52 protein-coding genes, 1 tRNA gene and 2 pseudogenes (1 of these 55 running past the window's edge) are annotated in these 55,677 nt (G+C 63.1%); 27 read left to right on the top strand and 28 right to left on the bottom strand.

From position 1 onward, the window contains the following. Positions 1-71 precede the first annotated feature (71 nt). The 5 genes from P9272_RS05765 to P9272_RS05745 all read right to left on the bottom strand — a co-directional run bounded on the left by P9272_RS05765 (position 72) and on the right by P9272_RS05745 (position 5,498). Complete coding sequence (locus tag P9272_RS05765; protein WP_278159660.1) at positions 72-893, bottom strand: ChbG/HpnK family deacetylase; 822 nt, start codon at positions 891-893, stop codon at positions 72-74. Further along, positions 890-1,858 carry a glycosyltransferase family 2 protein gene (locus P9272_RS05760; protein WP_278159658.1) on the bottom strand — a complete coding sequence of 323 codons (969 nt, stop codon included), beginning with the start codon at positions 1,856-1,858 and terminating at the stop codon, positions 890-892. Before P9272_RS05760 ends, P9272_RS05765 begins: the two co-directional genes overlap by 4 nt. Further along, a complete protein-coding gene (locus tag P9272_RS05755; protein ID WP_278159657.1) occupies positions 1,851-3,017 on the bottom strand; it encodes a glycosyltransferase family 87 protein in 1,167 nt (388 codons plus the stop codon). The genes P9272_RS05760 and P9272_RS05755 overlap by 8 nt, the downstream gene beginning before the upstream one ends. A gap of 196 nt (positions 3,018-3,213) precedes the next feature. Further along, positions 3,214-4,251, bottom strand: coding sequence for a zinc-binding dehydrogenase (locus tag P9272_RS05750; RefSeq protein WP_278159656.1), 1,038 nt, complete (start codon positions 4,249-4,251; stop codon positions 3,214-3,216). Positions 4,252-4,256: 5 nt separating this feature from the next. Continuing rightward, positions 4,257-5,498, bottom strand: a complete 1,242-nt coding sequence (locus tag P9272_RS05745) for an acyl-CoA dehydrogenase family protein (RefSeq protein ID WP_278159655.1) — start codon at positions 5,496-5,498, stop codon at positions 4,257-4,259. Positions 5,499-5,613: 115 nt separating this feature from the next. Here P9272_RS05745 and P9272_RS05740 point away from each other — a divergent pair. From P9272_RS05740 to P9272_RS05715, 6 genes and pseudogenes are all read left to right on the top strand, one after another. Further along, positions 5,614-6,428 (top strand): annotated as a pseudogene (locus P9272_RS05740) (SDR family oxidoreductase). A gap of 80 nt (positions 6,429-6,508) precedes the next feature. Beyond that, a complete protein-coding gene (locus P9272_RS05735) occupies positions 6,509-6,994 on the top strand; it encodes a MaoC family dehydratase (protein WP_278159654.1) in 486 nt (161 codons plus the stop codon). Next, the gene (locus P9272_RS05730) at positions 6,991-8,028 is read left to right on the top strand and encodes a phosphotransferase family protein (RefSeq protein WP_278159653.1); all 1,038 of its coding nucleotides are present in this window, start codon (positions 6,991-6,993) and stop codon (positions 8,026-8,028) included. The genes P9272_RS05735 and P9272_RS05730 overlap by 4 nt, the downstream gene beginning before the upstream one ends. Positions 8,029-8,044: 16 nt before the next feature. Continuing rightward, positions 8,045-8,821, top strand: coding sequence for an SDR family oxidoreductase (locus P9272_RS05725; protein ID WP_128256124.1), 777 nt, complete (start codon positions 8,045-8,047; stop codon positions 8,819-8,821). Positions 8,822-8,975: 154 nt separating this feature from the next. Beyond that, on the top strand, positions 8,976-9,620 hold the full coding sequence (locus tag P9272_RS05720; protein WP_278159652.1) for a TetR/AcrR family transcriptional regulator: 645 nt from the start codon (positions 8,976-8,978) through the stop codon (positions 9,618-9,620). 164 nt (positions 9,621-9,784) lie between these two features. Then, positions 9,785-10,018, top strand: coding sequence for a DUF680 domain-containing protein (locus tag P9272_RS05715; protein WP_128256126.1), 234 nt, complete (start codon positions 9,785-9,787; stop codon positions 10,016-10,018). A gap of 81 nt (positions 10,019-10,099) precedes the next feature. Here P9272_RS05715 and P9272_RS05710 read toward each other — a convergent pair whose 3' ends face one another. The 5 genes from P9272_RS05710 to P9272_RS05690 all read right to left on the bottom strand — a co-directional run bounded on the left by P9272_RS05710 (position 10,100) and on the right by P9272_RS05690 (position 15,568). Further along, positions 10,100-10,315, bottom strand: coding sequence for a hypothetical protein (locus P9272_RS05710; protein ID WP_278159651.1), 216 nt, complete (start codon positions 10,313-10,315; stop codon positions 10,100-10,102). A gap of 72 nt (positions 10,316-10,387) precedes the next feature. Continuing rightward, complete coding sequence (locus P9272_RS05705; RefSeq protein ID WP_128256128.1) at positions 10,388-10,963, bottom strand: sarcosine oxidase subunit gamma; 576 nt, start codon at positions 10,961-10,963, stop codon at positions 10,388-10,390. Next, positions 10,956-13,949, bottom strand: coding sequence for a sarcosine oxidase subunit alpha (locus P9272_RS05700; RefSeq protein WP_278159650.1), 2,994 nt, complete (start codon positions 13,947-13,949; stop codon positions 10,956-10,958). The genes P9272_RS05705 and P9272_RS05700 overlap by 8 nt, the downstream gene beginning before the upstream one ends. Then, positions 13,946-14,242, bottom strand: coding sequence for a sarcosine oxidase subunit delta (locus tag P9272_RS05695; protein WP_040997306.1), 297 nt, complete (start codon positions 14,240-14,242; stop codon positions 13,946-13,948). The genes P9272_RS05700 and P9272_RS05695 overlap by 4 nt, the downstream gene beginning before the upstream one ends. A 72-nt stretch (positions 14,243-14,314) precedes the next feature. Continuing rightward, positions 14,315-15,568 (bottom strand): sarcosine oxidase subunit beta, encoded by a 1,254-nt coding sequence (locus P9272_RS05690; RefSeq protein WP_278159649.1) that lies wholly within the window; start codon positions 15,566-15,568, stop codon positions 14,315-14,317. Between the two features lie 204 nt (positions 15,569-15,772). Here P9272_RS05690 and P9272_RS05685 point away from each other — a divergent pair, with 204 nt between their 5' ends. The 7 genes from P9272_RS05685 (at position 15,773) to P9272_RS05655 (ending at position 20,984) form a co-directional block, all read left to right on the top strand. After that, positions 15,773-16,141 carry a YrdB family protein gene (locus P9272_RS05685; RefSeq protein WP_278159648.1) on the top strand — a complete coding sequence of 123 codons (369 nt, stop codon included), beginning with the start codon at positions 15,773-15,775 and terminating at the stop codon, positions 16,139-16,141. A 166-nt stretch (positions 16,142-16,307) separates the two neighbouring features. After that, positions 16,308-16,694: an SET domain-containing protein-lysine N-methyltransferase gene (locus P9272_RS05680; RefSeq protein ID WP_278159647.1), complete on the top strand. Its 387-nt coding sequence runs from the start codon at positions 16,308-16,310 to the stop codon at positions 16,692-16,694. 179 nt (positions 16,695-16,873) lie between these two features. Then, positions 16,874-17,140, top strand: coding sequence for a 30S ribosomal protein S21 (gene rpsU / locus P9272_RS05675; RefSeq protein WP_027165252.1), 267 nt, complete (start codon positions 16,874-16,876; stop codon positions 17,138-17,140). A gap of 132 nt (positions 17,141-17,272) precedes the next feature. Continuing rightward, a complete protein-coding gene (locus tag P9272_RS05670; protein ID WP_128256132.1) occupies positions 17,273-18,124 on the top strand; it encodes a tetratricopeptide repeat protein in 852 nt (283 codons plus the stop codon). Positions 18,125-18,330: 206 nt separating this feature from the next. Continuing rightward, positions 18,331-18,807, top strand: a complete 477-nt coding sequence (locus tag P9272_RS05665) for a DUF992 domain-containing protein (RefSeq protein WP_278159646.1) — start codon at positions 18,331-18,333, stop codon at positions 18,805-18,807. Positions 18,808-18,897: 90 nt separating this feature from the next. After that, positions 18,898-19,380 carry a DUF992 domain-containing protein gene (locus P9272_RS05660; RefSeq protein ID WP_128256133.1) on the top strand — a complete coding sequence of 161 codons (483 nt, stop codon included), beginning with the start codon at positions 18,898-18,900 and terminating at the stop codon, positions 19,378-19,380. Between the two features lie 152 nt (positions 19,381-19,532). Beyond that, the gene (locus tag P9272_RS05655; protein WP_278159645.1) at positions 19,533-20,984 is read left to right on the top strand and encodes an MFS transporter; all 1,452 of its coding nucleotides are present in this window, start codon (positions 19,533-19,535) and stop codon (positions 20,982-20,984) included. On the opposite strand, the gene coaBC is transcribed toward P9272_RS05655, so the two are convergent. The 3 genes from coaBC to ubiE form a co-directional block, all read right to left on the bottom strand. Further along, positions 20,981-22,459: a bifunctional phosphopantothenoylcysteine decarboxylase/phosphopantothenate--cysteine ligase CoaBC gene (gene coaBC, locus P9272_RS05650; RefSeq protein WP_278159644.1), complete on the bottom strand. Its 1,479-nt coding sequence runs from the start codon at positions 22,457-22,459 to the stop codon at positions 20,981-20,983. The genes P9272_RS05655 and coaBC overlap by 4 nt on opposite strands. A 79-nt stretch (positions 22,460-22,538) precedes the next feature. Continuing rightward, a complete protein-coding gene (ubiB, locus tag P9272_RS05645) occupies positions 22,539-24,113 on the bottom strand; it encodes a 2-polyprenylphenol 6-hydroxylase (RefSeq protein WP_128256135.1) in 1,575 nt (524 codons plus the stop codon). 57 nt (positions 24,114-24,170) lie between these two features. After that, positions 24,171-24,947: a bifunctional demethylmenaquinone methyltransferase/2-methoxy-6-polyprenyl-1,4-benzoquinol methylase UbiE gene (gene ubiE / locus P9272_RS05640; protein ID WP_278159643.1), complete on the bottom strand. Its 777-nt coding sequence runs from the start codon at positions 24,945-24,947 to the stop codon at positions 24,171-24,173. A gap of 168 nt (positions 24,948-25,115) precedes the next feature. Here ubiE and P9272_RS05635 point away from each other — a divergent pair, with 168 nt between their 5' ends. From P9272_RS05635 to P9272_RS05625, 3 genes are all read left to right on the top strand, one after another. Further along, positions 25,116-26,090 (top strand): adenosine deaminase, encoded by a 975-nt coding sequence (locus tag P9272_RS05635; protein ID WP_278159642.1) that lies wholly within the window; start codon positions 25,116-25,118, stop codon positions 26,088-26,090. A 160-nt stretch (positions 26,091-26,250) separates the two neighbouring features. Then, positions 26,251-26,880 carry a uracil phosphoribosyltransferase gene (gene upp / locus P9272_RS05630; RefSeq protein WP_027165262.1) on the top strand — a complete coding sequence of 210 codons (630 nt, stop codon included), beginning with the start codon at positions 26,251-26,253 and terminating at the stop codon, positions 26,878-26,880. 107 nt (positions 26,881-26,987) lie between these two features. Further along, positions 26,988-27,554, top strand: coding sequence for a TIGR02281 family clan AA aspartic protease (locus P9272_RS05625; RefSeq protein WP_278159641.1), 567 nt, complete (start codon positions 26,988-26,990; stop codon positions 27,552-27,554). A gap of 2 nt (positions 27,555-27,556) precedes the next feature. On the opposite strand, the gene deoA is transcribed toward P9272_RS05625, so the two are convergent. The 6 genes from deoA to P9272_RS05595 all read right to left on the bottom strand — a co-directional run bounded on the left by deoA (position 27,557) and on the right by P9272_RS05595 (position 33,782). Continuing rightward, the gene (gene deoA / locus P9272_RS05620) at positions 27,557-28,873 is read right to left on the bottom strand and encodes a thymidine phosphorylase (protein WP_278159640.1); all 1,317 of its coding nucleotides are present in this window, start codon (positions 28,871-28,873) and stop codon (positions 27,557-27,559) included. Then, positions 28,873-29,676 carry a purine-nucleoside phosphorylase gene (locus tag P9272_RS05615; protein WP_128256140.1) on the bottom strand — a complete coding sequence of 268 codons (804 nt, stop codon included), beginning with the start codon at positions 29,674-29,676 and terminating at the stop codon, positions 28,873-28,875. Before P9272_RS05615 ends, deoA begins: the two co-directional genes overlap by 1 nt. Continuing rightward, positions 29,673-30,065 (bottom strand): cytidine deaminase, encoded by a 393-nt coding sequence (cdd, locus tag P9272_RS05610; protein ID WP_278159639.1) that lies wholly within the window; start codon positions 30,063-30,065, stop codon positions 29,673-29,675. The genes P9272_RS05615 and cdd overlap by 4 nt, the downstream gene beginning before the upstream one ends. A gap of 75 nt (positions 30,066-30,140) precedes the next feature. After that, positions 30,141-31,112, bottom strand: a complete 972-nt coding sequence (locus P9272_RS05605; protein ID WP_278159638.1) for an ABC transporter permease — start codon at positions 31,110-31,112, stop codon at positions 30,141-30,143. A gap of 1 nt (position 31,113) precedes the next feature. Further along, positions 31,114-32,253, bottom strand: a complete 1,140-nt coding sequence (locus P9272_RS05600; RefSeq protein ID WP_128256143.1) for an ABC transporter permease — start codon at positions 32,251-32,253, stop codon at positions 31,114-31,116. Next, entirely contained in the window at positions 32,250-33,782 is a 1,533-nt protein-coding gene (locus P9272_RS05595) for an ABC transporter ATP-binding protein (protein ID WP_128256144.1), read from the bottom strand. The genes P9272_RS05600 and P9272_RS05595 overlap by 4 nt, the downstream gene beginning before the upstream one ends. 208 nt (positions 33,783-33,990) lie before the next feature. Between P9272_RS05595 and P9272_RS05590 the strand changes: the two genes are divergently transcribed. Continuing rightward, on the top strand, positions 33,991-34,200 hold the full coding sequence (locus P9272_RS05590; protein WP_128256145.1) for a SlyX family protein: 210 nt from the start codon (positions 33,991-33,993) through the stop codon (positions 34,198-34,200). 22 nt (positions 34,201-34,222) lie between these two features. After that, positions 34,223-34,630, top strand: a complete 408-nt coding sequence (locus P9272_RS05585) for a hypothetical protein (RefSeq protein ID WP_278159637.1) — start codon at positions 34,223-34,225, stop codon at positions 34,628-34,630. 106 nt (positions 34,631-34,736) lie between these two features. On the opposite strand, the gene P9272_RS05580 is transcribed toward P9272_RS05585, so the two are convergent. The 5 genes from P9272_RS05580 to P9272_RS05560 form a co-directional block, all read right to left on the bottom strand. Beyond that, entirely contained in the window at positions 34,737-35,726 is a 990-nt protein-coding gene (locus tag P9272_RS05580) for a BMP family ABC transporter substrate-binding protein (RefSeq protein ID WP_112126444.1), read from the bottom strand. Between the two features lie 279 nt (positions 35,727-36,005). Beyond that, a complete protein-coding gene (locus P9272_RS05575) occupies positions 36,006-36,332 on the bottom strand; it encodes a hypothetical protein (protein ID WP_128256147.1) in 327 nt (108 codons plus the stop codon). An 84-nt stretch (positions 36,333-36,416) separates the two neighbouring features. Continuing rightward, complete coding sequence (locus tag P9272_RS05570) at positions 36,417-37,118, bottom strand: DUF2569 family protein (RefSeq protein ID WP_278159636.1); 702 nt, start codon at positions 37,116-37,118, stop codon at positions 36,417-36,419. A 104-nt stretch (positions 37,119-37,222) separates the two neighbouring features. Then, positions 37,223-38,635 (bottom strand): bifunctional serine/threonine-protein kinase/universal stress protein, encoded by a 1,413-nt coding sequence (locus tag P9272_RS05565; RefSeq protein WP_278159635.1) that lies wholly within the window; start codon positions 38,633-38,635, stop codon positions 37,223-37,225. Positions 38,636-38,755: 120 nt separating this feature from the next. Beyond that, on the bottom strand, positions 38,756-39,496 hold the full coding sequence (locus P9272_RS05560) for a metallophosphoesterase family protein (protein WP_278159634.1): 741 nt from the start codon (positions 39,494-39,496) through the stop codon (positions 38,756-38,758). 485 nt (positions 39,497-39,981) lie between these two features. Between P9272_RS05560 and P9272_RS05555 the strand changes: the two genes are divergently transcribed. Next, positions 39,982-40,071 (top strand) — tRNA-Ser (locus tag P9272_RS05555). A gap of 266 nt (positions 40,072-40,337) precedes the next feature. Here P9272_RS05555 and P9272_RS05550 read toward each other — a convergent pair. Next, a complete protein-coding gene (locus P9272_RS05550) occupies positions 40,338-41,237 on the bottom strand; it encodes a LysR substrate-binding domain-containing protein (RefSeq protein ID WP_278159633.1) in 900 nt (299 codons plus the stop codon). A 196-nt stretch (positions 41,238-41,433) separates the two neighbouring features. On the opposite strand from P9272_RS05550, the gene P9272_RS05545 reads away from it, so the two are divergent. Genes P9272_RS05545 through P9272_RS05530 form a run of 4 tightly spaced genes read left to right on the top strand, consistent with a single transcriptional unit; the run spans position 41,434 to position 46,675 of the window. Continuing rightward, positions 41,434-42,537: a glycine cleavage T C-terminal barrel domain-containing protein gene (locus P9272_RS05545; protein ID WP_278159632.1), complete on the top strand. Its 1,104-nt coding sequence runs from the start codon at positions 41,434-41,436 to the stop codon at positions 42,535-42,537. Continuing rightward, positions 42,534-44,201, top strand: a complete 1,668-nt coding sequence (locus tag P9272_RS05540; RefSeq protein ID WP_278159631.1) for an AMP-binding protein — start codon at positions 42,534-42,536, stop codon at positions 44,199-44,201. The genes P9272_RS05545 and P9272_RS05540 overlap by 4 nt, the downstream gene beginning before the upstream one ends. Then, on the top strand, positions 44,198-44,986 hold the full coding sequence (locus P9272_RS05535; protein ID WP_347404033.1) for a crotonase/enoyl-CoA hydratase family protein: 789 nt from the start codon (positions 44,198-44,200) through the stop codon (positions 44,984-44,986). The genes P9272_RS05540 and P9272_RS05535 overlap by 4 nt, the downstream gene beginning before the upstream one ends. Before the next feature lie 3 nt (positions 44,987-44,989). After that, a complete protein-coding gene (locus P9272_RS05530) occupies positions 44,990-46,675 on the top strand; it encodes an acyl-CoA dehydrogenase family protein (RefSeq protein WP_278159630.1) in 1,686 nt (561 codons plus the stop codon). Between the two features lie 891 nt (positions 46,676-47,566). On the opposite strand, the pseudogene P9272_RS05525 reads toward P9272_RS05530, so the two are convergent. Both P9272_RS05525 and P9272_RS05520 read right to left on the bottom strand, forming a co-directional pair. Next, positions 47,567-47,869 (bottom strand): annotated as a pseudogene (locus P9272_RS05525) (transposase); the annotation flags it as partial. 53 nt (positions 47,870-47,922) lie between these two features. Beyond that, positions 47,923-48,351, bottom strand: a complete 429-nt coding sequence (locus P9272_RS05520; protein WP_128256151.1) for a DUF2267 domain-containing protein — start codon at positions 48,349-48,351, stop codon at positions 47,923-47,925. Positions 48,352-48,673: 322 nt separating this feature from the next. On the opposite strand from P9272_RS05520, the gene P9272_RS05515 reads away from it, so the two are divergent. From P9272_RS05515 to P9272_RS05505, 3 genes are all read left to right on the top strand, one after another. After that, entirely contained in the window at positions 48,674-49,603 is a 930-nt protein-coding gene (locus tag P9272_RS05515) for a sugar ABC transporter permease (protein WP_278159629.1), read from the top strand. 8 nt (positions 49,604-49,611) lie between these two features. Next, entirely contained in the window at positions 49,612-50,451 is an 840-nt protein-coding gene (locus P9272_RS05510; RefSeq protein ID WP_128256153.1) for a carbohydrate ABC transporter permease, read from the top strand. A gap of 79 nt (positions 50,452-50,530) precedes the next feature. Continuing rightward, the gene (locus tag P9272_RS05505) at positions 50,531-51,550 is read left to right on the top strand and encodes an ABC transporter ATP-binding protein (protein WP_278159628.1); all 1,020 of its coding nucleotides are present in this window, start codon (positions 50,531-50,533) and stop codon (positions 51,548-51,550) included. Between the two features lie 49 nt (positions 51,551-51,599). Here the strand turns inward: P9272_RS05505 and P9272_RS05500 are convergent, their stop codons facing one another. Beyond that, complete coding sequence (locus tag P9272_RS05500) at positions 51,600-54,239, bottom strand: DUF3131 domain-containing protein (protein ID WP_278159627.1); 2,640 nt, start codon at positions 54,237-54,239, stop codon at positions 51,600-51,602. Between the two features lie 144 nt (positions 54,240-54,383). Between P9272_RS05500 and P9272_RS05495 the strand changes: the two genes are divergently transcribed. Further along, positions 54,384-55,677, top strand: the 5' portion of a protein-coding gene (locus P9272_RS05495; protein ID WP_278159626.1) for a glycosyltransferase. 2,120 nt of this gene lie beyond the right edge of the window; the window shows 1,294 of its 3,414 coding nt (coding positions 1-1,294); the start codon lies at positions 54,384-54,386; the stop codon falls past the right edge of the window.

Here is a 55,677-nt window from a genome sequence, read left to right as displayed (position 1 = left end):
GGCACCCCTTACGATCCCCAAAAACACCCCGCCGCAAACGCCTTGCTCACAACAGGTTGACACAGGAAGTCTCATGCGCCGCCATCCATGACGCGGGCTCCGGCCTTGTCGAGGACGTCGCCGAAATCCTGCGAGGAAAGAACCGTGTACTCAACCTCGCGCACGGCCTGCATCGGGTCTCGCGCGCGCAAAATGTCATCGACGTGGCCCGGATGGCACATGAACACACCTTGTTTGGGCAAGGTCTTGATCGCGACGCGCAGCGTTGAAGCGAACCTGTCCGGCTGCCGCCAGTCATAGATCCCGGAAAGCGGTGCCATGACCCTGAAGCCGGCCCGTCGCATCGATCCGTTGAACCCCGCGGCCAGAGCGGCGACCGCCGCGATCTTGGGCGCCGCCGCATCCATGCGCGGAAGTCCCGGCGCCCCTCGCAGCGCCGGTTTGCGCGAGCTTGCCCCGAACCGCGTGAGCAGCCAGTTTCGCACCGTTGGGAGGAAATGCACGTGCTGGTGTCCGTCGATATAGTCGGGCGGGCCGGCCAGCGCTTTGAGGAAGCGGTCGTACTGGGCGTCGAGCTCGGCGTGAACGTCCCGCTCGTCGATACGCCCGCGCCGCACCGGCAGCGCAAGGGATGCTAGCCCGGGCAGCTTGCCATCCGGCGCCAGGCTGGACCGGCCGGTCGCGGCGACCTGGTCGGTGAGGGTCAGATGCAGCCCGACGGCTGCCCGACTGCGGAAAGGCCTGAGGCGCGCCGCCGCCTCCTCCCACTCGGGAAAACCCGTCATGCAGCCGGTTCCGGTCAGCCGGCCGCGATCGATCAGCTCGAGGATCGCGTCCGACACGCCCGGCGCCAGCCCGTAATCGTCAGCAATCAGGCGGACCGGCCGGGTCATTCGCCGGGGGCGGCCTGCTCGGCGGACTCGCCGCGCAGGACATCGCGCACGATGTAGACGGGCCGGTCCTTGCTTTCGCTGAGCGTGACCCAGACATATTCGCCGATCAGGCCGAGCAGCGCCAGGTTGAGGCCGCCCAGCAACACGACGGCGACCATGAGGCTGGGATAGCCGGGCACGGCGATGCCGTAGAAGAGCACCTCGAACAGCACTTTCACGCCATAGGCGAGACCGGCAAATGCCGCCAGCAATCCAATAAGGCTGATGATGCGCAGCGGGATCACGGAAAACGAGGTGAACCCTTCGAGCGAGAACGCGATCAGGTTGAACCTTGTCCATTTCGACGTGCCGCCGGCGCGGCTTTCCGGCGAATAAAGCACCGCCTTCTGACGAAAGCCGGCCCAGGCGAACAGGCCCTTGTTGAATCGACGCTTGTCGCGCACGCTGGTCAGGGCACGCGCCACCGCGCCACGCATGACGCGGAAGTCCCCGGCATTTTCGGGGATATCGAAACGCTGGCTGCTGTTGATCAGCTTGTAGAAAAGCCGCGCCAGCTGGCTGCGCCGCCAGCTCCCTTCGCGCCGGTCGTTCTGCGCATAGACGACATCGATCTGCGGGTTGTCGACCAGCTCGCCGATCATCTTCAGGCTGATGTCCATCGAATGCTGGAGGTCGGAATCCATGATCAGGACCATATCGCCGCGGGAATGGTCGAGGCCGGCGAGCACCGCCGCTTCCTTGCCGAAATTGCGGCTGAGCCGCATGATCTCCCAGGAGCCGGACAGCGCCGCCGCGAATGTCTCGGCGCTGCCGTCGTGGCTGCCGTCATCGACGAGGATCTTGCGCAACGTCATGCCGAAGCGCTCCGCCACGGCAGCCTCGAGCCTGTCGAGCAGCCCGACGAAGGCAACAGCGGATTCGGCCTCGTTGAAGAACGGCGCGATGACGTCAAGCCTCTCAGCCATGTGCGACGGCTCCCCCGGCCGGCATCTTCTGTCTGCCTCGCGTCCAGAACCAGCCGATCAGCAGGCAAGCAACTATGCTGACGCCGATTGGCCGGAACCACGGGTGGAAAAGGTCGTGCAGCCGACTATCGACACTGGTCAGTCCGGTGACGAAGAGGAGCGCAGCCAGCAACCATCGCGTGATCACGGCTCCCTTCTCCCGCCACAGCAAAGCAATGGACAGGCCTGCCGGCACCGCGACCATGGCATAGGTGTTCTGCTCGACCCGTGGATTGAAGACGCACATATAGAACGCCGCAGTGAGGAAGATGGCCAGGCCGCTGACATTGGGGTCCAACCTGCGGTCGAACTGGAGCACCATCCACAGCGTAAGCAAGCCTGCAACCACGCGCGCGATCGTCGCGTCAAACTCCGGGAGCGTCATCCCGAACCTTGTGAAAGGCGCCGTGAAATCGGCCGGGACGAAGGGGCCGGTCGGGTCGACAGTCATCGAAGTGAGCATTCGGAAGAAATCGTAATACTGGGCGTTGATATAGCCGGCGGAGGCAAAGCCGTAGGGGATGACGAGCACGACAATCACCGCAAGCGCCAGCACCGGTATCAGCCTGGGACGCAGCGCGCCCGCCAGCAGCAGCATGATGATCGCCGTCGGCTTGGCGACGATCGCAAGCATGGCCCAGAAGAAGCATTCGGCGCGGCGACCCTCGAGTGCCGAGAGCGTCAGAAACCAGCACGCCCCGGTAAGCAGGATCGTCGCCTGGCCATTGCGAAGCGCTGCCAGCGAAACCGGCAGGGCGAGGAAGAGACCGAAAGACAAGAGCCATGTCTGCTCCTCGCCGCCCACCTTGCGGACCTGGTGCATCGCGGCAAAAGTGAGCGCCACGAAGCCCAGCATGTGCCACAAAACGTTGCCCAGATACGGCCCCAGCTTCAGCAGCGGAACATAGAGGACGGCGAAGGCGGGAGCGTATAGATACCCCATGGCGACTTCGACCTGATACAGCGGTTGTCCGCTCAGAAACGCCTCGCTGCCATGTCTATAGATATGAACCACCGAACGCGCGTTTGGCGACCACAGCACCAGGCCAAGCACGACCAGAAACGACCCTACCCATAGCCAAAACCCCAAACGGTCGAAAACCGGCTTGGTTACCGTCATAGCGCACCCCGCGTTCCGACCGTTGCGGCTTTCCCATCGCCGCCTGGCCTTCAGCGCCGGCGAGATATCACATCGAAATGAAATAGAACATCGGCGCTTGCCTGTTACCGGTGCCGGCAAAGGACGGCGGAACAGCGGCATTTTCCGCCGCTCGCTTGTCGATCACAGCTTTGTGTTCAAATCGGCGCCCGACTGTTTAGGGCCTGATGAACACCTTTCCGTTGGGCTTGGCGAGCTCGGCCGGCAGCCGGACCATCGCCTCGTCCAGCGGCACGATCGCCGTGACGTCGGTCGACCAGCGTCCGTCGGAAAAGCGCTTCTGCGCCTCCAGCACCGCCGGACCCAGCCTGTCGCGGACCTGGCGCATCCATTCGGCCAGCCAGAAACCCTCGACGCGTTTGTGCTGGAAGATCAGTTGCCCCGGCTCGCGAATCACCGTCGGCTCGGCGTCGAGCCGGCCATACACGATCCAGCGCGCGCGCTTCGGCATGGCATTGAAGACGGTCGAAGCCAGCGGGCCAGTGACCGCGTCGAGGAAGATGCGCGGCTGCTCGGCCTTCAAGGTTTCACGCAGCACGGCCTCGAAATCCGCCGCCTTCTCATTGAGCACATGGGCTGCGCCGAGGTTCTTCAGCAACGGGATCTGCTCGTCACGGCGCACGGTGACGATCGGCCGGAAACTTTCCTCCTTCGCCAGCCCGATGATCAGCTTGCAGAGCTGACTGGCGCCGGCGGTCATGATGAAGGCCTTTTCGCCCTCCTGCTTGACGATGTCGAACATGGCCAAGGCGGTTAGCGGATTGACGATCATGGCGGCGCCATCCTCGTCGCGCACCGTGCCGATGAGCGGGATGCAGGATGCGGCCTCGGCAACCGCAAAATCCGCCCATGCTCCCCAGTTCGACACGCCGGTGGCGAAGGCGACGCGCTTGCCGGTGAGGCTTTTTGCGTACGGATCATCGCCGGTGGCAACGACGACGCCGACGCCTTCAAAGCCCGCCGGCCTGCCCTTGACCCGCGGCTGGCCGTACTGGCCCTCGATGAAGGCGATGTCGGAGGGGTTGATCGAGGCAAGGCTGACCTTGATAAGCGCCTGTGTCGGCCCGGGCTCCGGCACGGCTATGCTGCCGGGCTGGAGGTAAGGCTCCATCGCTTCCAACGCGGCCGCCGAAGGCTTCCTGGTGTAACCGTCGCCCACAAGCAGCAGACCTCGCATTTGCGATGGAAGCGTCATGGTCGTCAGACCTTTTCCTGCGTGTATTTCTTCAGTTCCGTGCGCGCTACCTGGCGCCGGTGCACGGCGTCCGGCCCGTCGGCCAGCCGCAGCGTCCTCAAATGCGTCCAGGAGCGGGCAAGCGGCGTATCCTGGCTGATACCTTGCGCACCGAACATCTGCACCGCCTCGTCGGTGACCTTCAGCGCGACGCGGGGCGCCACTACCTTGATCTGGCTGATCCATGGCGCGGCCGCGCGCGCGTCTCCCTGGTCGATCATCCAGGCCGCCTTGAGGCAGAGCAGCCGCGCCATCTCGATCTCCATGCGGCATTCGGCGATGATGTCAAAATTGGCGCCGAGCTTGGCCAGCGACTGGCCGAAGGCCTCGCGCCGCACCGACCGCTGGCACAGCATCTCCAGCGCCATCTCAGCCTGGCCGATGGCGCGCATGCAGTGATGGATGCGGCCCGGCCCCAGCCGCCCCTGCGCGATCTCGAAGCCCCTGCCCTCGCCGAGGATCAGGTTGGCCGCCGGCACCCGCACATTCTCGAATCTCAGATGCATATGGCCATGCGGGGCATCATCGTCGCCATAGACCTGCATCGGCCGCAATTTGGTGATGCCCTTGCCGTCGGCGGGCACCAGGATCATCGAGTGCCGGCGATGCTGCGGCTCCCCGTCCGAGCCGGTCCTGACCATGACGATATAGATGGCGCAGCGCGGATCGCCGGCGCCGGACGCCCACCATTTTTCGCCGTTCAGCACATAGTCGCCGCCCTGCCGCTCGCAGCGCATCGAGATGTTGGTGGCATCCGAGGAGGCCACGTCCGGCTCGGTCATCAGATAGGCCGAACGGATCCGGCCCTCCAGCAGCGGCTCCAACCAGTCGCGCTTGTGCGTTTCCGAGCCATAACGCTCAAGCACCTCCATGTTGCCGGTATCGGGCGCCGAACAGTTGAAGGTCTCGGCGCCGAGATGCGCCTTGCCCATCTCCTCCGCCAGATAGGCGTATTCGACGGTGGAAAGACCGTAGCCGCGTTTGGAATCTGTAAGCCAGAAGTTCCACAAGCCGCGCTCCCTCGCCGTCCTCTTCAAGCCTTCGAGGATCTCGGTCTGTCTGGCGGTGTAGACCCAGCGGTCGCCCTCCTTGCCGATTTCGGCGAGAAACTCCTCCCCGAGTGGCGCGATCTCGTCGCGAACCATGGCCGCCACACGCTGGTGGATCGGCTTCAGCCGCTCGGTCATGCCGAGATTCATGTCCGCCATCGCTTCCGGTCCCTTTCGCAGATAAATCTTTACCCGTGGCAAGGATGACCGTACTTCGGCTAGCCTTGTCAACGCGAGTCCCTCGCCGGTTTGGGCGAGGGTGCGGAGGAATGCAATGAGCTATCTGGACAAGCTGTTCTCGGTCGCCGGTAAGACCGCGCTGGTGACGGGCGCAGCCACGGGCATCGGCCGTATGGTGGCGACCGGCCTGGTGCGCGCCGGCGCTCATGTGATGATCGCCTCGCGCAAGGGCGAGGATTGCGCCAGGGTCGCCAACGAATTGAACGCGCTCGGTGGCTCCGGCCAGGCAGAGGGCTTTGCCGGCGACGTGTCCAGCGAAGCGGGCATCGCCGCTCTGGCCGCCGAGGTGAAGGCGCGCACGGAGCGCCTGCACATCCTGGTCAACAATGCCGGCATCTCCTGGGGCGCGCCGCTGGAGGAATTTCCCTACCACGCCTGGGCCAAGGTGTTCGGCGTCAATGTCACCGCCGTCTTCCACCTGACCCGAGAGCTTTTGCCGCTGCTCGATGCCGCGGCAAGTGACGAGGATCCGGCCGCGTGATCAATCTCGGCTCGGTGATGGGTACCCAGCCGCTGGCCGACGACGCCTATTCCTACGCGGCCTCGAAAGCGGCGGTGCACCATCTGACGCGCACGCTGGCAATCGAGTTCGCGGCCCGCCGCATCACGGTCAACGCCTTTGCGCCCGGTCCTTTCCAGAGCCGCATGACGGCCTTCGCCACCGCGACCGAGGAACAGGCGAAACATGTTGGTAACCATGTTCCGCTCGGCCGCATCGGTGTGGCGGATGACATTGCCGGCGCAACGCTTTATTTGTGCAGCCGTGCCGGAAGCTACGTCACCGGCGCCATCCTGCCTATCGACGGCGGCCAGTCGGTGCAGCATGGAATGACATTGTTCAAGGAATAAGACGCCCGATTCAGGGATCGGACGGCGTTCAAGGAATAAGACGCCCGGTTCTAGTCAATCCAGGCGGGGGTGCGGAGGACATGAGCGTGGAACCGATCAGTCTCGATACGCTTCTGGCAAGCGTCGGCAAGGAGGTCGGCGTCTCGCCCTGGCGAACGGTGACGCAGCGCATGATCGATCAGTTCGCCGATGCGACCGACGACCACCAGTTCATCCATTGCGATCCGGAGCGCGCCGAGCGCGAGACGCCGTTCGGCGGCACCATCGCGCATGGGTTCCTGTCGCTGTCGCTCTTATCGGCAATGACCTTCGAAACCATGCCGCCGCTGGAAAACACCAAGATGGGCGTGAACCATGGCTTCGACACGCTGCGCTTCCTGGCACCGGTGAAGACGGGCGCGCGAATCCGCACCCGTTTCGTGCTGGCCGACGTCAAGGTGAGGCCATCCGGCTGGGTGCAGACGGCGCATGACGTGACTATTGAGATCGAGGGTTCCAAGAAACCGGCGCTGACGGCGCGCTGGCTGACGCTCACGCTGCTCGAGCGCCAGCCTGAGGACGCATGAGCGGCGAGGCCGGTGCCATAGACCAGGCGGCGCTTGCGCCCTATCTCGAGGCGCATGTCCCGGGTTTTGCCGGTCTGTCCGCCATTGAAAAATTCAAGTCCGGACAGTCCAATCCGACCTACCTCCTGACCGCCGCCAGCGGCCGCTATGTGCTTCGCGCCAAGCCGCCGGGGCAATTGCTGAAATCCGCGCACCAGGTCGACCGGGAATTTCGGGTGATGCGGGCTCTCGCCGGCACGGCGGTGCCGGTGCCGCGCATGCTGCATCTCTCGGGCGAAGAATCGCCGATCGGCCGCATGTTCTATGTCATGGAATATATGGACGGCCGCATCTTCTGGGATCCGTCGCTGCCGGACGCTTCCGGCAATGACGAGCGGGCGGCGATCTACGATGCCATGAATGCCACGCTCGCCGCCCTGCACGATGCCAATGTTGGCGCCATCGGACTTGGCGATTTCGGTAAGCCCGGCAGCTATTTTGAGCGCCAGCTCGCGCGCTGGACCAGCCAATACCGGGCCTCCGAAACGGAAATCATAGCCGATATCGACAGCTTGGTTGCATGGCTCGAGACCCACATGCCGGCCGATGACGGCCGCGTCTCGCTCGTCCATGGCGACTACCGGCTGGACAACATGATGTTCGCGCTCGATGCGCCGAAGGTCATCGCGGTGCTCGACTGGGAACTGTCGACGCTTGGCCATCCCTTCGCCGACCTCGCCTATCAATGCATGCAATGGCGGCTGCCTCATGCCTCGGGCTTTCGCGGTCTCGGCGGCGTTGACCGCGCCGCTGCCGGCCTGCCGTCCGAGGAGGCCTATGTCGCAGCCTATTGCAGACGGCGCGGCATCGGGAAGATCGGCAACTGGACCTTCTTCCTGGCCTTCTCCTTCTTTCGGCTGGCGGCGATTTGCCAGGGTGTCTTTCGCCGCGCGCTGGACGGCAATGCCTCCAATCCCGAGAAGGCCAAGACCTACGGAGAGGCCGTCAAACTGCTTGCCGCCCTGGCGGTGGAACTGATCGACGAGAAGAGCTGAAGCGGAGAGCGGATAAGTGGGCCGTTTCACCGGGGCAACTGTCCTCATCACCGGCGCGACGGGCGGTCTCGGCAGCGCCGCGGCCAAGGCCTTTGCCGCCGAGGGCGCGCAGCTGGTTCTTTCCGACCTCAACGAGGCCGCGCTTGCCGACTTCGCCGCAACGCTCGACGCCGAGAGGGCGATCCTTGCCGGCAACATCGCCGATGAAAAGCTCTCGGAGGATCTTGTGAAACTGGCCGTCGAAGAATTCGGCCGGCTCGATATCGCCGTCAACAATGCCGGCATCGTGCACAGCTTCGTGCGCCTGCCGCAGGTCACGTCCGAGGAGGCGCGCCGCGTGGTCGAGGTCGACCTGCTCGGCGTCTTCTATGCCCTGAAGCACCAGATCCCTCAGATGGAGCGCCAGTTCAGGGAAAGCGGCAAGGGCGGCGTCATCGTCAACATCGCCTCGGTCGCCGGTCTCTCTGGCGCGCCCAAGCTTTCGGTCTATGCCGCCGCCAAGCATGGCGTGGTCGGGCTGACGCGCTCGGCGGCGGTGGAATATGCCAGCAAGGGCATCCGCATTAACGCCGTCTGCCCCGCCCACACCAGAACTGCGATGGTCGAAGGCTTCGTCCGCTTCACTGGAGCGCCTGAAGCCGAAGCGCTTGCCGAGCTCACGCGCGGCGTGCCGATGAAGCGTGTCGCCGAGGTCGACGAGATCACGACCGGTATCCTGTTCCTCGCCGACCCAGCCAATTCCTTCATGACCGGCCATGCTCTCGCGCTCGATGGCGGCATCGGGGCGATTTGAGCGATTCCAGGAAAAGTGCCTCGGCGGTTTTCCGTCCGGAATTGCGTAAAGGCAGAAGTTGGACCGTACGCTAGGGAACCAGCCTGCTCTCTTGTCCGTTTCCGTACAGCGTATATAATTTCGTCAGGCAACCGACGACAAAGGCAGGCGTGCATTGGCGCTGAGCGTTCAGAAACGCCGCGAAAAACAGAAGGCTGAGCTCCGCTCCGAACTGGTCGCAGCGGCTCACAAGCTTGTGCAGGAGGAGGGCTACGAAGGCCTGACCATCCGCAAGCTTGCCAAGCGCGTCGGCTACGCGCCGATGTCGGTCTATTCCTATTTCGCCGATAAGCAGGACATCCTGTTCGCGCTCGCCGAGGACGCTTTCGAGACGCTCGCCCGTCGCATCGAGGAACACCCCGCCGATGACCCGATCGAGGCGCTGCGGGCGGTGATGACCGAATATGCCGCCTTCGGCCTTGGCAATCCCAACGAATACCGCACCGTCTTCATGACCGAGAAGACCAGGCTGCCGGAAGGGCGCAGCTACGAGGACATGGAAGAGGGTAATCCGGCGATGAAGGTGCTGATAAGCAGGGTCGAGGCCTGTGTGGCCGCCGGCAAGCTCAAAGGCGATCCGCGCGCCATTGCCACCATGCTGTGGACCGTCGGCCACGGCACGATTTCGCTGCTGATCACGTTCCCCTTCTATCCGTTCGGCGATCCCCAGGCCTATGTAAAGCGAATGTGCGATTTCATGCTGGCCTCATTGTCGGCGCAAGATATTCCCCCGCTCACCGAAACACCAGTCAACTGCTGACCGGCGGTTGCGCCGCTATTCCGTGATGCCCGTCGCTTGGATCGCGCCGGACGAATTCCTACGTTTAAGGAAAGTTGTCGTACGCGTACAAATTCCCTCTTGAATTCAGCTTCCGTTAACCGTATGTGTACGCTATATCGTACATGTACGACTGGAGACGGACAATGAAGAAGACCATCCTCACACTCGCTGCCGTTCTGGCTTTCTCGGGCGCCGCCTTTGCCGGCGCGAGCCAGTCGGCCAAACATGCCCCGGCTGCTTGCACCCAGACCAACGCCAATGTAGCCCTCGATTGCACTGCGACCGGCTCGGTCGAAAAGGTGGACACCACCAAGACCCAGCCGAAGAGCCCAAAGCTTGGCATCGACGTCGACCCGTGGTTCGTGCCCGGCCTGTAAGCGGCAAGATTTCATACGAAACGGGCGGCACTTGGCCGCCCTTTTTCGTTTTGCCTCTCGCCTCGAGCGATCTGCCCGGACCTATTTCTTGCGCGGTTTCGTTCCTGGCACGGCCTTGGCCGGCTTTGCCGGTCCGCCGGGGATGGAAGTGCTGGTGATCGACACCGGGTCGCTTGCGGGAAAGGTGTCCTCGAGGCCTTCCTCGAGTTCCTCTTCCTCGATCTCGCGCCTTTCATGCTCCAGCGAACGAACTGCCGCTGTCTTCTTCGGCGACTTCGGCGCGGTTTTAGACGACATCAGGAATCTCCCTCGCAAGCCGCGGAAACGGGCCGGACCGGCGAAGGTTCCCCGCACCCATTGCAGCGAGGATCAGTTCGCCGCGTCGCTCGCCGCTTCCGACAGCAAAGTAAAGACATAGTCCGAGAAGGAACGCCAGCATTCCACGCGAAAGCTGTCTTCCGCGGTGCGCAACAGCACGATCTCGGATTTGCCGAGAATGGTGCGCGAGGCAGCACCCACCGGGAAAGCCTCGAGCGACAGGTCCTGCGGGCAGCCCGAATTGACCGTCACGGCGGCCGCTGGTCCGGCGACCGAAATCCCGACATTGCGGTGCGAGATGCCGACCGCCGAATGCAGCGCCGTCACCTTGGCGCAATCGGCGAGCGGATCGTTGCCGGCCTCGTCGATGATCAGCCATTCGTCCGGGCCGAGCCACAGCGCCGTGCGCCCATCCTTCGCCGCCGAGCTCTTCGGCTGCGCCGGCAGCGTCACGTCGAGCGCCTTGGAGAGCGCCGCAAGCGAAGCCTGCGGCGCGCGCAGCGAGATCCGCTCGGCCGGAGCCAGCATCTCCACCTTCACGCCGGGCGCAGAAAGCGTGCGGCCGGCAAGCGCGGGACGCCGCTCGACCGAGGCTTCAGCGGCTTTTGTCTTGGCGGCCTTAGCCATTGAGGCGTTCTCCCTTCTCGTCGACGAACACCATGCCGGTGATTTCCACCTCGATCGTGCCGTTCGGCATCGGCACATAGAGCGTCTCACCCATGCGGTCGCGCCCGCCGGCAACCAGCGCCAGCGCGATCGAGCGCCCGCAATTCTCCGACCAGTAGCTGGAGGTGACATGGCCGATCATCTTCATCGGGATCGGCTGCTTCGGATCCGCGACGATCTGCGCGCCCTCTTCCAGCACCACCTTCGGATCCTTGGTCTTCAGTCCGACAAGCAGCTTGCGGTCCTTGGCCACAAGGTCCGGCCGGGTCAGGCCGCGGATGCCGACAAAATCAGTCTTCTTCTTGCCGACCGCCCAGTCGAGCCCGGCATCGTTCGGCGTCACCGTGCCGTCGGTGTCCTGGCCGACGATGATATAGCCCTTCTCGGCGCGCAGCACGTGCATCGTTTCGGTGCCGTAGGCGGTCGCGCCATGCTTCTGGCCTTCGGCCCACAGCGCTTCCCACACAGCCTCGCCGTAGTCGGCCGGCACGTTGACCTCGAAGCCACGTTCGCCCGTGAAGGACATGCGGAACAGCCTGGTCGGCACGCCGCAGATCTTGCCCTCGCGCACCGACATATGCGGCATCGCCTCGTCCGACATGTCGATGCCTTCGACCAGCGGCGCGATGATGTCGCGCGACTTCGGCCCCTGCACCGCGATGACCGCCCATTGCTCGGTGATGGACGTCAGCCAGACATTGAGATGCGGGAACTCGGTCTGAAGGTAATCCTCCATGTGGTTCATGACGCGCGGCGCGCCGCCGGTGGTTGTCGTGACATGGAAACGGTCCGGCGCCAGCCGGCCGACGACGCCGTCGTCATAGATGAAGCCGTCCTCACGCAGCATGATGCCGTAGCGGCAGCGGCCGGTTTCGAGCTTCTCCCATGGATTGGTGTAGAGCAGTTCCATGAACTTCGCCGCGTCTGGCCCGACCACCTCGATCTTGCCGAGCGTCGAGGCGTCGAACAGGCCGCCGACCTTGCGCACCGTCACGCATTCGCGGTTGACGGCGGCGTGCATGTCCTCGCCGGCCCTGGGGAAATACCAGGCGCGCTTCCAGTGGCCGACATCCTCGAACACAGCACCTTGCGAAGCGGCCCAGCCATGCGTCGCTGTGCGGCGGGTCGGGTCAAACAGGGCGCCGCGCGCGTGGCCGACGATCGAGCCGAAGGTTACCGGCGTATAGGGTGCACGGAACGTGGTGAGGCCGACTTGCGGGATCGGCTTGCCGAGTTCGTCGGCGGCGATCGCCAGGCCATGCATGTTCGACGTCTTGCCCTGGTCGGTCGCCATGCCGTTGGTGGTGAAGCGCTTGACGTGCTCGATCGAGCGCATGCCCTCATGCACCGCCTGGCGGATGTCCTTGGCGGTCACATCGTTCTGGAAATCGACGAAGGCCTTGACCGTGGTGCCCGGCCCGGCGCCGGGCGCCGCGCCCAGCATCCCGCGCGACCAGCTCTCGCCGGCATCGACCTTTGGCTTGGCGCCTTTTCCGGCCTTGCCGCCGGCCTCCTTCGCCGCCTTGGCGCCGGCCGCATAGGCCTCGTCGACCGTTGCGTCCAACCCATCCGTGCCGTTGCAGGCGCCGACCGAGACGCAATCTTGCGCGTAGGTGCCGGGCACGAAACGCTTGGTCTCGTCGTTGAAGGCGACCTTGCCGCGCGACTGCGAGAAGAGATGCACCGACGGGGTCCAGCCGGCCGACATCAGGATCGCGTCGACCGGGATGGTGCGCCCGCCGCCGCCATTCTTCGGCTGCACGGTCATCGAGGAGACGCGCAGCTTGCCGCCGGCGCTGACCACCGCGCGGCCGAAATTGATCTCGATGCCGAGCGCCCTCGCCTCGTCGATCGCCGGCCCGGCCGGATTGTCGCGGAGGTCAACGATGGCCGCGATGTTGACGCCGGCCTTCTTGAGGTCGATTGCCGCTGCATAGGCGGAATCATTGGCCGTATAGACGCCGACATTTCTGCCCACGGCAACGCCGAAGTGGTTGAGATAGGTGCGCGCCGCGGACGCCAGCATGACGCCCGGACGGTCGTTGTTGGCGAACACCATGTGGCGCTCGATGGCGCCGGTGGCGATCACGACACGGCCGGCGCGCACCTGCCACAGGCGTTCGCGCGCCAGATCGTGGCCAGGGTTCTTCAGGTGATCGCTTACCCGCTCGACCAGGCCTACGAAGTTCTGCGCGTAATAGCCGAAGGCGGTGGTGCGGGAGAGCACGCGCACATTGTCCATCGCCTTGAGCTTCGCGATCGCGCCTTGAGCCCATGCATAGCCGTCCTGGTCGTCGATCCTGGCGCCGCTCTCGAAGCGCAGGCTGCCGCCGAATTCGGCTTGCTCGTCGGCGAGGATCACCCGCACGCCAGTTTCGGCGGCGGCAAGCGCCGCGGCAATGCCGGCAGCACCCCCGCCCAGCACCAGCACCTCGCAATGCGCGTAGCGCGAGGCATAATGGTCCGGGTCCGGCTGGTCCGGAGAAACGCCAAGGCCTGCGGCGGCGCGGATTTTCGGCTCGTAAAGGCTCTTCCAGGCCGACTTCGGCCACATGAAGGTCTTGTAGTAGAAGCCGGCCGAAAATAGCGGCGAGGCGACGTCGTTGACGGCGCCGACGTCGAAGGCAAGCGACGGCCAACGGTTCTGCGAATGGGCCGTCAGCCCGTCATAGAGCTCCTGCACGGTGGCGCGAACATTCGGCGTCTTGCGCGCATCGTCGCGCACGATCTGCACCAGCGCGTTGGGCTCCTCCGCGCCGGCCGACAGGACGCCGCGCGGCCGGTGGTACTTGAACGAACGGCCGACCAGATGCACGCCGTTGGCAAGCAGCGCCGAGGCCAAAGTATCGCCCTCGATGCCGATATAGGACTTGTCGTCGAAGGTGAAGGAGGCGGTCTTCGCCTGGCTAAGGCGCCCGGCGCCGGAAATGCGGAACATGGCGTTCATTTCGAGGCTCCGGGCAGCTTCGCGGGCTTCGGCTCGCCGGCCTTGTAGGTCATGACGAACTTGTCGGTGACGGTGTCACGCACCGCGTTGAAGAAGCGCGCGCAGCCATGGATGTGCCGCCAGCGCTCATAGATGACACCCTTGGGATTCGCGCGGATGAAGAAGAATTTCTCGAAATCGTCATCGCTCTCGGCGGCAATGTTGGTCGGGCGCGCGATATGCGCCTCGCCGGCATTGCGGAACTCGAGTTCCGGGCGCTCTTCCTCGCAATAGGGGCAGCGGATGAGAAGCATCTGGGAGATCCTAAAACTTGCCGTGACCAGCGCGGGCGCCGGCCGGTTGATCGCAAAACAGCTGAACCATCATCAGTGCGCCACCGCCGCCGCCGCGGCCTCGTCGATGAGGCGTCCAGTGCGGAAGCGCTCGAGCGTGAAGGGTGCGTTGATCGGGTGCGGCTCGTCCTTCGCGATGGTATGCGCGAAGACATTGCCCGAGCCGGGCGTCGCCTTGAAGCCGCCTGTGCCCCAGCCGCAATTGACGTAAAGCCCCTTGACCGGCGTCTTCGCCAGGATCGGCGAGCGGTCCGGGGTCACGTCGACAATGCCGCCCCAGGAGCGCAGCATCTTCATGCGCGTGAAGATCGGGAACATCTCGCAAATGGCGTCGAGCGTATGCTGCAATATGTGCAGGCCGCCGGTCTGTGAATAGGAGACATACTGGTCGGTTCCGGCGCCGATGACCAACTCGCCCTTGTCCGATTGCGAGATATAGGCGTGCACCGTGTTCGACATCACCACGCAGGGCACCACCGGCTTGACCGGCTCCGACACCAGCGCCTGCAGCGGATAGCTTTCGAGCGGCATGCGCACGCCGGCCATGTTCATGATCACCGAGGAATGGCCGGCCGCGACCACACCGACCTTCTTGGCGCCGATGAAGCCGCGCGTCGTCTCGACGCCGCTGACTGCGCCGTTGGCCGCCCGCTTGATGCCGGTGACTTCGCAGTTCTGGATGATGTGGACGCCGCGCGCCGACGCGCCGCGCGCATAGCCCCAGGCGACCGCGTCGTGACGCGCCGTGCCGCCGCGCCGCTGCAGCGCCGCGCCCATCACCGGATAGCGCGCTTCCCTGGAAATGTTGAGCGGCGGACAGAACGCCTTCGCCTCTTCCGGCGTCAGCCATTCATTGTCGATGCCGTTGAGCCGGTTGGCATGGATGTGGCGCTTGAACACCTGCACGTCATGCACGTTGTGCGCCAGCATCATCACGCCGCGCGCCGAATACATGACGTTGTAGTTGAGCTCTTGGGAGAGCCCATCCCACAGCTTCAGCGCATGGTCGTAGATGCCGGCGCTTTCGTCATAGAGATAGTTGGAGCGGATGATGGTGGTGTTGCGGCCGGTGTTGCCGCCGCCGAGCCAGCCTTTTTCGAGCACTGCGATGTTGGTGATGCCGTGCTCGCTCGCCAGGTAATACGCCGTCGCCAGTCCGTGGCCGCCAGCCCCGACGATGATGACGTCGTATTCCTTCTTCGGCTCGGGCGAGGTCCATTGTTCTTCCCAGCCCTTGTGACCGCGCATCGCCTCACGGGCAATAGCGAATACCGAGTATTTCTTCACGTTGTAGCCTCGCGCCAAAAATCGCGGAATTCGTCCGGGCCTCTCCCGTCACGCGAGGTGTATCACTAGCGAAACCGCGATGTCATCCTTGCGCTGTTTGCGACGGCGCTTGCCGCTTTGCGCCATGCCGATAGGATGGCATCCAGGCTGGTAGCCGCAGCCGCGATCGGCCATACCGACTGCTACGAGGCTTGGAGGATAGATATGGGCAACGCCTGGTGGAATCTGACCTTGCGCTTTCTGCTGGAACTTGCAGCGCTGCTCGGGCTCGGCGTCGCATCCTGGAGCCTGTCCGAAGGGTGGTGGCGCTGGCTCCTCGCCTTGGCCTCGCCTCTTATTGCGGCTGCGCTGTGGGGAATCTTCGCGGTTCCCGACGACCCAAGCCGGTCAGGCCGAGCACCGGTGCCGGTGCCGGGCGGGGTGCGGCTGGCGCTGGAACTCATCATATTGCTCGGCGGCGCCGCCGGGTTCTATGTGGCAGGTCACGCGGCCGCCGGCCTCGTCATGGCCCTGCTGATCGCCCTCAGCTACGCCTTCTCGTTGAACCGGCTGGGCTGGTTGTTGCGGCAGTAGGGCAACAGCGGCCTGTGCCGCGGCCAAAGCCGGACGCTTCCATCAACGGGACGTGATCCGCGAGGCGAACGGCGGACATGCTCATACGCTGAAATCTCGCGAAACGGCCTTGCATTCCGGCCCATTTTGACGATTTTCGTTTCCCGTCGAAACCGGATGGGGAACGATGCTTCTGATCAGAACCTATGTCGCCCAGAGCACCATCGAGGGCGTCGGCGTCTTCGCCGCCGAGCCGATCCGAAAAGGCGCATCGATCTGGCGCCTCGACCCCGATTTTGACCGGCTGATCCCGATGGAAAAATATGAAGCAGCATCCCCGCATCTGCGGGAACTGCTCGACCGCTACGCCTATCCGAGCCCGGACAAGCCCGGCTTCATGGTCTACGAGGTCGACAATGGCCGCTTCATGAACCACTCCGAGCGGCCGAACACGGATTTCTCGCAATATGGCGGCGCCGTCGCCATTCGCGACATCGCCGCCGGCGAGGAAATCACCTGCGATTATGGCGAGTTTTTCGAGGATTTTGCCCGCCTCCATCTGACGACCGCGTAGAGCGAGCAAGCGTCAAGGGACAGCGCATCGGCTTTTGATCGCGCTTTCCCGCAATCAGAGGTGGACATCCCAGCCTGATTCTGCTATCAGCCGCCACAATTCGCGGTGCAGCTCGCCGCGGAGGCATGTCAGCTATGGCTGTTTGCCTAACGATTTCAAACCCGAAGACAGGATTGCCCGTGCAGGTACTCGTCCGCGACAACAACGTTGATCAGGCGCTTCGCGCGCTGAAGAAGAAGATGCAGCGCGAAGGTATTTTCCGCGAAATGAAGATGCGCGGTCACTACGAGAAGCCGTCCGAGAAGCGTGCCCGCGAGAAGGCCGAGGCCGTGCGCCGCGCCCGCAAGCTGGCTCGCAAGCGCGCCCAGCGCGAAGGCCTGCTGCCGATGACCCCGCGTCCGGCTCCGGCTGGTGCCGCCGGCGCTTCGCGCTCTCCGCGCTCATAACGCCTATTTTTTGTCCTTTTCGAAGGATACCGAGGGTGGCGCGATGCGGAATCGCCGCCACCTTTTTGTTTATGCATGAGAGCCGGTTCGGAGAGGGAACGGACGGACGGCGCTGCGGCAGTGAGGACAAAGATGAACGCAATTTCCGTGGAGCGCAAATCCGCTTTTCGCGGCTTCGCCCTGACGGCGGCTCTGCTTTCGGGCCTGACGCTTGCAGCATGCCAGACGACCCCGACGGGAGAGTTCAACTCCGTCGACAAGGCGCAAGCGTCGAGCGAGAACATCTCTTCGCTCTCGGCGGTCATCCAACGCAATCCGCAGGATCCCGAGGGCTATAATGTGCGCGGCTCGGCCTATGGCCGCGGCGGCCAGTACCAGGCGGCGCTCAAAGACTTCAATCAGGCCATCCAGCTCAACCCGAATTTCTACCAGGCCTATTCGAACCGCGCGCTGATCCAACGTTTCCTCGGCAATCAGCAAGCGGCTTTGGCCGACTACAACCGCTCGATCCAGATCAACGCCAATTACGACGCCGCCTATATCGGCCGCGGCAATCTCTACCGCAAGGCGGGCCGCACCCAGGACGCCTTCAACGACTTCCAGAAGGCGATCCAGCTCGACACCACGGATGCGCGCGCCTACCACAATCGTGGCCTGATCTATCAGAGCCAGGGCCAGCACAAATTCGCCATCGAGGATTTCTCGACCGCGATCTCGCTGGCGCCGGACGCCGCAGAGCCCTACAACGGCCGCGGCCTCTCCTATCTGGCGACAGGCGACGAGGACAACGCCTTCTCCGATTTCAATATGGCCATCAAGCTCGACGGCAAGAATGCGGAGGCCTGGGCCAACCAGGCGCTGATTTACGAGCGCCGTGGCGACAAGGTAAGGGCCGCCAAATCTTACCGCGAGGCGATCCATCTCGACCCGAACTACCAGCCGGCCAAGGACGGCCTGTCGCGCACCGGCGGCAACGCCAGCTGAAGGCGGTAACGGAAGTGCATCTCGCACGAGGCGCGGTCGCCGCTGGCGACCGCAGTGTTGCGCCGCGGAAACGCCGATAGCGATCCGTTAACCGCCCACGGCAATGCGTTAACCTTTGCCATGTTCGCGCCAAGTTTTCGGCGGAACGCTCCGCGCACCTCGACCGTTCATGCCGGGGCCACGATTTTCGCGAAAGGACCTTTCCAATGATCAAATCTCTTGCCTGTGCCGCGGCCGCGCTTGCCGCCACGGTCCTCGCTTCCCCCGTCAGCGCCGGCACGCTCCGTCTCGGCACGCTCGATTGCACCATCGATGGCGGCGTCGGCTATATCATCACGTCCAACAAGGGTGTGTCCTGCACCTTCCGTCCCTATCATCACGGTCCCGCCGAGCAGTACACCGGCATGATCTCCAAGCTCGGCGTCGATCTCGGCCAGACGCATCAGGGCCAGCTCGTCTGGGCGGTGCTTGCCGCCACGCGCCACCATGAGGCGGGCGACCTCGCCGGCAGCTATTACGGCGTTAACGCCGAGGCTTCCGTGGTGACCGGCGGCGGCGCCAATCTCCTGGTCGGCGGCCTCGACGGCGCTTTCATGCTGGAGCCGCTCAGCGTCCAGGCGCAGACCGGCGTGAACCTGGCCGTCGCGGTGGCGTCGCTGGACCTCGTCCACTCCTACAAATAGGCACTCAGCCGCTAACGACATCCGCCTATACGCGCGGCCCGGAACAGGACATTGTGGCCGTTCCGGGCCGCATGCTTTTTGGGGGGACATATGTCGAGGATCATCGCCGCAGCCGCGATCGCGATTCTTGCACTGGCCGGGCAGGCCCGAGCGGAGACCGGCGGCGTCGAACTCGGCATCTTGGATTGCGCCATCGGCGGCGGCACCGGCTTCGTCTTCGGCTCCAGCAAGGATCTGAGCTGCACCTTCACGCCGGCCGACAAGACCTTTGCGCCGGAAGCCTATTTCGGCGCCGTCAACAAATATGGTCTTGACATCGGCACGACCAGCCAGAGCGTGATGCGCTGGCTGGTGCTGACGCCCATGAACAACATTTACGCCCCAGGCGCGCTGGCCGGCGATTATGTCGGCGCCAGCGCCGAAGTGACTGCCGCGGTCGGCGCCGGCGCCAATCTCCTGGTCGGAGGCACCGGCAATGCCTTCACCCTGCAGCCGTTCAGCGTCCAGGCCCAGACCGGTCTCAACATCGCCATCGGCGTCAGCCAGTTCCAGCTGCGCAGCATGGCGAACTGATTGCCCGCCAAAGCCGGTGGAGCGTTACTGCCCCGACAAGCGAAAAGCCTCTTGAGCTCAACTGCGCTTGAGGTTCTACAAGCCCGGCCGAACTGGATCTGGCACCCATTCGCGATGCGGATGAGGCTGCGAATCGTAAGCAGGAGATCGACGTGACGGCAGCAAGCGGCAACAAGGCAGGCGGCGATAAGATTGATTGGCGGGCGCTGTGGGCAAATGGCGACCTGGCTCGCTTCTGCTTCATCAGCCTCGGCATCCTGCTCCATGCCACCAATGAGACAATGATCGCAACGGTCATGCCGGCGATGGTCGGCGATATTGCCGGCGTGCAGTTCGTCGGCTGGTCGCTTGCCGTGTACGAACTCGGCGCCATCGTCGCGGGGGCCGCCGCCGGCCGGCTGGTCAGCTTCGTCGCCTTACGCACCAACATGATGGCCGCGGCCCTTCTTTATGCTGCTGGCGCGCTGGTCTGCGCCACCGCGCCATCGATGCCCATCTTCCTAGCCGGGCGGCTGGTCGAAGGCCTGGGCGGCGGTGCGCTCGTCTCGCTCGCCTTCGTCTCGGTCGAGCGCCTGTTCCCGCGCAACATCTGGCCGCAGCTTTTCGGCATCATCTCGGCGATCTGGGGTGTTGCCGCCTTCAGCGGCCCGATGCTCGGCGCAGTCATGGTCGACTTCTTGTCCTGGCGCTGGGCCTTCGGCGTTTTCACGTTTGGCGGCGCGGCCATGGCGCTCGCGAGCTTCGCCGTCCTCGGCACGCCGCAGGCGAAGCGGCCGCAGGCCGGCGCCGGCCAGACGCCAGCCTTTCCCTTCCTGGCACTCGGCTGCCTTGCCGTCAGCGTCTTGCTGATCGCCGCAGCGGGCGTCGACATCGCCTTGCTGCGCTCGTCATTGTTCATACTGCTTGGTCTGGCCGGCCTCGCGCTGTTCTTCCGCGTCGACGCGCTGAAGCCGCGCTCGCGCCTCTTTCCCTCGCATCTCTTTTCCTGGAATTCCGCGCTCGGCAGCGGCATGACCATGGTGGCTGCCTTCTCCGTGGCGACCTGCACATTCGCCATTTACGGGCCGTTGCTGCTGACCACGCTGCACGGCATCCCGCTCCTGACGACAGGCTACATCATCGCCGCCGAATCGATCGCCTGGTCGATCCTGTCGATCGCCGTCGCCAATGCGCCGCTGCATCACGAGCGGTCGATCATCGTCGTCGGCGCGCTGATGATCGCCGCCGGCCTCGCGGGTTTCGCCTACACGATCCCGACTGGCTCGATCCCGCTGATCCTGCTTTGCGCGCTTTTGCAAGGCGGCGGCTTCGGCGTCGCTTGGCCGTTCCTGACCCGCGTCATCGTCGCTTCTGCCCGCGATGGCGAGCAGACGATCGCCTCGGCCGCGGTGCCCACCATGCAGCGCATAGGCTACGCCGTCGGCGCGGCCGTCGCCGGCATTATCGCCAACGCCTGCGGCTTCTCCGATGGCCTTAGCCGCGAGGCGGCCGCGACCGTCGCCGGTTGGCTGTTCCTCGTCTTCGTGCCGCTCGGGATCTTTGGATGCATCGCCGCGCTCAGGATCGCGCTGCCCCCGCTGCGGCCTCGACAGGCGGCCGGCTAGACGACGACTGTCGCGAGCCGCTCCGCGATGAGCGCGGCGAGCCGCGCCGCCACCTCGTCCTTGCCCATCTCCGGCCACTCCTCGACGCCGGTCTTGGAGACGATGCGCACCTTGTTGCGGTCGCCGCCCATAACGCCCGACGGACCGATGCCGCTTTCATGCGAAACGTCGTTGGCGACGATGAAGTCCGCCCCCTTCTTCTTAAGTTTGGCCTCGGCATTGGCGATGAGGTCCTGCGTCTCGGCGGCGAAGCCGACGACGAGGCCTGGCCGCTGCGCATGATGGCCGATGCCGGCCAGGATATCGGGATTCTCGACCATCTGCAGTGAAGGCGGCCCCTTGCCCGCCACCTTCTTGATCTTCTCGCCGGCGGCATTCGCCGTGCGCCAGTCGGCGACCGCCGCGACAAACACGGCGGCATCCGCCGGCAACAGGCTCTCGACCGCTTCCTTCATCTGCGCGGCTGTTTCGACATGCGTGGTCGCTACGCCGGCCGGATCAGCGATGTTGACCGGGCCGGAGACCAGCCTGACATCGGCACCGAGTTGCGCAAGCGCGGCCGCGATGGCATGGCCCTGCTTGCCGGAAGACCGATTGGCGATGTAGCGCACCGGATCGATCGGCTCATGCGTCGGTCCGGAGGTGACGATGATCCTGCGACCCGCAAGCGGCTTCGGCTTCTCGTCGAGCATCGTCTCGATCGCGGCCACGATCTCCAGCGGTTCGGCCATGCGGCCCTCGCCGGCTTCGTTGCTTTCGGCCATCTCGCCTTTGCCAGGTCCGACAAAGGCGATGCCGTCCTTCTGCAGCGTCGCCCGGTTGCGGCGTGTAGCGGCATGCGCCCACATCTTCGGATTCATCGCCGGCGCCATCAGCACCTTCTTGTCGGTGGCCAGAAGCACCGTCGAGGCGAGGTCGTTGGCATGGCCGTTGGCGAGCTTCGCCATCAGGTCGGCGGTGGCCGGCGCCACCACCAGCAGGTCGGCCTCGCGCGACAGCCTGATATGGCCGACATCGTGCTCGTCCTTGCGGTCGAACAGGTCGGTGAAGACATGGTCGGCCGAAAGCGCGCCGACCGACAGCGTGGTGACGAATTCCTTCGCGGCCGTCGTCATCACCACCCGCACCGACGCCCCGCGCTCGCGCAGCCGCCGAATCAGGTCGAGCGACTTATAGGCGGCGATGCCGCCGCCGATGATCAGCAGAATGCGCTTGCCGGAGAGAGTGATGCGGCTTCCCACGGATTGGCCGCACAGTGGCAGCTGAATATCAAAGCCGCCATGCGGCTCGACCAGACCGCGGATCGCCACGTAAAGGCTCTCGCCCTCCGGCGCGGTCGCCGCTCCCGCGGACAGAACGCTTCTGCCCAGGATCTCGCGCGCCTCCTCTTCCATGGACACGCCTCGTGCTGCAGCACGTTCGCGCAATCTCTGCTTCACGTCGTCCGCTAGATTACGGACAGTAATCGTGCCCATGATCCCGCTCCCAACCGTCGGCGGCTACAGCCGTCATTGCCTGCAACGCTAGCAAATCAGATGCTAGCATTGCAAGCAATCAGAGCAATTTCCATGCGATGTAGATCAGCGTCAGCGCGATCAGCCACAGCGCCACTCGGCCGGAACGGGTGTGGCGCGCTTCGGCCTTGCCGATGGCTTGAGCGGTCGCCTCGTCAAAGCGCAGCCCGTTCTCGGCCATCAGGTCGATCTCGCGCGACAGCCGGTCGGTGCGGGCTGCAAGGTCGGGCGCCTGCCTTGCAAGGGCCAGCAGCGCCTTGGCGCCGTCGCGCGCGTCCGTGAGCAGCCCGCGCGGACCGAGATTGCCCGCGATCCAGTCGCTGACCACGGGCTCCGAGGTCTTCCACATGTTGAAGGCCGAATCGAGCGTACGGGCGACACCTTCGACGACCACCATGGTCTTCTGCAGCAGGATCAGCTCCGGCCGCGTCGCCATGTCGAACAGCTCCGTGACCTCGAACAGCAAGGTCAGGAGCTTCGCCATCGAGATCGTGTCGGCCGATTGGCCGTGGATCGGTTCGCCGATGGCGCGGATCGCCTGCGCAAAGGCCGAGACATTGTGCTGGCGCGGCACATAGCCCGCCTCGAAATGCACCTCGGCGACGCGCTGATAGTCGCGCACGATGAAGCCGTAGAGGATCTCGGCGAGGAAACGCCGCTCCTTCTTGCCGAGCCGCCCGGCGATGCCGAGATCGACGGCGACGATGGTGCCGTCCGCCTCGACGAACAGGTTTCCCGGGTGCATGTCGGCATGGAAGAAGCCGTCGCGCAGCGTGTGCCTGAGGAACGACTGGATGAGGTTGGCGGCGATCGCCTTGAGGTCATGACCGGCGGCGGCAAGGCCGGCGATATCGTTCATTTTGACGCCGTCGATCCACTCCATGGTGAGCACGTCGCGGCCGGTCCGCTCCCAGTCGACTGCCGGCACGCGGAATCCCGGATCGTCCTTGGTGTTCTCGCCGAGCTCCGAAAGCGCCGCCGCCTCAAGCCTCAGATCCATCTCGATTCTGGTGGTCTGCGCCAGCGTCTGGGTCACCTCGACCGGGCGCAGCCGACGCGACGAAGGGATGTATTTTTCCTGCAGTCGGGCGGCGAGGAAATAGCTTTCGAGGTCTTGGAAAAAGCGGTGCCGCACGCCGGGCCGGATGACCTTGACCGCCACGCGCGAAGCAGCACCCTCACGCACAACCTCGGCGCTGTGCACCTGTGCGATCGAGGCCGCCGCCACCGGTTCGCCGAAGCTGGCATAGAGGTCGTCGATCCTGCGTCCGAGCGAGGCTTCGATCGCGTGGACCGCCTCCGCCTTCGGAAACGTGTGCATCTTGTCCTGCAACAGCGCGAGGTCGAGCGCCATGTCGTTGCCGACGACGTCCGGCCGGGTCGCCAGGAACTGGCCGAGCTTGACATAGGAGGGTCCGAGCCGCACCACCGCGCGCGCCAGCCTGTCGCCGCGCTGATAGCTCAGTGCCCGGCGGCGGGTGAAAAGCCGCGCCACGCTCCAGCCGAATTTCGGCATGCCGGAGAGTTCTTCGCCCGGCAGCGCCGCGACGACGCCCTCGCGGACCAGCACCCAGCCGGCCCTGACGAGCCTGAAGGCGGCGGCGACGCTGCTCATCGGCCATCCTGATCAAAAGGAGCCTTGGTCAAAGGAGGCTGCTTCAAGGGTCCAGCCTCAAAGCTTCCAGCCGGAATGAAGGGCGGCGATGCCGCCCGAATAGTTGCGGAACGTGACGCGGTCGAAGCCGGCGCGGGCGATCATCGCCGCGAAATTCTGCTGGTTGGGGAACTTGCGGATGGATTCGACGAGGTAGGAATAGGGCTCACCGTCGCCGGTCACCGCCTTGCCGATCCTGGGGATCGCGTTGAACGACCAGGACTCATAGGCCTTGTCGAGCAGCGGCATCTCGACCTCCGAGAATTCCAGGCACAGAAACCGGCCGCCGCGCTTCAGCACGCGATACGCTTCGGCAAGCGCCACCTCGATGCGCGGCACGTTGCGGATGCCGAAGGCGATCGTATAGGCATCGAAGGTGTCGTCCTCGAACGGCAGCGCCTCGGCATTGGCCTCGACGAAGTCGGTGTTTGCTGCAAGGCCCAGCTTTTCGGCGCGGTCGCGGCCAACCGAGAGCATCGAGCCGTTGATGTCGAGCACAGTCGCATGCGCCTGGCGCTGGCTGGCCTCGACGATCCTGAAGGCGATGTCGCCGGTGCCGCCGGCGACATCGAGCACCTTCCAGCCCGGCCGCTTCGGCGGGTTCAGCCAGGCGACCATCGCGTCCTTCCACAACCGATGCAACCCGGCCGACATCAGATCGTTCATCAGGTCGTATCGATTGGCCACCTTATGGAAGACGTCGTTGACCAGGGGCTGCTTCTCGCCTGCCCCGACCTTCCTGAAACCATAGGAGGTTTCCATGCCGCCCGCGGCCGTCGTTCTCTCAACTGACATTATTTTGATCCGTCATAAAACCGGCGGGACCATAGCCGATCGATGGTGCCGACGCTATTGTCCAAGGCGCGGTTTTCGGCCGCGCTTGCAAAACCCGGTCGAGAAAGGTCCCGCATGATTTTCCGGCCAGATTCCCTGCGAGAACAGCATGCTGGGCGGAATGACCGCATGATTTTGAAGGCCGAGTTGCACTGCCACATCGAAGGGGCGGCGGCGCCGGAGCTCGTCGTCAGCCAGGCCCGCAAATACGGCAAGGACCCTTCGCCCTATATCCAGGACGGCTCCTTCGTCTGGCATGATTTCAGCTCGTTTCTCGCTGCCTACGATTTCGCTTCCGACCTGTTTCGCACGGAAGACGATTATGCGCGCCTGGCCGACCATTACCTGACCAGCCTCGCCCGCGACGGCGCCATCTATTCCGAAGTCTTCACCTCGCCGGACCATGCGAAGAAGGCTGGCCTCTCGCCAAAGGCCTATACCGACGCGCTGGGCGACGGCATGGCACGCGCCAAGGCCAAGACGGGGATCGAAGGCCGCATGATCGTCACCGGCGTGCGCCATGTCGGGGTCGAGGCGATCGAGCAGGCGGCACGCTTCGCTGCGCGCTGCGGCCATCCGCTGGTGAGCGGTTTCGGCGTCGCCGGCGACGAGCGCATCGGTGATTTCGAGGATTATGTTCGCGCCTTCGAGATCGCGCGGGAAGCCGGGCTCGGCATCACCATCCATGCCGGTGAGCTGATGGGCTGGGAAAGTGTGGCGGCCGCTCTTGACCACATCCGCCCCTCCCGCATCGGCCATGGCGTGCGCGCCATCGAGAATCCGGACCTCGTCCGCCGCATCGCCGCCGAGGGGGTGGTGCTGGAATGCTGCCCTGGCTCCAACATCGCTTTGAAAGTCTTCGACAGCTTCGCCGACCATCCTTTTCCGGCGCTGCGCGCCGCCGGCTGCAAGGTGACGCTCAATTCTGATGACCCACCTTATTTCTGGACCTCGCTGAAGCACGAATACGATATCGCCGCCGAGCATTTCCACATGGACGACAAGGCGCTCACCGCCGTCACCAGGACGGCCATCGAGGCGGCGTTCGTCGACAGGAAGACCAAGGCGATGCTGCTTAGCCGATTGGACGCGAAGGTGCGGTGAGCGAGCAAGGGAGCAGTCGGTAATCGGTAGTTATGGATTTGGCAGAGCCCGCTAGATCGGTTGAAGGCCGGAGCTTTCCCGAGGCGAGGACTCGCAAATCGGCTCACTATTCACTACTCACTACTGACTACCACCCACTGCGAACCAGTCGGAGCACATCATGCAGGGCGTCACCGTCGTCGACCATCCCCTTGTCCAGCACAAGCTGACCATCATGCGCAAGAAGGAGACCTCGACGGCCGGCTTCCGGCGGCTGCTGCGCGAGATTTCGCTGCTGCTCGGCTATGAGGTGACCCGCAACCTCGAGCTGACCACGACGATGATCGAGACGCCGATCGAGGAGATGGAGGCGCCGACGCTGGAAGGCAAGAAGCTGGTCTTCGCTTCCGTGCTGCGCGCCGGCAACGGCCTGCTCGAAGGCCTGCTCGACCTGGTGCCGGCCGCCCGCGTCGCCCATATCGGCCTCTACCGCGACCACGAAACACTCGAAGCGGTCGAGTATTTCTTCAAGGCGCCGAGCGACCTTGCCGACCGCCTGGTCATCGTCGTCGATCCGATGCTGGCGACCGCCAATTCGGCGATCGCCGCGATCGACAAGCTGAAGGGACGCGGCGCCACCAACATCCGGTTCCTGTGCCTGCTCGCGGCACCCGAGGGTATCGAGCGCTTCACCAAGGCGCACCCGGATGTGCCGATCTTCACCGCCTCGATCGACCGCCAGCTGAACGACAAAGGCTATATCATGCCCGGCCTTGGCGACGCCGGCGACCGCATGTACGGGACAAAATGAGCGCATCCGTTTACCGCGCGTTTACACAACCGGGTGATTCCGGCGCACGTTAAAGCGGAAAACACCATGCCGGCGTAGGGATGTGGCCTCGATCTAGGGGGCAATCCATGCTGCGCAAGCTTCTCCTCCTCGGCATCTTTGCCGGAACTTCGGCTTCGATTCCGATCGTCTATCAGGCTAACCCGCATCTGGTGGACGGCCTGCTGAAATCGACCGATGCCTCACAGCCTGCGGCGCCGAAGTCCGAGCCCCAGGTCAATCTCGTCTCGGTCCCGGTCAAGCCGGCTACGCCGATGCCGCTTGGCCGCCAGGTGCTGGTTAATGCCGATGACCGCGGCCATTTCACATCGCAGTTCAAGCTCAATGGCCGGCAGATCGACGGCATGATCGACACCGGAGCGACACTGGTCGCCATCAACAGCTCGACCGCGCGCAGGATCGGCATCTCGCTCAATCCGTCGGATTTCAATCAACAGGTGAACACCGCCAATGGGGCGATCAAGGCCGCCGTTGTGACAGTCGACCACCTGCAGATCGGAAAGATCTCGGTCGACAACGTCCAGGCGATGGTGCTTGACGACCGAGCCCTGCAGACCAACCTGATTGGCATGAGCTTCCTCCAGCGGTTGCAGAAATACCAGGTCCAGGACGGCGCGCTGCTGCTCGTTCAGTAGGATCAGCGAGCCAATATCCGCCTGAGCACGGTCTTCTCGGCGGGTGGCTTGGAACTCCCGATCGTGTAAGCGGCACTCACCGCCGTCGCTGCGGCCTCCGCCTCCGGGTCGGTACGGGCATGGACCAGCGCCAGCGGCTCGCCTGAGCGCGCCTCGGCGCCGACCGGCAGCAGCCGGGTCAAGCCGACCGCATGATCGATCTTGTCATCCGGACGGGAACGCCCGCCGCCAAGCGTGACAACGGCCAGCCCGATATCGCGCGTGGCGATGCCGGTCACGAACCCGTCCTGTTCCGCCGTCACAGCCAATTCGACCGGCGCCGTCGGCAGATATTTTTCAGGCTTCTCGATGAAATCGCCGGGACCGCCCAGGGCGGACACCATCCGCGCGAAGGCGGCAGCCGCCCGGCCGCCGGCGAGCGCTTCGGTCGCACGCCTGAGACCATCTTGCTGCGACGAAACCAGCCCCGCCGACTGCAGCATCTCGGCCGCCAGCGCCAGCGTCACCTCCTCCAGCCGGCGGTCGCGATAGCGGCCGGTGAGGAAATCGACCGCATTTTTCACCTCGACCGCGTTACCGGCAGCCGAAGCCAACGGTTCGTTCATGCCCGTCACCAACGCGGAAGCGTTCAGGCCGGCGCCATTGGCGACCTCCACCAGGCTGTTCGCCAGGGCCACCGCATCGCGCGACTTTTCCATGAAGGCGCCATTGCCGAGCTTGACGTCGAGCACCAGCGAGCCCAGGCCCGCGGCAAGCTTCTTCGACAGGATCGAAGCGGTGATCAGCGGTATGGATTCGACCGTTCCCGTCACGTCACGGATCGCGTAGAGCCTGCGGTCGGCGGGCGCCAGATCCGCGGTTTGGCCAATGATGGCGCATCCCGTTTCCAGCACCGTCTTACGCAAAAGTGCCACATCCGGCTGGCTTACATAGCCGGGGATGGCATCCATTTTGTCCAGCGTGCCGCCGGTGTGGCCCAGGCCACGGCCCGAGATCATCGGCACATAAGCGCCGCAAGCGGCAACGATCGGCGCCAGCATCAGCGAGACATTGTCGCCGACGCCACCCGTCGAATGCTTGTCGGTGACCGGCCCCGGCAGGTCGGACCAGTCGAGCACATCGCCGGAATCGCGCATGGCGATCGTCAGCGCCACCGCTTCCTCGCGGCTCATGCCGTTGAGGAACACGGCCATTGCGAAAGCGCCGACCTGGCCCTCGGAGATGGTGCCGGCCATCAGCCCGGCGATAAAGGCCGTGATCTCGTCGGACGAGAGCCTGTGGCCGTCACGCTTGCGGCGGATGATCTCCTGCGGCAGCATCAGTCGGGCAAGCCGTCCTGGAAGACGCGCCGCAGGATCGTCGCCAACCGCGCGCCGCCGACCGGGGCCATGTCCTTGGTCTCCTGGTGCGAGAGCTCCGCTCCGGTCATGCCGGCCGCCAGGTTGGTGATGACCGAGCAGGCTGCCACCTTGAGCCCGAGAAAGCGGGCCAGGATCACCTCCGGCACGGTCGACATGCCGACGGCGCTGGCCCCCATCACGCGTGCCATGCGAATTTCGGCCGGCGTCTCGAAGCAGGGGCCGGAGAACCACATGTAGACGCCTTTGTGCAGCGAAGTCCCGGTCGCCTCCGCCGCCTTTTCGATCGCACCGCGCAGGCCGGCATCATAGGCCTCGGTGAGGCCGACGAAACGGCGGTCGCTCGGCTCGCCGATCAGCGGGTTGGAGCCGGAGAAATTGATGTGGTCGGTGATCAGCATCACCGAGCCCGGCCCCATGTCCGGCTCGACCGAGCCGGCGGCGTTGGTGAGGATCAGATGCGAGATGCCGATGCCGGCTAGCACCTCCAGCGCCGGGCGCATCGCCGCGGCGTTGCCATGCTCGTAATAATGCGCGCGGCCGGACAGCATCAGCACCGGCGTGCCGGCGAAATGCCCGGCAACCACCTCGCCGGCATGGCCGGAAACACCGCTGCGCGGGAAGCCCGGCAACTCGGCGTAGGAGATGCGCCTAGCATCCTTGACCTGGTCGACCAGCCCGCCGAGGCCCGAACCCAACACGAGCGCCGCCTTGGGCGCCAACCCGTCCAGCTTCTCGACCAGATGATCCAGCGCTTCCATCATTTCAGAATATCGCCCCTGAAGCCGTAGGGCAGCATCTCGCCCATGGTGACCGTCTCTGACACGCCGGTGTCGTCGCAGAGATAGAGCTTCGTGTCCGGCCGGCAGAATTCCGCCAGCCGCTGCCGGCAGCCGCCGCAGGGCGAGCATTTGGCCATGCGTTCGGCGACCACCGCGATCTCGACGATCCTGCCGCCGCCGCCCATGATGTAGTGCCCGAGCGCCGTCGTCTCGGCGCACCAGCCTTCCGGATAGGACGCCACTTCGATGTTGGCGCCGGTGAAGACGCGCCCGTCCTCGGTGCGGAGCGCGGCGCCCACCGGAAATTTCGAATAGGGCGCGTAGGCCTTGGCCATCGCCGTCTTCGCCGCCTCGAACAGATCATGCGACATCCGGTTCTTCTCTCCCACGATCTTGTTCAAATGCCGGTCGCGGCGGACGAAATTCCCACCTCAGCGTTCCCGATCTCAGCGTTCCTTGACGTAAGGCACGCCGCCGGCGCGCGGCGGAATGGCCTTGCCGATGAACCCGGCGAGCAGAACGACGGTCAGCACATAGGGCAGCGCCTGCATGAACTGCGCCGGCACCTTGCCAATGATCGGCAGCGGCGAGCCCTGCAGGCGGATCGATGCCGCATCGAGGAAGCCGAATAGCAGGCAGGCGAACATGGCGTTGACCGGCTTCCACTTGGCGAAGATAAGCGCCGCCAGCGCGATATAGCCCTTGCCCGCCGTCATGTCCTTCACGAAGCCGCCATTCTGGACCATGGAAAGATAGGCGCCGGCAACACCGGTCAGGACACCGGTGCAGATCAGCGCGCGATAGCGCAGCCACGCGACCGAGATGCCCGCGGTGTCGACAGCGGCCGGGTTCTCACCCACGGCGCGCATCCTGAGCCCGAAGCGAGTGCGAAACAGCACCCACCAGGTGAACGGCACCATGGCGAAGGCGAAATAGACCAGGATCGAGTGGCCGGAAATCAGCTCGGCATAGATCGGGCCGATGATCGGCACATCCCTGATCGCCTCGGCGCCCGGCCAGGTGATCGCCTCGAAGCGTTCGCCCGGCTGCAGCGCCGGCGTGCGCCCGCCCTGCTGGAACCAGGCCTGGCCAAGGATGATGGTCGACCCGGCGGCGATGAAATTGATTGCCACTCCGGACACGATCTGGTTGCCGCGATGCGTGATCGAGGCGAAGCCGTGCACCAAGGCGAACGCGACCGAGATCAGGATCGCCGTGCCGAGGCCAATCAGGGCCGAGTGGAAGACGGCGGCGGCCGAGGCACCGGCAAAGGCGCCGACAAGCATCTTGCCTTCCAGTCCGATGTCGAAGATGCCGGCCCGTTCCGAATAAAGGCCCGCCAGGCAGGCGAGCAGCAGCGGCACCGAGAGGCGGATGGTCGAATCCAGCACCTGGACGACTGCGTTGAACATGTCCATCTCAGGCCCCTGTTCCCTTGACCGCCTGCATGCCGACCGACTTCGGACTGACCGAGGCGAAAAGCGCCTGGATGTAAGGCCTGAACATATGTTCCAGCGCGCCGGCAAAGAGGATGACAAGGCCCTGGATGATGACGATCATGTCGCGGCTGATCGCAGGCATCTCGAAGGCGAGCTCGGCGCCGCCCTGGTAGAGCATGCCGAACAGGATGGCCGCCAGCACGATGCCGACCGGGTGCAGCCGGCCCATCAGCGCGACCGCGATGCCGACATAGCCGGCGCCGGAAACGAAATCGATCGCGACATTGTGCTGATCGCCCATGACCGGGTTGAGCGCCATCATGCCGGCCAGCGCGCCCGAGATCATCATCGCAGTGATGATGATGCGGGTTTCCGAAATGCCGGCATAGCGCGCCGCCTTGGGGCTGTGGCCATAAGTGCGCATTTCATAGCCGAGCCGGGTGCGCCAGATCAGAAGCCAAACCAGGAAGGCCATGACCAGCGCCAGCAGGAAGCAGATGTTGAGCGGGGCGGAACGGATCTTGGCGCCGAACAATTCGATCACCCAGTTGAGCTTCGGCAGTGCCGCGCCGGCAAGGAAATTGCGCGTCTGCGGCGCCTGCGAGCCTGCCGGCTTCAGCGCGCCGACCAGCAGGTAGACCATCACCGAGGCGGCGATGAAGTTGAACATGATGGTGGTGATGACGATGTGCGAGCCGCGCTTGGCCTGGAGATAGGCCGGGATCAGGCCCCACAGCGCGCCGAACGCGGCGGCGGCCACGATCGCGATCGGAAAGATCACCCACCAGGGCAGCACGCTGTCGAAGCTCAGGCACACAAGCGCGATGCCCAGGCCGCCTATGTAGGCCTGGCCCTCAGTGCCGATGTTGAACAGGCTGCAATGCGCCGCCACCGCCACCGACAATCCGGTGAAGATGAAGGTGGTGGCGTAGAAGAGTGTGAAGGCTATGCCCGTGCCCTTGCCGAAGGCGCCCTCGACCAGGATGACGGCGGCGCGGAACGGGTTTTCGCCAACCAGCATGACGACGAAACCGGCGACGATGAAGGCGACCGACAGGTTGATCAGTGGGATCAGCCCGTAATCGGCCCAGGCCGGCAGCTTGGCGTAGGGCGTGCTCATTCGGCGGCCTCCTGGTGCTCGACGCCGGCCATCAGCAAGCCGAGTTCGCCTTCCGTCGCCTCCGGCCCGCGTTCGCCGACGACGCGGCCGGCGAACATCACCAGGATACGGTCGGACAGCGAGCGGATCTCGTCGAGCTCGACCGACACCACCAGCACTGCCTTGCCCTGATCGCGCATGGCGATCAGCCGCTTGTGGATGAACTCGATGGCGCCGACATCGACGCCGCGCGTCGGCTGGCCGACGATCAGCACGCCCGGGTCCTGTTCCATCTCCCTGGCCAGCACGATCTTCTGCTGGTTGCCGCCTGAGAAATTGGCCGTCTTGAGGCGCGGATTGCCGGGGCGGATGTCGTATTTCTCGATCTTGTCCTTCGCGTCCGCCATGATGGCATCGATGTCGAGGAACGGCCCCTTCAGATAGCGCTCGTCGTCGTGATAGCCGAGGATCGAATTCTCGTTTTCCTCGAAGGCGAGCACCAGTCCGACATGGTGGCGGTCCTCCGGCACATGGGCTAGCCCACGGTCGCGCAATTCGCCGGGATCGGCCTTGCCGGTGAGGTCGATCGGCTTGCCGTCGAGCATCACCTCGCCGGAGACCGCGTGCCTGATGCCGGAGATCGCTTCGAGCAATTCGGACTGGCCGTTGCCGGCAACGCCGGCGATGCCAACGATCTCGCCGCCGCGCACATCGAAGGACACGTTGTCGACCATGGTGACGCCGCGCTGGTCCCTCACCGTCAGGTTCTTCACCGACAGTTTCACTGCGCCGGCTTCCGACTGACCTTTCTCGACCCGCAGCAGCACGCGCCGACCGACCATCAGCTCGGCCAATTCGCCGACCGTGGTGTCCTTTGTCGTCCTGGTCGCCACCATCGTGCCCTGGCGCATCACCGAAACCGTGTCGGTGATCGCCATGATCTCACGCAGCTTGTGCGTGATGAGCACGATCGTTTTGCCCTGGTCCTTCAATTGCTTGAGGATGCGAAAGAGGTGGTCGGCCTCGGCCGGCGTCAACACGCCCGTCGGCTCGTCGAGGATCAGGATCTCGGCGCCGCGATAGAGCGCCTTGAGTATCTCGACGCGCTGCTGCAGGCCGACCGGCAGTTCCTCGATGACGGCGTCGGGATCGACCTCGAGGCCATATTCGCGTTCCAGCCGGTCAAGCTCCGAGCGCGCCTTGGTTATGCTGCTCTTCAGCAACGCATCACTTTCGGCGCCGAGGATGACATTTTCCAGCACCGTGAAATTGTCGACCAGCATGAAATGCTGATGGACCATGCCGATGCCGAGCGCGATGGCGTCGTTGGACGTGTGGATCGAAACAGGCTTGCCGCCGACGCGGATTTCGCCGCTGTCGGCCTGGTAGAAGCCGTAGAGGATCGACATCAGCGTCGACTTGCCGGCGCCGTTCTCGCCGACAATGCCGTGGATGGTGCCGCGCGCGACTTCCAGGTTGATGTCGCGGTTGGCACGTACCGCGCCAAAGCTCTTGTTGATGCCTATGAGCTCAATTGCGGCTTGCGCCATGCAGCCTGTCCCACTCAGTTTTTTATCGCTTGGTCAAAATGCCTAGCATGATGCCCCGCCTATGCCAATCGGCCGTTCACTCTCGACAAATCCCCGCGCCCTTGTCAATTTCGAACCTGAGCAGGTTCCGCAAAAGTGTCCCACGGTTTTGCGATCAGAACCTGCGAGAACGAACAGAGCCCAAGATATTCGCGAGGACCGGTTTTGCATGGCCATGCCTGACGATCGGCTGACGACGCTGGAAATCCGCGCCGCCGAGCAGGAAAAGATCATCGAGGAACTGTCCGGCCAGATCGCCGAACAGTGGAAGGTGATCGAGCGCATGGAGCGCAAGCTCGCCGCCTTGACCGACCGGTTCCTCGAGTTGGAGGAGCAGACCGCGCCCGATGTTCCGGTGACCAAGCCGCCGCATTGGTGAGGAGCCATGGGAAAAGACGGCCATGTCCAGTGAAAGCGACCGTGTCGCCAGGGCCGGAGACTATGTCTTCGGCCTGATGAACGACAAGGAACGAGCCCGTGCCGAGCGCGACCTCGAGCTCGATCCCATCTTTCGCGACGCGGTACTGCGGCTCGCCGAACGCCTGCGCGCGCTTGATCCCGCGGCGCCCGAAGCGCTCGGCAATCGCTGGGAGCTGGTCACGCAACGCCTCGCGGAACTGCCGCAGATGCAGGCGCGCCTCGCCGGCCTTGCCGCTCCCGAGGCCGAACCGCCGCCGGTGATGATCCACCGGCTCGAACGCAAGCCCTACGGCGTCGGCCCGCATTGGCTTGGCGGCAGGCTCGGTTTTGTCATTGCGCTCGCCCTGCTGGCAGCGTTCGCGCTCGGCTATATCGTCGGCACGCTATAGAATGTCGCCTTCGGCCATGGCTTCGACCGTCGGCCGCATCGTCCACTGCCAAAAACGAAACCGCCGGGCGTTGGCCCGGCGGTTCAAACCATGCTTCAGATGCTGATCAATAGGGGCACTTGTTGTCAGCGGTATAGTCGTGCACCTCGATCTTGCCGGCGATGATGTCGGCCTTGGCCTTTTCGACCGCGGCCTTCATCTCGTCGGTGACCAGCGCCTTGTTGTTGTCGTCCATGGCGTAGTCGACGCCGCCTTCCTTGAGGCCGAGATTCTGGAGGCCGCCCTTGAAGGTGCCGTTCTTGCCGTCCATGAAGGCGTTGTAGACCGCGACGTCGACGCGCTTCATCATCGAGGTCAGCACCTTGCCCGGCTGCAGGCCGTTCTGGTTGGAATCGACGCCGATGCCGAGCTTGCCGGCATCCGCCGCCGCCTGCAGCACGCCGACGCCGGTGCCGCCGGCCGCCGCGTAGACCACGTCGGCGCCCTGGTCGATCTGGGTCTTGGCGATCTCACCGCCCTTGGCCGGGTCGTTCCAGGCGGCCGGCGTGTCGCCGGTCATGTTCTGGATGACATCGGTAGCACCTGCCGACTTGGCGCCGCCGACATAGCCGCATTCGAACTTGCGGATCAGCGGGATGTCCATGCCGCCGATGAAGCCGACCTTCTTCGACTTCGACGCCATCGCCGCCAGGATGCCGACGAGATAGGAGCCTTCGTTCTCCTTGAACACCAGCGAGCGGACATTAGGCAGGTCGACGGCATCGTCGATGATGGCGAAGTTCAGGTCCGGATAATCTTTCGCGACCGCCTTCAGCGCGTCTTCCCAGGCAAAGCCGGCCATGACAATCGGGTTTCGGCCGTCCTCTGCGAAGCGGCGCAGCGCCTGCTCGCGCTGCGAGGCATTCGAGACTTCGAATTCGACATAGGCGACGCCTGTTTCGGTCTTGAACTTCTCGGCACCGTGATAGGCAGCCTCGTTGAAGGATTTGTCGAACTTGCCGCCGAGATCGTAGAGGATGGCCGGCTGGACATCCGCGGCGAAAGCCGGAAGAACCATTGCGGTTGCGGCCAGAAGGCCAAGAACGATACGTTTCATGTGATCCACACCCTGTCGGTTATTTTCCGTTTGCGCCGCCCGCCGGCCCGGTTCTCCGGCAGGCCTGCGACGTCAGGCAGGAAGTGTTTTTCCCCTCCCGCTCGCCGTCAATCTGGCACGGCGCGAAACAAAATTCACGTGGAATTTTGACCTGTTGGAAAAAGCAGTTACCGGCGGTCCGGCTTGGCTCTTTGAGCAATTCCAGGAAAAGTGTGAAGCGGTCAGGTTCGGCGGTTTCGCCGCAGCCTTCCGTCCGGAATTGCGTCGCAACGAGAGCCTTCAGGGGCTTGGAGCGAATTCCGCGCCCCGGCGCCTACGCCGGTAGCCGATGGCGTACAGCAGGAAGGCAAGAACCGCGAACACGGCGAAACCAGGCTGCGCGAGCACCCAGACGACGGCGCCGTCCCACACCAGCGGGCTTGCCTTGGCGCGCACGAAGGTCTCGAAGGTGGCGCGGGTGTCCGGCGAGACCGCCAGCCAGCTTGCGTTGAGCGGCGTCATCACCAGCGAGGAGGCGGCGACCGAGCGTGTCGTGTCGATCACCGCCATGATGACGGAGATCGACAGCGCAACCATGGCCGCCAACCGAAAGATGAAACGCAACATCGACGCTCTCCCCGGGAAGCTCCCGCCTGCCCCGCCATCGACATAGAGCGTGCGTGGTTCGCGTGCAATCGCGGATCCGTGAAATTAGCGAGCCCGCGCCGGTCTGCGCCTGTTGACCCGCCAGATGGCGAAAATGCCGCCGGCGATCGCGCCGACGATCAGGCCGCCCAGCCCGACGAAAGCCGCGAAAAATCCGCAGGCGCCCTCGAAGCAGCTCATATGGGTCAGGTCCGCGATCAGCGAACCCGCGAAGAACCCACCGAATGCGCCGATCACGCCGCCAAGGATGATGCCGAGCAGCGCGGCGAGGATCGAGACGAGGACAGGCGGCCGCTCGGTCTCCAGGTTGGCGTAGACCGTCTCGGCGCCGGCCCCGTTGCGCAGGAGATAGATACAGAGCAAACCGATGGCGATCTCGGTGACGGTGAAGCCCAGCCCCTCGGCCGAGAAGACGAAGTCGGACACGAGCAGCACATAGGCCTGGCGCACGAGGATCCAGATGATGATGGCGACCTGCCAGATCGTGTAGTGGCGCGGGAAACGGGCCGACCGATTGAAGGCGAGACCAAGGAGGTACAGCCCCCACAGAATGGTGATGACGCCGCCGGCGAGGCCGCCATAGATCAGGAAGAGTACGTTATCCGGCAGGCTGAAGTCGCCGATCAGCCGCCAGTTCGAGATCAAGCCATAGGCCGACAGGCCCATGACGATGGCGAGCCAAGCCACCGGGATGAACGAAAGCCCGCTGTCCGGCCGCCCCGCGGGTTGCTGGTCGATCGATGCCATGTCAGGACAATGCCCCTCGCAAAGCCCAATGCAATTGTGGAAGCAGTCGACAGGCAGGCAAGGCCGAAGTCAAGCTCGGATGATCTTGCAGGGCACCGACCGCCTCACGGCGGCAGCCGCCTTTCCTCCTCGACCGCTTTCAATCGCACGACCGACACCGAGCAAAGGGCTCGCGCCACGACCTTGGTCGACACGCTGCCGAGGTGGCGGCGAATTGCCGAAGAGGATCGGGCGCCGACAACGATGTGCCCGACATCATTGTGCTCGGCATAGTTGAGGATCGCGTCGGCCGGACTGACAGCCTCCAGCACGTGATAGCTTATGCGGTCCTCCGGCAGATGCAGCGGACGCGCCCAGTCCTTCAGCGCGACCAGCCGCTGCAGATAGACCAGGCGCCCCGATTCATCGACGTCCGGTGTCTTGCCGACGATCTCGGTCTTCACCACCGTCACGCAGGCCAGCCAGGAGTCCGGACGTGCCGCAAGGAGACGCGCGGTTTCGTTGCGAACCTCGCCGGCCAGCGCATCGCTTCCGTTGGCGAGGTCGACCGCGGCCAGAACGATCGGCGGTCCGGCGCGCACCGCGGAGCTGACCGCCTTGCCCACCAGCGACTTCTCATCGGTCCGGCGGAAAAGATTACTGATCGCGCCCCAGGCCCCTTCGCTCGATGGCGCGCTCTTCCTGGCGACCACGACCTGATCGGGGTTCCTGAGATCCGACAGAACATGCGCCGCTTCGCCATAGCGCCTGGATCTGTCGACTTCCATGCAGCGCACAATGATGGCCTCCAGCCACCTTGGTATGGCCTTGTCGATGTCTCGCGGCGGCTTGGGCGCATGATAGAGCCTGCGCTTCATTCCCGCGAAGGTGGCCGGACGCCCGAATGGCTCCTCGCCGGTGGCGAGCTGATAGAGGATGCAGCCCAGCGCGAATATATCGCTCGCGGGATCGGACCTCTCGCCCAGCACCTGTTCCGGCGACATATAGGCTGCCGTGCCCATCGGCACGGAACTCTCTTCACCGAGAAGGTCCGGAAGCTCTGCATGGCGGGCGAGGCCGAAGTCCAAAAGCACGGCGCCGCGCTCGGCCAGAATGATGTTTTCAGGCTTGAGATCGAGGTGGACGACCTTCTGGCGGTGCAAGGCGGCGAGCGCCTTCGCCATCTCCGCGCCGATCCTTGCCACCTCGTCCGGCGGCTGTGGGGCGCGGTTCGTCAGCTCCGCCAGACCGACGCCGGCGACGAACTCCATGGCAATATAGGGAACCTTCGCCAGGCTTCCGGATGCCGCGAAGCGTGGCACATGCGGACCCGACAGGCGTTTGAGGATCAGTTCCTCGGCCTCGAAGCCAAGAATGACGGAAACGTCTCCGCCCGGGTCGAGAAACGGTATCTTCAGCAGAAGCGGGAAATCGAATTTCGGATTTCTCGCCCGCCATAGCGTCGCCATGCCGCCGGATTGAAGCCGCTCGACGAGCTCGAAACCATCGATGCTTGCCCCTGCCTCGAACTTCTGCATCCATCGCCTCCAGGCTGACCAGAGCAATTCCAGGAAAAGTGTGAGCGGTTTTCCGTCCGGAATTGCGTAAAAAACAAGGAGATAGAGCGGTTCGCCGTTTCCGTGAAACGGTGAAACGCTCTAGCGGCCGATCTTCAAGCGCATGCCAAGCCACCCGGGCAAGCCTGACGCCTGAATCTTGCGGGCGGTTTCTTCATGATCGTAAGGAACGCGCACCATCGTCACCTCACGCCGTTCCGTGTCGAGAAGCGCGAAGCAGGCGGCCGGGTTGCCGTCACGCGGCTGGCCGACCGCCCCAACGACGACAAGGTGCCGCCTAAGCTCGGACAAAGGCGCTCCCACACTGTCCAGCGGCCGAAAATGAACCGGCCGGCTGCCGGGCAAGGCATAGTAAATGGCTGGAATATGGGTATGGCCACAGAAGATGAAGCGCGCATCACTTGAGGACAGGCAGCGTTCTGCCGCGTCGACGTCGCGTATATACAGCCATTTTTCCGGCCGTTCCGCGCTGGCGTGAACATAGAGCCGGTCCCCGGATCGTGAAGAGAGCGGCAGTTGCGCAAGAAAATCGAGGTGCTCCCGGGCGAGCCGTTTGCGGGTCCACTCGATGGCGGTTCGGGCGTTCTCCGTCATGTCGGTCCGGCCCAAGGCCGCCGCTTCATCATGGTTGCCCTTGATGCAGAACGCGCCGCCCTCCACCAGATCGGCGGCCTTTTCGACCACATAAACAGGATCGGGCCCATAGCCGACCAGATCGCCAAGCAGAACCAGTTGGTCCGGTGCCTGCTTCCGAACGAATTCGAGGACTGCCTCGAACGCCTCACGGTTGGCATGGATGTCAGACAGGATCGCGATGCGCATTCAACCTTGTCCCGGGAAGCGCGCAACATAGCAAGGCGACGGCTGCAAGGAACTTGATCCGGCTCAATACCCTTGCGCGAGCTTACGGCGGAGCATCCCCTGCCAATGCGGTTACCTTGTCTACTTCCACTACATTGCCTGCCGATCGGCTGTCCGGCCTCGCACGCACTCTGAACGAGGCTGCGCGCTCAGGCGCGAACGGCTCCTGGGGGTCAGCCCGCACACATCACGCGAACGCGCATCACCTCGTCGTTGAGGCGCCCCTCGGGGCCATCCACGGCCAAAAGCCTTTGCGATGCCATTATGGCTTGGCATTCGCTTTCGGATCGACTAGATGAGCCCCGCGCCTGTTTGCCTAGACGGCTAGCGGCGCAGGGAAGGGTTGCCCGCCGGTTGAAGGCACACCACATATCCGTCAAGGACTTCCCATGGGAGCATCTCCCCAACCCGCGCGGCGAAACCGGTCTGCGCGAGATGTCAAGGACGGAGAGGTGGCCGAGTGGTTGAAGGCGCACGCCTGGAAAGTGTGTTTACGGGAAACCGTAACGCGGGTTCGAATCCCGCTCTCTCCGCCATAAAATTTCCTAATAAGCCAATCATTTCAAACACTTAGTAAACTCGTAGCGCAGTTAAAAGTCGAACCTTAACCTGCGTAACAAACTATCGGGAATCCACTTAGCCGCCATGGCGTCGCTCGACGTCGAGGTACGTCGTGTTTTGGGGCCGCAGGCGGACTGTCTGGTTCCTCGCCTGGTCTGCTCATCGTGATGACGAAGGATTTGCAGCTGGGTTGGTTCAGCGGTGTTGACCGTCAGATACCCTCTGCCTTCGATCCGACACCTCACATCTTCACACGGTCGCGAGCCGCGGCATCGAGCAGCCAGTCGACGAAAAACGTAGCGTCGGGATGCAGATCCCCTCCGAGGGGCTCCAACAGGTGAAAGGCCTCATCAATCGGTACTTCGAGGTCGAATGGCGCGAACAGCCTGCCAGACGTCCGTTCTCGGCCGACGAGCGACAAACGCCCGAGTGCGACCCCGCCACCTTCTGACGCGATCTCGAACGCCGTCAAGGAGGTGTCGAGTTGCAGCCCCTGCCCGGGGTCGACCGTCTTTGCTTTCGCGGCATTCAGCCAGATCCCCCAGCCTTCCTGGTAACCGAGCACATGTAGCAACCGGTGTTCCCGCAGATCGTCGGGCCGCTTCAGTGGTCGTTTCTCGACGAGGCCAGGGGCGCAGAGGGGCGTGATGGTCTCCCATGTCAAACGGTGACTCCGCGCGTTGCTCCAGCCGCCGGTGCCGTACTGAACGTCGAGATCAAAGACATCCGTATCGAAGGCATCGTTCCAGACGCTCGAGATGATCCGGATATTCTTGTCGGGATAGCGGTCCAGAAATTCCGGGAGACGGGGCGCCAGCCAATTGACCGCGAACGACACCGCGCATCGCACGGTCAGTTCCTTTGCTCGGCGCCCACCGAACACCTCTCGGGTACCGACAGCCAGACGCTCGAATGCGTCGCGCACCTTGGGCAGATAGGCCTCCCCGGTCTTGGTCAGTTGCAGGCTGCGAGGGTGGCGGATGAACAGCTGATGCCGCAGGCTGAGCTCGAGCGATTTGACGTGCTTGGAGATGGCAGCCTGGGTGAGATTCAGCTCTTTGGCAGCATAGGTGAAGCTGAGGTGCCGCGCGGCGGCTTCAAAGGCGCGCAGCCAAATGAGAGGCGGCAGATCGAGCTGCATCTAGTCATCTCCAACCTATGTATAACAGAAACATGGTCATTGTCTGCGAAACGGTTGTTTGACGCAACACGCGTTGCCGAGACATTCAAGGCTCACCTGCGCCGGGCGGGATGAAAGGAGCACACTTCCGAAGCTCCGAGCCGTCCCCGACCAGGAAGGCGGCAGGCACTGCCGATAATGCAGCCCGAGGGATCCAATGTTCTCGTTCTTTCCAACTGCCCGCGTCCGTCCATCGCCCTTCTTTGAAGCCGCCGTCGCGGAAGGCATGGTGGCTGCGAATGTCTACAATCGCATGATCATGCCGACGTCGTTCGGCGACCCTGAAGGAGAGTATTGGCGGCTGATCAACGGGGTCTCGCAATGGGATGTCGGTGTGGAACGCCAGGTGCAGCTCAAGGGACCGGACGCAGGCCGGCTGGCGCAAATCCTGTCGCCGCGAGACCTCTCGACCTGCAAGATTGGCCAAGGAAAATATGTGCCGCTTTGCAACCATCGCGGCACGATCATCAATGACCCGATCTTGTTGAAGCTCTCCCACGACCTCTATTGGTTTTCGATTGCGGACAGCGACATCTGGCTTTGGGCCAGCGCCATCGCGGCGGAACGCGGGCTGAAAGTCGAGATTACCGAACCCGACGTCTCGCCCATGGCTCTGCAGGGACCCAAGGCCGAGGATGTTGTGGCCCATGTTCTGGGCGGTTGGGTGCGCGCGCTGAAGTACTTCTGGTTCAAGGAAACAGAGATCGAAGGCATTCCCATAGCGGTGCAGCGGTCGGGATGGTCCAAACAAGGCGGATTTGAGATTTATCTGAGGGATGGGACGCAGGGCACGAAGCTCTGGAACATCTTCAAGGAAGCAGGCAAGCCCTGGGGGATCGGCCCTGGCGCACCGGCAACTGCGGAACGCACCGAGAGCGGACTCGTGTCGGTGGGAGGCGACACCGACGACGAAACCAATCCCTTCGAAGTTCGGCTCGGCAAGTATGTCGATCTCGGGGTTCCGGACGACGTTGTCGGGATCGCAGCACTCCGAAAGATTGAAGCCGAGGGACCGAAGCGGCACCAACTGGGTCTCATCTTCGATGCCTCGATGCCGGTGCCGTTTGGCGCCAAGCGTGAGGACATCACCTTCGAGGGCGCCAAGGTCGGCGTGATGACGCATTGCACGTGGTCGCCCCGAATGAAGGCCAACATCGGATATGCCTTGATATCGACCGCAGTGAAGGCCGGAGCGACGGTCAGCGTCAATCGCGCGAACGGTTCGATGGCCGCGCGGCTGGTGGAGCTTCCTTTCCTATGATTGACGAGGCGCCTTATCTCCAACCTCGGGCCGCCAACCACGTGCCGTTGACCCCGATCTCATTCCTCTACCGCACGGCTGACCTTTACCCTGATCGCGTGGCAATCATCGATGAGGAGCGTCGTTTCACCTGGCCGGAAGTGCGCCGCCGCTGCGAGGCTCTGGCGGCGGGCTTGATCCGCTTGGGCGTTAGGCCGGGAGACGTCGTTTCGGTCCTTGCTCCCAACACGGCTGAAATGTTCGAGGCACACTTCGCCGTCGCGATGGCCGGCGCGGTCCTCAACACCATCAACATCCGGCTCGATGCCGAAACCGTAGCCTATATTCTTGAGCATGCCGAAACCCGAGTGCTGATGCTGGACCGGCAATTGACCCCCCTGGCGGAGGAGGCACTGGCACGCCTTGATCGGCTTAGGCAAAGCGCGCCGTTGGCAGAACTGGCGCTGGCGCGCCTCAATCGGCTGAAACCTCTGGTCATCGACCTTGGCGGGCCGGGACAGGCCGTGGCCGGATGCATCCGCCACGCGGATTTGGTTCAGTCCGAAGCCGCAGGCTTCGTGCCGCTGCTGCCGGCCGACGAATGGCAGACCCTGTGCCTGAACTATACATCCGGCACCAGCGGGTGGCCCAAAGGCGTGCTCTACCATCATCGCGGCGCCTATCTCATGGCACTGGGCACCATCGCGGGCTGGGGACTGTCGGGCCACCCGACCTATCTTTACACAGTGCCCATGTTTCACTGCAACGGCTGGGGGCATGCGTGGACCATGACCGCGCTTGCCGCGACGATCGTCTGTTGCAGGCAGATCTCGGCGAAAGCAATCTTCGGGGCCATTGAGACTTTCGGTGTCACCCATTTTGGCGGGGCGCCCGTCGTGCTCGGCATGCTGGTAGAGGCCGCCGAAGCAGAACCTTTTACACTGCCGCATGCCGTTCGGGTCATGACGGCCGGAGCGCCGCCGCCTGCAGCCATTCTTGAGAAGGTCGAAGCCCTGGGCTTCGATGTGATGCAAGTATACGGCCTCACCGAAACCTACGGCCATGTCGTCCAATCCATTTGGGACCAGGCATGGGAAGGCGTGGATTTCACGAGGCGCGCGATGATCAAAGCGCGCCAGGGAGTGCGCTTTCCCACAACGGAATCGGCCGAGATTTGGGACGCCCAATCCGGAACGCGACTGCCCCAGGACGGCAGCGCGATGGGCGAGATCGTGCTGCGCGGCAACACGATCATGAAAGGCTATCACAAGGATGAAGCGGCCACGGAAGCTGCCTTTGCGGGCGGAGCGTTCCACACTGGCGACGTCGCCGTGCAGCATCCGGACGGTTTTCTCGAAATCAAGGACCGCATCAAGGACATCATCATCTCTGGCGGGGAGAACATTTCCTCGATCGAGGTGGAAGCCGTTTTATACCGGCATCCGGCCGTCAGCGCCGCCGCTGTCGTGGCCAAGCACGACGTCAAATGGGGCGAAACACCCTGCGCCTTCGTGGAGCTCAAGCCTGGTGCAAACGCCACCACGGATGAACTGAACCAGTTCTGCCGGCAACATCTCCCCAGCTTCAAGGTTCCAAAGCATTATATCTTTGAGACTTTGCCCAAGACTTCGACGGGGAAGATCGAAAAGTACAAGTTACGTGAACGGGCCAAGGCTTTTCCATGATGAAACAACAATACATCACGATCGAGACGGAAGGCGCTGTGACCGTCGTGACGCTGGCACGCGAGGATCGGCGCAATGCCATTAGCGAAGACATGCTGTTGGAGATCGAAAACGTGTTTCGGGCGCCGCCCCGGGGCACGCGGTGTTTCGTGCTTTCGGCCAGGGGCGCCCATTTCTGCGCCGGGCTGGATCTGCGGGAGCACTATGAGAAGGACCGCTCTCCAGTCGAATTCATGACGATGTGCCAAGCCTGGCACCGAACCTTCGACCTCATTCAATTCAGCGGCATCCCTGTGGTCGCCGCCCTCAAGGGCGCAGTCGTGGGCGGCGGCCTCGAGCTGGCGGCGGCATCCCATGTCCGCGTGGCAGAGGAGAGCACCTTCTTTGCGCTTCCGGAAGGCCAGCGCGGCATCTTCACGGGAGGCGGCGCCACGGTACGCGTGGCCCGCATCATCACGCCGGCGCGCATGATCGACATGATGCTGTCGGCAAGGACGTACGATGCCCAACGGGGGCTGGATCTTGGCCTGTGTCACGAAGTGGTTGGCGACGGCCAGGCGCTCGCCCGTGCCAAGATGCTGGCTGCGCAGGTTGCCTCCAATCCCCCTACCACCAATTTTGCCATCGTGACCGGCATTTCCCGCATCAATGACATGTCCACCACGGACGGCCTGTTTGCGGAAAGCCTGCTTGCTGCAGCCGTGCAAACCAACCCGGATATCAGGGACCGGCTCGAGGCCTTCTTTTCCAAGAAGACCGAGCGTCTCGAACCGGGGACAAGGTGAGAGATGATCTATCGACCGCCTGTGTCCGAGATTCTCTTGGCGATGCAGAGCGCCGGGAAGTTCGGCGCTCCTCATTATGCCGACCTCTCTCTTGATGATGCGCAGGCCATCATTTCCGAAGCCGGGCGTTTTGCCGCCGAACGTATCGCCCCCTTGAACCAGGTCGGCGACCGGCTTCCTGCATCCATCAACGACGGACAGGTCACAACGCCTCCTGGCTGGCGTGCAACCTACCGGGATTGGTGCGCAGCTGGCTGGAACGGCTTAGCGGGGCCTGCCGACCATGGCGGGCAAGGCCTTCCCATGCTGATGGCCGTGGGATGCACCGAACTCTGGAACTCAGCTTCCATGGCCTTCGCTCTCTGCCCGCTTCTGACGGCAGGTGCCATCGAAGCGATTGCGGCGCATGCCCGCCAGGACCTCAAGGATTTTTACCTGCCCAAGCTCGTGTCCGGAGAATGGACCGGTACCATGAACCTCACGGAACCGCAGGCTGGCTCCGATCTCTCGGATCTGCGCTGCCGGGCGGAACGCTTGGGCGACGGCACCTACGCCATCACCGGCAGCAAGATTTTCATAACGTATGGCGAGCACGATTGCGCTTCGAACATCGTGCATCTGGTCTTGGCGCGGCTTGCCGATGCGCCTGCGGGCACACGGGGAATCTCCCTATTTCTCGTCCCCAAATTTCTGCCTGACGGAACGCGCAACGACCTGCGCTGCCATTCGCTCGAGCACAAGCTTGGCATACACGGCTCACCGACCTGCGCCATGACCTATGGTGACAACGGCGGCGCGAAAGGATGGCTGATCGGAGGAGAGAACCGCGGCCTCAATTGCATGTTCACGATGATGAACAACGCCAGGCTTCTTGTGGGCGCCCAGGGCGTTGCGCTTGCCGAGCGGGCCACGCAGATGTCGGTCGCCTATGCAAGGGAACGGCGCCAGGGAAGCGTTCCCGAGCGAGCAGGCGCGAGCCCGATAATTCGTCATCCTGACGTCAAACGAATGCTGCTTGAAATGCGGGCCAAGACCGCTGCTGCACGCCTGCTCTGCATGGCAACCGCCTCTTGGATCGATGGGAGCCTGAGAGCAAAATCGGCTGATGAAAGACGGCTCGCGCATGCAAGGGCTTCACTGTTGACGCCGTTGGCCAAAGCCTACTCGACGGAGATAGCGGTCGAAGTGACATCAACCGCAATTCAGATCCACGGCGGAATGGGATACATTGAGGAGACGGGCGTTGCGCAGCTTTATCGCGACGCTCGTATTTTGCCGATCTACGAAGGCACCAATGGCATACAGGCCATTGACCTTGTCTCGCGAAAGCTATGTCTCGAAGACGGCGAAACGCTGTTTGACGCCCTGAAATCCAGCCGGGAGGGACTGGCGATCGTTGCCGGCGAACCGCTCGCAAGCCGTATTGTGTCTGAAATATCGGCGCTGGCGAAGACGCTATCCAAAGCGCCCGACAGCATCCAGTCGCTTGCGGCAGCAATGCCGCTCCTTCGCGCCTTGGCCGCTGTCATTGCCGGGGGGTATCTGGCGGAAAACGCGGCTCTCGCACAAGGCGGCGGCGCTGAAAGTGAGGCCCGCTATTTCATCACTGTTGAATTGCCGACCGCGATGGCTGCAGCAAAATCCGCATTATCGGGAGCTGAGATTCTGGCAACATATGATCTCCAGTAGCGTTTACCTATGGTGCCTGGAAGACAAGAGCGGTTCCCCAATCAGTATACACGGGGAGCCTTCCATCCCCGGAAGAAATCAAAGCGTGCTTGCGAAGGTCGCGGTGGTCTCGTGGATGCTCTTTTAACCCGACAGTGGGTTAGCGTCGGCGGGATCGATTGGCAGGAGACAGCCCCCCGCGGCCGGTGGTTCTGCTAGGCATAGAAGGACTGAACTATGTACTTCGAAGCGAAATTTCACGACGCTGCCGGACAAGGCATCCTTTCCAGGTTGGCGACAGGAATACCGCCAAATATCTAAGGGTGAATTCTTTGCGGGAGCAAATTGAAAATCGTCGCAGTGGTCGTGTAACAAAATGTGTAAAAATTAATCGGAAGAGTGTAATCCGGAGGCGTTCAAGCGCAAGACGCTATCTCCGCCACTTAAATTTTGATATTCCCTTTATTTCAATAACTTATTCAAATTGTTAAGGCGATAGACAGCCATTACCTCATTTTGTGTAACAAACTGCGAAACTTCGAGCTCTCCTCAGAGCAGGACATTGAAACCTGGCGAACTTAGGCATTCGCCGAACTGGATAGGCGGAACACGGTCCGCATCCGCACGGGAATGACGTTGTCGCCCGATACGGGCGCCGTGCCTGTCGACGTGAGCTCAGCCTCGGCGTGCATGCTGATCGAGCCGGGTGGGTCGGCGTCGAATGCCTTAAGCGTGGAGTAGCCCAGCACTCCGCACGACACGAACGGAGCATTTCGCGCGAACCTCGACGCGGTCGCCTTCAACTCGCTGGGGCTTAGGTTCGTCACGCTCCATGTGCCGCCGACGGTCACCGCTTCAGCATCGGCCGAGAACGTCGTGATCGCGCCAGGGAGGGCGTTCGGTGCCGTGTCCGCTTGCCCGGGATGCCAGGCAGGCTTCCTCCAAGGTTGGGGCGATTGCGGTTTCCAGCCGTTCGTTGCGGGCGACCCCAAAGACGTAGTCGACGCGGTTGATCTCGCACCAGGCCATCAACTCCTCACGGGCAAAGCCGGAATCGGCGCGCAGGATGACGCGCACCCGCGGCCAGCGCTTGCGGATCTGCCCGACGATCCGCTCGACCTCCCCGACCGATCCCTTGCTGGCATCGATGTTGGAACGCCTGAGCTTTGCCGCCAGAAGGTGCCGGCCGCAGAAGATGTAGAGCGGCAGGTAGCAGCGTGGCCGCGCCGGCTGTGACGGCGGCGCCCAGCAGCGTGCGTCACCGCGGCCTAAGCCGGCCAGAGGCTGTGGAGCAGCTTAGGGGTGGCTGCCTTGGCGTTCTCCAACTCGGCCGGGGGAAGCCGGTCAGCTAGTTGCGCCATCACGCAGCTTGCGACCGCTTCCGGCTCGATGGCGGGATCCCGTTGCACGCCCTCATGGATGCGCTCCAGAAATGCACTTCGTGCTCTGCTCCCGGTCCGGGCGCGACGACCGGGATGCCAGCCTTCATAGTAGAGGCCACGCAGCAACGCCGGCAATTGCGCTCCCAGATAGATGGCCTCCCGGTCTCCGAGACTGTCGCGAAGGGCATGTAGGGTCGACAGCAAAGCCTTGTAGACTCGTTCCCTGTCGTGCCAACCGAGCCGCCACATGAGGTCATTGATCCAGTTTTGGGTGGCTTGAACGCACGTGTCGATTTCCTGGGAAACTGTCGTCATTACCAATCCTCATCGGTCCAGTGGCAGCAGTTCTCGCTCGAAGGATCGGGAGACACCTTGAGCGGGATCAATTCGAGTCAGACTTCAGGCTCCGCCGCCACTCGGCTTGCTTGTTGCTTTAGATCAAAGCACAGGTTTGGGAAGGCGCAATATTGGAACCAGATTTCGTGCGCACGGCCAGCCAAGTTCAGGCTTATTCTTGTTTGGCCATGACAGCGCGAAATCGAGGGTAGCTTCGCAGTCATGGCAGACCAAATCAATGTTTACGGACCTATCATCCATAAGCCGAACCGGGCCAAATCAACGGCGCGCGACGAGGGCAATGGCGCGCAGATCGAGCCGCAAGCGCCCGATCCGCTGGCACATCGGCGTCTTTCTTGCCCCTGCGACGGTCATCTATACGGCGGTAATGATATTGCCGCTCCTTGGAACGCTGCACCTTGCCCTGTTTAGGGAGGTCGATCGCGAACAGGTTTTCGTCCGCCTGGACAATTTCAGCACCCTGCTTGGCGACCCTCGCTGGTCGGCGAGTTTCTGGAATGCCTTCCGCAACAACATCTGGTTCTTTGTCATTCATATGCTGGTGCAGAATCCGGTCGGCATCTTGCTGGCAGCGGTTCTGTCCAGCCCGAGGCTTCGCCTGCGCACGTTCTATCGGACGGCCATTTTCGTGCCGACCATACTCTCCTTCGTCATCGTCGGCTTCACCTGGAAGCTCATTCTTTCTCCTCTCTGGGGCATCGCTCCATACTTCCTCGACATCGTCGGGCTAAAGAGCCTGTTCGCGCCATGGCTCGGCAAGGAGCAGTATGCCCTTACGACTCTCAGCCTCATCTCCGTCTGGCAGTTCGTCGGCATACCCATGATGCTGATCTATGCCGCGCTGCTGTCCATCCCCGACGGCGTGCTCGAAGCCGCCGAGATAGACGGCATTACCGGAATGTCGCAGTTCTGGAGAATCAAGCTCCCGCTGATCCTGCCCTCCATAGGGATCATTTCGATCCTCACCTTCATTGGCAATTTCAACGCCTTCGATCTCGTCTACACCTCCCAGGGAGCCATGGCCGCCCCCAACTTCTCGACCGATATTCTCGGCACCTTCCTCTACCGCACTTTTTTCGGCTTCCAACTGCAACTCGGCGATCCCCATATGGGAGCGGCCATCGCCTCGATGATGTTCCTCATCATTCTCTCCGGCGTATGCTTCTATCTCGTCGCCGTGCAGCGGCGGCTCGTCCGATATCAGTTCTGAGATCGCATATGCACAAGGCCCGCTCGTCGAAAATCCGAACCGTCGCTGCCCACGCGATTCTGATCGCCTACACCGCAATCGCGCTGTTTCCGGTGGTCCTGATCGTCGTCAATTCCTTCAAGACCCGGCAAGCGATCTTCCGTTCCCCGCTGTCCTTGCCTGACAGCGAGACCTTCAGTCTGATCGGCTATCAGACGGTGTTTGCCCAGGGCAACTTCGCGCATTATTTCCAAAGCAGCCTGATCGTAACGATGGCATCGTTGTTCCTGGTGCTGCTCTTCGGTGCCATGGCCGCATTCGCGTTGGCCGAATACCGGTTCCGCGCCAATGCGCTTATGGGGCTGTATCTTGCAATTGGCATCATGATCCCCATCCGCCTCGGCACTGTGGCCATCCTGGAAATGATGGTGGCGAGCAGGCTCGTAAACACGCTCGCCGCGCTGGTGCTCGTTTACACCGCGCAGGGCTTGCCGCTCGCCATCTTCATTCTGTCCGAATTCATGAAGCAAGTGTCCGACGATCTGAAGAATGCAGGCCGCATCGACGGCTTTTCAGAGTACACGATCTTTTTTCGCCTGGTCCTGCCCTTAGTCCGTCCAGCGATGGCGACCGTGGCGGTCTTCACCATGATCCCGATCTGGAACGACCTTTGGTTCCCGCTGATCCTAGCTCCGGCTGAAGCGACCAAAACGATCACACTGGGCGCACAGGTCTTCATCGGCCAATTCGTGACCAATTGGAACGCGGTTCTGTCGACCCTGTCGCTGGCGGTTGTGCCCGTGCTCGTCCTCTATCTGATCTTCTCCCGCCAACTCATCCGCGGGATCACCTCGGGAGCCGTGAAATGAGCACATGTGGGTTCCGGCCGCGACGCGCCGGCGAACGTCGACCCGAACCAACTGCGATAACAAACACGAGGAGAATACCGTGGGATCGCTGAAACTGGAGAACGTCTGCATGTCCTTCGGCCGGGTCAATGTCCTCGACGACATCGACCTTGAGGTACAGGATGGCGAATTCGTCATCTTCGTCGGCCCCTCAGGATGCGGCAAGTCAACGCTTCTGCGCATCATTGCCGGGCTTGAGGATCCGACATCCGGCTGTGTCAGGATCGACGGCGACGATGTCACGTTGACGCCGCCTGCCGAACGCGGGGTTGCCATGGTCTTTCAAAGCTATGCGCTCTACCCGCATCTGACGGTACGTGGAAACATGGGGATTGGGCTAAAGCAGGCAGGCCTGCCGCAAGATGAGATTCGGGAGCACGTAGCAGAGGCGTCCCGCATGCTTTCGCTGGACGAATATCTGGACCGGCGACCGGCGGAGCTCTCCGGCGGGCAACGCCAGCGGGTCGCGATAGGCCGCGCAATCGTGCGAAAGCCAAAGCTGTTTCTCTTCGATGAGCCACTCTCCAACCTGGATGCCGCACTGCGCGTCCACACACGGCTCGAAATCGCCCGACTGCACCGCGAGCTCAAAGCGACCATCATTTATGTGACGCACGACCAGGTCGAGGCGATGACGCTAGGCGACCGGATCGTCGTTCTCAACGAAGGCAGGATCGAGCAGATCGGCACGCCGATGGAACTCTACCGGAACCCGGTGAACCTGTTCGTTGCAGGCTTCGTCGGCTCGCCTCAAATGAATTTCATCGACGCCGCGCGCGTCGGCTATCCGGATGCCGACAAGATCGGCATCCGGCCCGAGCATATCTCTGTTGACCCCGGGAAAGGCGACTGGGAGGGAACGGTTGTCCATGCCGAACATCTCGGGCCCGATACGATGCTCTATCTCCAATCGGATCAAGCCGGGCTTGTGACCGTCCGACTGTTCGGCGAGCAATACTTCAAGACCGGTCAGACCCTGTATATGACCCCGCAGCCTGAGCGCCTGTTTCGGTTCGACGCGAAAGGAGCGGTGCTCGGCCGAGTACCGGAGGCGCCGTGATCAATCTTGTCTTCTGACGACATCGAAGCACCACACCCCAAGCCTTATGTCAGACCAGCGGCTTGTGCCCGTTCAGCATGAAAGCGACCGCTTCCAGGATCATGCCGTTTGTGTTGAGATCGCTGTAACCTGCGGTGGGTTTTCCGGTTGCGGAGTAGATCCCTGACGCGAAGCCCAGGCCGGGAATCCTGGCCGACTTGCGCACATGCGACAAAAGCCTGGCCGAATAAGGATGGGGGCGGATCGCCTGCCAAAGGAAGGCTGCCTTGGTGTTCACCATCATGACGGAATTACGAAAAGACGGGGTATCGTCCTCCCGACGGTCGAGCACCGTCTTGGCCGTCCAGGGATTTTCCTCGTCGCCCAGTTGGAAGCCCTCATAGACGAACCATGGATCTCGGTCGATTGAGCCCTCCGATACGCAAACCAGTGTGCCGGATGTCCGGTAGGCGTCGAGTTGAGCGGTGAAAAGGACGTCCGCTATCATGCGTGAGGGTTCCGAATGGCCGAGTTCGACACCCTCCAATACATGTGGCTCGGTTCCGATCGGGCCGAGATCCGCGACCTGCTCCAAGAAACGCATCCGGCCGTCCAAATCTGCCATCGATCTGGCGTCATAAGGGGATTGGGCTTCCATCCCCCAAAGAGCAAAGCCGCGCGTCGCGTAATGTGTGTAGTTCGAATTGAAATATTCCTTCTGAACGCCGTCATCGACGTCATGCAGTCGGCCATCGGAAATCGTGTCCTTCAAATCCCAGCGATCGACCAGTTCATCGATCTCCTTTTCGAAGCCCGGTTCGCGACCGAGGTACTTCAGTGCAGCCAGCAGCCGCCCGACATCCGAGGCGCTGAAATTGTTATCGAAGCCTCCGCCCCCTCGGGTCGAAATACTGGCCTGCGGCAGACGGAGCCCGCCGATGGTGGTGACGGGCAGGTGCTTCAGAATCCGGGCCGTTCTCTGCGAGAATTCCGCGTCTTCGATGAGGCCGACAGCCCGCGCGCAGCCGGTCGCGAAGATCTGGCTGGCGACGTCCCACATCGTCACCATCGTGTAGGGAACGACTGTCTTGCCGGAGAGCTGGGCGCTCGCGGGTGCCAGACCGGTATTCTTGTCGGACATGCGCGCGAAATACTGCCAGGCAAGTTCGGCGTCCTGCAGCAACGCCGCGCGCTCAGAAGCATCGATGTCCTGGTGTGTGCCGACTGCAAGCGAGACAAGTGCGTCCGACCTGCCAAGGAGCTCGAAGATACCATCCTGAGCGATTACGCCTTGGCCAAGCTGTTCGACGTCGACGGCTACATTGCCCGGGTGCTTCGCCAGTTCAGCCAGCATCCCGGCTATCTGCATACGGGTGCCGCTGTCGGCGCTCGCAGTCGTCCTCACCGTGACAAGTGCATCGCGTTGGTCGCCGATGCGCTTCGCAATCTCCTGAGCCGCCTCCACTCCGTCGCCCAATCGGCTGGCGTCGACAGTATACGTCGCGGGAATCCGCAAAAGACCGTTCCGATCCAGTCCTGCAAAACCGTCGCGGTCCCCTGCTATCGAGGCAAGCACATTGATACCAACCGTTCTCATATCCTCAAAGGGCGGCTTATCCTGGTGGCTAACGGCGCATGTCTGGATCGAAGCGTTGTCGTGATTTTCGATCGCCAGGATCCGCGCGACCCGAGCCCTCAGCTCCTGCCAGGCTGGCGCGCCAAGATCGCTTTCCAATGCCTGGCACTGCAATGATTGCGGTTTGACACCAGCGTCGGATATAGCCGGCCCGTTCGCCCCCGAATAGGAGAAGGGAACGGCCGTTTTAGCCAGATCAGAAAGGAGTTCTGATACCGCCTGTGTGTCAGGTGGCGAGGCATCCTGCAGGTCAATAAAGAGTGCGACATATCTGGCGAAGTCTTCCGAGCGGAAGAAGAACTCGGAAGGCAGGATCATGTTGATGCGGCCGGCGTCAGCCTGTGCCGAGAGGAAATCGGCTAGCGAAGACGACAGGGAAGAAATCTGATCGTCAGCGAATTGTGCAAGGTCGTTGATCGAAAGATAGAGAACGACGACGTCATCGCGAGCAATCGCCTCGAGGATCGCGCCCCTCGCGCCTTCCAAGGCGCTCAGGGAGGTAAGCCGCACTCCTCCCGAAATCTGCATGACGCCGTTGCCGGTCTGCGCGAATTCGGTCGGCTGATCCTTCTGCGGCATCAAGAGCGCGCTGCGGAAACCTCCGGCCCGAACGCCTGCGAGCGAGAGTTCATCCGCAAGCTGCCCGCAGGCAAGTGTGATGGCGTGGCGAACGCCGTGATCTTCCGGGAGAAGCCGCGCGAGCCGATCTTGCGCTTCGCTCGCCCACCGCATCTGGAAATAAGGGCGTTCGGCTTCGATGCCGGGGAGAAAGGCGACAAGCTCGACCAGCCCACCATAGGTTCGTCCGAGCGCTGCGGCCGCCCCGTGAATGTCCTCGTGACTATCTTCGCCGCCGAACGACATCGCCGGCAGCAAAAGTCCCGATGGGATGTTGCGGCCGCCAAGAGTCTCCAGTGCCAGTTGTGCCTTCCTACCAGCCGATCCGCTGGCAGATGCATCGCAGATCAGCGCGAATGGGACTGGCCGTTGCGCGGCATTTGCCAATCTCAGCTTCAGGATCGGAGTTACGATCGCTCCCGCGCAAAGCGACTGAAGAAGCACGCGGCGCGTCATTCTCATACGGATTCTTCCCAATTCAACCTCGGCGCGGGGCCTCGCCCCTCATAATGGGCTCGTCGAGCCGCAACCTTGACGCGCATCAAAGCAGGAGGGGGCCGGAACGGTAACGTACGAGGTGGGACAAGGGGCAGACACGAAGTGCATTCCAATACCGGGCGGGGACCGCGGGGCCGGACCAGCCTGCCGATCTTTTTTGATCCAGGCGCGAAAAGGCGAATTGTTGTAGGCGTGGTCGGCGCATTGCTGATCGCGGCTATGTTGCTTTGGTGCATCAGTTTCGCGCTCAGCATTTACCTGCTGGGCAAGCTGCCGCCTCCCAATATCACATACGACTCAAGCGTCGCAGCGGTGGAGGCTTCGGAAAGGCGGCTGCCGGAACAGAATGAGGAGCAGGCAGTAACGCCCAGCATCGCCTGGGGACAACGCCGTCCTTCGACTGACGCGCCACCGCCGTCGCGAAGAGGCAACGGCCCTGCTTCGAGCGCCCGGGTCTATGCCTATTTGCCCTACTGGCCGGAATGGAATTACGTGTCGCTCTCCGAGAATATTCGGGACCTCGATGGCCTGCTGCCCGAGTGGTACGAAATCCAGCTTTCGAATGGAGAGCTGCGCTCGCTCGGCTTCAACGCCCCGCACCAGCTAAAGGTCGCCCAACAAGTCGCCGGTCGCAGGGGCGCGCTGACACTGCTCCCAGTGGTGGACGTCAGCAGCGACCTCGGACCCGGGCAGATTGCCGCCGCCCTCCCCGATGAAGAGGGGGTAGAATCGATCGCGCGGACACTCGTGCGCGAGGCGGAGGACAAGCAATATGATGGGTTGTGCCTCGACGTCTCAAGCCTGCCTAGCCGGACCGATGAAATGCTTGCCCGACTGTTCCGCGACCTGAAAGCCTTGTTCAAGGGCACCGGGCGGCAGACCTGTCTCGTCTCGACGCTGGACGGGGACGCTTGGATGAGCTCTGTCCTGCAAAGCTCCGTGGACAAGATCGTGGTCCTGGGTTTCCAGGAGCCAGGAGTGGGAAGCCTCCCGGGTCCGCTCGCGGCCCAGGATTGGTTCACCCAGAATATCTCGACACTGTTGAAGGGTGTTCCGCCGGAAAAACTCGTCGTCGCTCTCGGCACCCTCGGCTATGATTGGGCAAGCGATGAGATCATGCCGCGAAGGTTGAGCTATGCCGAGGCGGCAAGACTTGCCGGCTTGAATGGCGCCAAGTTCCACCTTGACCCTCCATCCCTGAATTCGACGACTTCCTTCTCGGATCAAGCGGGAAGTCGGCATCAGCTATGGCTCCTGGATGCTGTCTCCGCCTACAACCAGTTGGCTACCCTCGACCGCAGAGGAGTGGGAGCCGTGGCGATCTGGCCGATCACAGATGTCGATCCCGGCGTATGGCGTATTCTACACGGGAACGCACGCAAGATACGTCCCGAAG

The sequence above is a fragment of the Mesorhizobium sp. WSM4976 genome (genome assembly GCF_029625685.1).
Classification (GTDB): Bacteria; Pseudomonadota; Alphaproteobacteria; order Rhizobiales; family Rhizobiaceae; genus Mesorhizobium.
This window is presented reverse-complemented; position numbering and strand designations above follow the sequence as displayed.

Bases quoted from the DNA above. Each gene is read 5' to 3' on its own strand.
- P9272_RS05735 (WP_278159654.1), top strand. From the start codon at position 6,509: ATGAGCGTGGAACCGATCAGTCTCGATACGCTTCTGGCAAGCGTCGGC.
- P9272_RS05545 (WP_278159632.1), top strand. From the start codon at position 41,434: ATGTTCTCGTTCTTTCCAACTGCCCGCGTCCGTCCATCGCCCTTCTTT.
- P9272_RS05500 (WP_278159627.1), bottom strand. From the start codon at position 54,239: ATGACGCGCCGCGTGCTTCTTCAGTCGCTTTGCGCGGGAGCGATCGTA.
- P9272_RS05750 (WP_278159656.1), bottom strand. From the start codon at position 4,251: ATGACGCTTCCATCGCAAATGCGAGGTCTGCTGCTTGTGGGCGACGGT.
- P9272_RS05695 (WP_040997306.1), bottom strand. From the start codon at position 14,242: ATGCTTCTCATCCGCTGCCCCTATTGCGAGGAAGAGCGCCCGGAACTC.
- cdd (WP_278159639.1), bottom strand. From the start codon at position 30,065: ATGTCGCATGATCTGTTCGAGGCGGCGAAGACGGCGATGGCCAAGGCC.
- P9272_RS05605 (WP_278159638.1), bottom strand. From the start codon at position 31,112: ATGGACATGTTCAACGCAGTCGTCCAGGTGCTGGATTCGACCATCCGC.
- P9272_RS05565 (WP_278159635.1), bottom strand. From the start codon at position 38,635: ATGCAGAAGTTCGAGGCAGGGGCAAGCATCGATGGTTTCGAGCTCGTC.
- P9272_RS05615 (WP_128256140.1), bottom strand. From the start codon at position 29,676: ATGATGGAAGCGCTGGATCATCTGGTCGAGAAGCTGGACGGGTTGGCG.
- P9272_RS05685 (WP_278159648.1), top strand. From the start codon at position 15,773: ATGGGCAACGCCTGGTGGAATCTGACCTTGCGCTTTCTGCTGGAACTT.
- P9272_RS05625 (WP_278159641.1), top strand. From the start codon at position 26,988: ATGCTGCGCAAGCTTCTCCTCCTCGGCATCTTTGCCGGAACTTCGGCT.
- P9272_RS05535 (WP_347404033.1), top strand. From the start codon at position 44,198: ATGATGAAACAACAATACATCACGATCGAGACGGAAGGCGCTGTGACC.
- P9272_RS05670 (WP_128256132.1), top strand. From the start codon at position 17,273: ATGAACGCAATTTCCGTGGAGCGCAAATCCGCTTTTCGCGGCTTCGCC.
- P9272_RS05600 (WP_128256143.1), bottom strand. From the start codon at position 32,253: ATGAGCACGCCCTACGCCAAGCTGCCGGCCTGGGCCGATTACGGGCTG.
- P9272_RS05520 (WP_128256151.1), bottom strand. From the start codon at position 48,351: ATGACGACAGTTTCCCAGGAAATCGACACGTGCGTTCAAGCCACCCAA.
- ubiE (WP_278159643.1), bottom strand. From the start codon at position 24,947: ATGTCAGTTGAGAGAACGACGGCCGCGGGCGGCATGGAAACCTCCTAT.
- P9272_RS05660 (WP_128256133.1), top strand. From the start codon at position 18,898: ATGTCGAGGATCATCGCCGCAGCCGCGATCGCGATTCTTGCACTGGCC.
- P9272_RS05540 (WP_278159631.1), top strand. From the start codon at position 42,534: ATGATTGACGAGGCGCCTTATCTCCAACCTCGGGCCGCCAACCACGTG.
- P9272_RS05680 (WP_278159647.1), top strand. From the start codon at position 16,308: ATGCTTCTGATCAGAACCTATGTCGCCCAGAGCACCATCGAGGGCGTC.
- P9272_RS05730 (WP_278159653.1), top strand. From the start codon at position 6,991: ATGAGCGGCGAGGCCGGTGCCATAGACCAGGCGGCGCTTGCGCCCTAT.
- ubiB (WP_128256135.1), bottom strand. From the start codon at position 24,113: ATGAGCAGCGTCGCCGCCGCCTTCAGGCTCGTCAGGGCCGGCTGGGTG.
- P9272_RS05665 (WP_278159646.1), top strand. From the start codon at position 18,331: ATGATCAAATCTCTTGCCTGTGCCGCGGCCGCGCTTGCCGCCACGGTC.
- P9272_RS05710 (WP_278159651.1), bottom strand. From the start codon at position 10,315: ATGTCGTCTAAAACCGCGCCGAAGTCGCCGAAGAAGACAGCGGCAGTT.
- P9272_RS05585 (WP_278159637.1), top strand. From the start codon at position 34,223: ATGTCCAGTGAAAGCGACCGTGTCGCCAGGGCCGGAGACTATGTCTTC.
- P9272_RS05595 (WP_128256144.1), bottom strand. From the start codon at position 33,782: ATGGCGCAAGCCGCAATTGAGCTCATAGGCATCAACAAGAGCTTTGGC.
- coaBC (WP_278159644.1), bottom strand. From the start codon at position 22,459: ATGGGCACGATTACTGTCCGTAATCTAGCGGACGACGTGAAGCAGAGA.
- P9272_RS05560 (WP_278159634.1), bottom strand. From the start codon at position 39,496: ATGCGCATCGCGATCCTGTCTGACATCCATGCCAACCGTGAGGCGTTC.
- P9272_RS05715 (WP_128256126.1), top strand. From the start codon at position 9,785: ATGAAGAAGACCATCCTCACACTCGCTGCCGTTCTGGCTTTCTCGGGC.
- P9272_RS05635 (WP_278159642.1), top strand. From the start codon at position 25,116: ATGATTTTGAAGGCCGAGTTGCACTGCCACATCGAAGGGGCGGCGGCG.
- P9272_RS05575 (WP_128256147.1), bottom strand. From the start codon at position 36,332: ATGTTGCGTTTCATCTTTCGGTTGGCGGCCATGGTTGCGCTGTCGATC.
- P9272_RS05530 (WP_278159630.1), top strand. From the start codon at position 44,990: ATGATCTATCGACCGCCTGTGTCCGAGATTCTCTTGGCGATGCAGAGC.
- deoA (WP_278159640.1), bottom strand. From the start codon at position 28,873: ATGCTGCCGCAGGAGATCATCCGCCGCAAGCGTGACGGCCACAGGCTC.
- upp (WP_027165262.1), top strand. From the start codon at position 26,251: ATGCAGGGCGTCACCGTCGTCGACCATCCCCTTGTCCAGCACAAGCTG.
- P9272_RS05765 (WP_278159660.1), bottom strand. From the start codon at position 893: ATGACCCGGCCGGTCCGCCTGATTGCTGACGATTACGGGCTGGCGCCG.
- P9272_RS05510 (WP_128256153.1), top strand. From the start codon at position 49,612: ATGCACAAGGCCCGCTCGTCGAAAATCCGAACCGTCGCTGCCCACGCG.
- P9272_RS05550 (WP_278159633.1), bottom strand. From the start codon at position 41,237: ATGCAGCTCGATCTGCCGCCTCTCATTTGGCTGCGCGCCTTTGAAGCC.
- P9272_RS05700 (WP_278159650.1), bottom strand. From the start codon at position 13,949: ATGAACGCCATGTTCCGCATTTCCGGCGCCGGGCGCCTTAGCCAGGCG.
- P9272_RS05570 (WP_278159636.1), bottom strand. From the start codon at position 37,118: ATGGCATCGATCGACCAGCAACCCGCGGGGCGGCCGGACAGCGGGCTT.
- P9272_RS05755 (WP_278159657.1), bottom strand. From the start codon at position 3,017: ATGACGGTAACCAAGCCGGTTTTCGACCGTTTGGGGTTTTGGCTATGG.
- P9272_RS05760 (WP_278159658.1), bottom strand. From the start codon at position 1,858: ATGGCTGAGAGGCTTGACGTCATCGCGCCGTTCTTCAACGAGGCCGAA.
- P9272_RS05590 (WP_128256145.1), top strand. From the start codon at position 33,991: ATGGCCATGCCTGACGATCGGCTGACGACGCTGGAAATCCGCGCCGCC.
- P9272_RS05745 (WP_278159655.1), bottom strand. From the start codon at position 5,498: ATGGCGGACATGAATCTCGGCATGACCGAGCGGCTGAAGCCGATCCAC.
- P9272_RS05580 (WP_112126444.1), bottom strand. From the start codon at position 35,726: ATGAAACGTATCGTTCTTGGCCTTCTGGCCGCAACCGCAATGGTTCTT.
- P9272_RS05515 (WP_278159629.1), top strand. From the start codon at position 48,674: ATGGCGCGCAGATCGAGCCGCAAGCGCCCGATCCGCTGGCACATCGGC.
- P9272_RS05705 (WP_128256128.1), bottom strand. From the start codon at position 10,963: ATGGCTAAGGCCGCCAAGACAAAAGCCGCTGAAGCCTCGGTCGAGCGG.